This window comes from Kribbella sp. NPDC051620 (assembly GCF_044453825.1).
Classification (GTDB): Bacteria; Actinomycetota; Actinomycetes; order Propionibacteriales; family Kribbellaceae; genus Kribbella.
This window is the reverse complement of record NZ_JBITDB010000001.1, coordinates 170,069-226,335: the sequence shown is the minus strand read 5'-3', so window position 1 is coordinate 226,335 and position 56,267 is coordinate 170,069. Positions and strand designations below refer to the sequence as shown.

Genomic DNA, 56,267 nt, shown 5'->3' with positions numbered 1-56,267 from the left:
GCTTCCTGGTGGATGTACAGGCCGATGTTCTCGAACCATTCCAGGGATGCCTGCGCGGCACGCTGAGTCGACTCCACGACCGGCCGTCGCTCCTCCTCGTAGGCGGTCAACGCTGACTCGACGTCCGGATTCTCGTGCAGGCAGGCGGCGAGCGCGAGCGCGTCTTCCATCGCCAGCTTCGTCCCGGAGCCGATCGAGAAGTGTGCCGTGTGCGCCGCGTCACCGAGCAGTACGACGTTGGCGTCGTGCCAGCACTCGTTGCGCACGGTCGTGAAACTGAGCCACTTGGAGTTGTTGGCGAGAACCTCGTGGCCGTCCAGTTCCTCGGCGAAGATCTCCCGGATCCTGGCGATCGCGAACTCGTCCGATGTACCCGGCGGGAACTCGTCGCCCTCGGTCGCGTCGAAGCCGGCCCGTCGCCAGACGTCTTCGTGCATCTCCACGATGAACGTCGAACCGCTGTCGGAGTAGGGGTAGCCGTGGATCTGCATCGTTCCCCAGTCCGTCTGCTTGACGTAGAACTGGAAGGCCTCGAAGACCAGGTCCGTCCCCAGCCACATGTACTTGTTGCGCCGCTGGTCCAGCGAGGGCCGGAAGATGTCGGCGTACGACGAACGGACCTGCGAGTTGGCGCCGTCCGATGCGACCACCAGGTCATGGGTCAGTCGCAGGTCCTCGACGTTCGGGGCGAGGGTGGAGAAGTGGATCTCGACACCGAGTTCGAGGCATCGCGATTGCAGCAGCGAGAGGAGTTCCTTGCGGCTCATGGCCGCGAAGCCCTGACCGCCAACGGTGTACCGCTTCCCGTCGACATGGATGTCGATGTCGGTCCAGCGGGCGAACTGGGTGCTCATCGCGTCGGCGATCCGGGTGTCGGCGTTCTCGATCCCGCCGAGCGTCTCGTCGGAGAACACGACTCCGAACCCGAAGGTGTCGGTGGGTGCGTTGCGCTCCCACACCGTGATCTCGTGGCCGGGATCGAGCTGTTTCATCAAAGCGGCGAGATACAGTCCACCGGGACCTCCGCCGACGACAGCGATCTTCATTGTGCAGGTTCCTTTCAGCGGGCGGCCGGGGTACCGGCCTGGCCCGGCTCAGCGCTGGCCAACTGGCGCAGCCGGAAGTGCTCCACCTTGCCGCTGGGGTTGCGCGGAAGAGTGTCCACGAAACGCACGTCCCGCGGGTACTTGTAGGGGGCGATCTCCTGTTTGACGAAGTCCTGGATCGCCCGGCGTGTCGAGTCGTCCGCGGCGACACCCTCGCGCAGGACGACGAACGCGCAGACGACCGCGCCCCGGTTCTCGTCCGGCCGGCCGACGACGGCGCACTCCATCACGTCGGCGTGACGGACGACTGCCTCTTCAACTTCTGGGCCACCGATGTTGTATCCCGACGAGACGATCATGTTGTCGGTACGCGCCTGGTAGTGAAAGTACCCGTCGCTGTCGCGATAGAAGGTGTCCCCGGTGACGTTCCAGCCGTTGACGACGTAGTTCTCCTGCCGCTCGTCGTCGAGGTAGCGACAACCTGTCGGTCCGATCACCGCAAGCCGGCCGGGTTCGTTGTCGCCGAGCTCACGACCTTCGTCGTCAAGAATGGTGGCCCGGTATCCGGGAACGGGTCGCCCGGTCGCCCCAGGGCGAACTGCGTCCCCGCATGCTGAGATGAAGATGTGCAGCATCTCGGTGGAGCCGATGCCGTCGACGATCCGAAGGCCGGCCCGATCCCGCATCGCAATCCAGGTAGACAGTGGCAGATGCTCGCCTGCCGACACCGCCATCCGTACACCCGACAGGAGGTGCTCCAAGCCGTCCAACAGAATCGCGCGGTAGGCCGTCGGAGCGGTGCAGAGCACCGTCGCCTTGCGATCGTGCACCACCCCGGCAAGCTCACGCGGCGTCGCGGCCTCTGTCAGCAACGCCGCGGCGCCGACCCGGAACGGAAAGATCACCAGGGCGCCCAGCCCGAACGTGAACGCGAGTGGCGCCGTGCACGAAACCACGTCGTCCTGGCGCAACTGCATGATGTGACGGCCGAAGGTGTCCGAGATCGCCAGCACGTCGCGGTGATAGTGCATGGTCAGCTTCGGCACACCTGTCGTCCCCGAAGTCGGGCACAGCAGCGCGACGTCGTCTGCCGCGGTGTCCACATCGGTGAATTGTCCGGACTTCACCGACGCCAGCGTGATCAGGTCGCGAGGCCCGGCGCCGCCGTACTCGATCAGAGGCAGGCCGAAGGTCCCCGTCTCCTGGACGATACGCAGCTCTTCGGCGAATCTGTGGTCGACGAGTGCCACCGCCGGGCGGGTGCGTTCGATCAGGGGCAGCAGCTCGCGTGCCCGGAGAGCCGCCATCGTGGTCACGACCACACCGCCGGCCTTGAGAACCGCCAGCCAGCAGATCACTGTCCACGGATTGTTGGGTGAGCGAAGCAGTACCCGCTCACCGGGCACGATGCCGACGTCCTCGGTCAGTACCTGCGCGACCTGATTGGCCCGCAGCAACACCTCGCCGTAGGTCCACGTCTCACCGGCCGGCGTGAGCAACGCCTGCCGGTCCGCGCCGAACCGCTCGACAGTTTCGTTGATCAGTACGGTCGCGGCGTTGAGACGGTCGGGGTACTGCAGCTCGGGCAGCGTGAACTCCAGCGTCGGCCACAGACGTTCAGGAGGTAGGTGGTCGCGGGTAAAGGTGTCCTGATGCGCCGAAGGTGTGAACTCCATGACGGTTTCCTCTCAAAGATGCCCGCGCACGGCCCGCGGCGGAATCGGGGAAGGTGCGCGGATCAAGCCCTCTTGTGCGACGGTCGCGAGGTGCCGCCCGTCGCGGGTGAAGAAGCGGCCGAGTCCCAGGCCACGCCCTCCATGTGCTGTGACGGCCTCCTGCGCATAGAGCAGCCAGTCGTCCATCGACCCGGCGCGGTGAAACCACATGGCGTGGTCGAGGCTCGCGGTGGTCAGGCCAGGAAGGGCCCACGGAAGGTCGAGAACGCGAAGGATCGGTTCGAGGACCGTGTAGTCACACACGAAGGCGAGCGCTGCCTGGTCACGCATCGCAGGAGTCAGGCCGTCGACCGGCCGGAGTTCGTCGAACGGCCTGACCCACACCGCCTGCATCGGCGTCAGTTCGCCTTCCACCTCGAAATAGACCGGGCCGGGCACGTGCCGCATGTCGAAACCGCGGCCCTCGGACCAGTAGGACTTCGATGCCACGGTCATCGATCCGGCTTCGGGGGTTCCCGGCACCGTTGGTTCGAGGTACGCCGCACTGCTGGGAACCAGTTCCGGATCGGGGACACCCACCGGCAGCGGCGCGGCGAACTCTCGACCTGATTCACCGCTGTGGAAGGACGCGATCGCGACGAAGACGACCTTCCCGGACTGGTAGCCGCGGATCTGCCGGGTCGAATATCCGCGCCCGTCCCGAAGCACTTCGACCTCGTAGCGAACCTCTGCGTCGACGTCGACCGGCCGGAGGAAGTAGCTGTGCATCGAGTGCAACACGCGCTCGGTGTCGACGGAGCGTATTCCGGCGACGGTGGCCTGCGCGACCACGTCGCCGCCGTAGGCCTTCGGCCAGGGGCACTGCTGCGTTCTGGCAACGAAGGCCAGGTCGTGATGCAGCGGTTCGACCGGCTTCAGATCGAGTGCCGCCGTGATGATTTCGGACGTCGCGGTTGTCCGGGTGGACTGGTTCATGCGCGGAGGAACCCATCCAGATCGGCGTCGTCGACGTCGGGCAGGTTGACCACGAGGTTCTCGGGCGTACGCGTGGTCAGCCATACCAAGGGCTTGGTCGTCGACATGTTGCACTCGACGTGCGGCATGAACGGCGGGACGTACACCCAGTCCCCCGTTTCGAGATCGACGTACTCGCCGAACTCTTCGCCGTAGTAGATGCGGGCGCTGCCCTGCAGTACGTAGCCTCCGGTCTCGGCTTCGCCGTGATGATGCGACACGGACCGGTAGCCAGGCAGATTGGTGACCTTGCCGTACCACAACCGCTTCGCCGGCGTGTGCTGGATGCTGACACCCGAGATCCGCACCGCCCCACCCGAGTCGGCGGTCTGCACGTCCTCCAGGCCACCGCGCGTCACGACCGGTGCGATCAAGCCGTTGGGCAGCGCGTACGGCGACGCGTCGCCTTCCAGCTCGTACTGGTCGAAGTTGAGATCCATCAGCGCTCCTTCATCCGAACCGATATGTCGAATTTGTCACGCTCGTCATATATAGTCAATACCGTGACCAGGCGCCGACGGATGCCGGCCACCTGAACCGCCGATCGAAACAGGAGCAGCCATGGCCAACGCCGCCATCAACCCCGCGGCCCTTCCCAAGCCGCAGGGCTATTCACACGGAACCCTGTCCGGCAACACGCTCTATCTCGGCGGCCAGACCGCACTCGACAAGGACATGAAGATCGTTGCCGGCGGCATCGTCGAGCAGTTCCGCCAGGCGTTCCACAACGTCTTGACGACCCTCAGGGAGGTGGGCGGCGAGCCCGGCGACCTGGTCAGCGTCACCATCTATCTCACCGACCTCGAGGACTACCAGGCCCACGGCAAGGAGATCGGCATCGCCTGGCGCGAGATGGCCGGCCGCAGCTACCCGGCGATGGCAGGTATCGGCTGCACACGCCTTTGGCAGCCAGAGGCAATGATCGAGATCCTCGGCGTCGCAGTCATTCCGGCAGAACGTCTATTGCCGACCGGAGGACCCGTCAGCGACGGCGGCCAATAGCGAACCGCGACGAGCGCGTCTCACCGCAACGACCGGTAGCGCGCGCTCCTACGCGACAGCCCGACCCTTCGGCCCGATCACCTCCCGAGCGGGTCTTCCAACAGCTGCGCCCAGATCGACACGCGCAGAAACCGAGCGGTCGAGCTTGTTCCACGATACGGCATATACATTCCGTTTGTTAGAACAGTACGCCGACCATCGCTACCGCCGCAACGGTGGGACCTCGGTAGATGCGGTCCGAGCAGATGTCCCTGTGCTTTGGCCACCACCGTCGAGCACCCGGACCAAGCCCGCGTCGGCGCGAATCGAGTCATCTGGCGGGTCGAACGGCCGGAGGCCTTGGCGATCCGCGCCTTGATGCTCTGGTGACCGAAGACGCACGGGGAATGCTGGCTGCGGGAAGGACCGGCACGGTGCGCTACAGCCCCGACGGACGACGCCTCGGCGACGGGGTCACGGTGTCGTCTCCACCTTCCAGCCACCACCACGGATGCTGGTGTTCGGGGCGATCGACTTCGCCCGGGCGGCGGCCGAGATCGGATCCTTCCTTGGCTATCGGGTCACCGTCTGCGATGGCCGGTGTTCGCCACGACCGTGCGGTTTCCTCGCGCGGAGGAGGTCGTTGTCGACTGACCGCACCGATACCTCGCAGCGGAGATCGCAGGAAGTCGCATCGACGATCGCGCGGTGGCGCTCGTTCTGACCCATGACCCGAAGTTCGACGTGCCTGTCCTCGAGGTGGCACTGCGCGCGAGCCTCGCCTGTGTCGGTGCGATGGGCTCTCGTCGCACCCACGAGGACCGGCTCGCGCGGCTTCGCGACGCCGGAGTCAGCGAGGACAGCATGCGCTGCTGTCCTCGCCGATCGGGCTCAACCTGGGCGCCCGCACACCGGAGGAGACCGCGGTTTCGATCGTGGCCGAGATCATCGCCGCCGGCCAAGGTGGCGACGGACGGCGACTGGTCGACGCCGTAGGGCCAATTCATCGTCAGGTGAGCCCTGCTGCCTTCATCGACCTCAGGTGGGAGCTCGACGCCGAGGAAGGATCCTTCTCCCGATCAACACGACTTACAGGACCAGCCTCTGACTGAGGTCCCTAGCTCACGGACAGACCTGGATGAGCAGAGCAGCGGAGGAGGTGCAGCCCTACTCGTTGCCTCGCTCGCCTATGCCGCCACCGACATCAGCGGCCCACCGCCTCCGGCCAGAGTTCTGAGCCAACTCCAACAGCAGACTCATCGCGTCCTTGAGCATTGCTCCGAAGGCTGGGATCACATTTCTTCGAGCTGGCTCTTTCGCCGTTGATTGACGGCTTGCAGCGCCTCGCCCAGTGTCCAGATCGCTACTCCGATCAGTACCAGGTCTTTGAGCAGGAACTGGCCTGGCTGGGCGGACAGCACCGGAAAGAACCCGGACACGACCGACACCACGACGCCGGGTGAGGTGAACAGGAAGCTGAGCGTGCCGAGGAACAGCACCACGGCAATCCCACTGCCCACGGCGGAGAGCTCTGGCCATTTCGGCCGCAGCGCGATCAGGATTGCCGTGACGATCTCCAGCGTCCCAAGGCCACGCGCCACCGCAGTGACGCTCAAGAAGTCGTACAGCCAGCTCATCAGCGGACTGTTCTCGATCAGTATCTTGCTGTCCATCTTGATGAACTTCCCACCACCGAACAAAACCAGCACGATCACCAGCCCGTACCGGCAGATGTACCCACCCGCCTTCGTGAGCCGCTCGGCGACCGGCTCGGTCATGGTGGTCAAGGTGGTCAAGTTCGCTGGCATACGGTCGGTTCCCTCTCGCCCGGGGCTCGCCGCCTTTGTTGCGGCAAGCAAGTGATCGTTTGAACACGACCGACCCTAGGTGCGTGGTGCCCCAGAACCTTGCGCTCCGAGGTTCCTTAATGACTCCGTAAGCGCATCAGCGCTGATTAGCTTCAGTTGGCAGAAACGAAAGCCATAAGGCCTTCTCGACGCATGGTGTGCCACCCTGTGGAACACGAACGGCTCCCTGGGCGACCGATGCGTCAATGGTCCGGTGTCAGGATCTTGCCACGCCGAAATCGGACAGTGCAGGCCCTCGTCAAGCTGGCGAGCAGCCACCAGTCTGAGGCCGTCCCGTGTCGCCGGAAAATAATGCCGGCGCAAGTTAGGAGCATCATGAAGAAAGCTTTCGGCTGGCCGATCGCGATCGCAACGCTCACCCTGTCTGCACTCATTGCCAGTCCCATACAGGCTGTTGCGATGCAGGACTCTCCCGCAACCACTCAGGCCGCGACCGAGTCCGTCGCCGACAAGGCGCGCAGCCTGATCGGCCCCGAACTGCTCGCCGCGGCGGGCGCGGTCAACGAGCGGCTCGGCATCGAGGAGACGCCTACTACGCGTGCCATCCTCGCAGCGCTCGACCCGAGCGATTACGAGTGCTCGCCCAACACCCGGTTGACGGAGTGGGCGGAGGCGGCCATCGCCGATTGGACCCTGGAAGACAAGATCTTCGCACTCGTTGATGCCCTGCTCAACCTAGGCGGATACGCCTCAATGATCACCACGCCGGTCGACTCGCCGTACGGGCCGAGTGGCGAGTTCACCATCCCTCTCACACACACCTTCAAAGACCTCGGCCGGTTCTGGGACATTCCTTCGGCGAACATTGAGATGCGGCCACTGCACAGCTCCATTCTGGCCAACCGGGACGCGCTCTATCGGACCTTCCGTACCGTTTTCCAGCGCGACGAGTTCGCCTCGACCTACTTCGCGGACCTGTTCTCCAACTGGGCGTCGCAGCCGAAGTTCCGCAACCACCCGTTCCTCAGCCTGAACGCCTACGCCTTCAGTGGCAAGGGCGACCCGAACCCGGTACTGGCCGCACTGCCCGACCAGATCGTCATGGGCGACGGCATCCTGCAGGCCTACCAAGACCTCGGGCTTGGTGACGTAGCCCCGCAGGCCATCCTGGCCCACGAGTTCGGCCACCAGGTGCAATACGCGGACAACCTGTTCGACTCACCGCTGACGGGGCCGGAAGCGACCCGGCGTACAGAACTCATGGCCGACGCCTTTGGCTCGTACTACCTGGCGCACTCCCGAGGCGCGAGCATGCAGTGGAAGCGCGTGCAACTGTTCACCCAGGTGTTCTACGGAGTCGGCGACTGCCAGTTCACCGCCCTCGGCCACCACGGGACGCCGATCCAGCGGGCCCGCACTGCCTCCTGGGCGTACAGCGTCGTGACCGGAGCACCGAACCAGGGATACATCCTGCCGAGTCTGACCTTCGCCGCCCGGTTCGACGCGAAGCTGCCGGAACTAGTCGCGCCGGACGCCGGCTGACCGACCCGAGCTCACCCAGGCTTGTGGGTGGCCGTGGCGTCTCCGTTCGTTGTCGTCCGCAACCTGGAGATACGAGATGAAGGCCCGTGGTACCTCAGCCTGCGAGTCGCGTTCCCGCACACGCGCGACTCGCAGGCCCGGAAGGTCAGTCGCCGTCAGCGGACGGATGTCACGTCTCCGTGGATCCACACCTGGGAGCAACAGTTCGTTCGGCCGGATGTACTGGTCCTGCAACCATGCCCAGCGCCCGTTCATCAGAGCATTCTGCGCTCCTCCGGTGTGACCGAGCCCGGCTGCTGGTAGTACAGCGGCCGACCTGCCTGCCGAAGGGCATCCAGAACCGTCACGCCCGAGTGACGAGGCCCGGAGACCCGCGCATCCGTGCCGGAACCTACGCGGAGTGCTGGATACCGAGTCTCACCTGCGCCGACAGGTTGCCAGTTTTACCGACGACCGCGATGACCGCCCGCACTTGCGAGGACCCCATCCACCAACCGTGATCTCGCCCTGCCTCCGTTCGCCCTTTCACCTGCAGGCCAGCCGATGGAACCGCTCGGTCTCGCCGTTGACTGGAATCTCGATACAGGCCGCAGTGATCACCCCCTGGACGCATCGCGGCTATCAGGCGCACCCGTCGATCTCGCGCGGTGCTATTTCAGAAGGGCGGCGAGGCCGGTGGTGAAGCTTTCGGGGGTGACGTCGCCGAGGATGAGGCGTTGGAGAACGAAGCCGGGGACGAGACCGAACAGAACCTGTGCGATGTACTCCGGGTCGATATCCGGGTCGACTGTGCCGTCGGCCTGGGCGCGGCGGGTAACTGCTAGGAAGTGGCCGCGAAGTAGGCCGTATTTGTCTTGGGCGATGCTCAGGCTCGACTCGTTGTGCATCGCCTCGGCCCAGGCCTGCGGGGCGACACGGGTAATGTCGCCACCGGGTTGCTCCGCGATCCGGACGACGTGCTCGAGTGTAGCCCGTAGGGCGGCGAGTGGTGTGAGCGGCTGCTCGGTCGCGAGGATGCCCTCGAACGACTCCGCGATCGTGCTGAGCGCCTGGTCGGCTATTGCGGAGACGATCTCTTCCTTGCTCTTGAAGTAGCTGTAGACCGCGCCGGCGGACAGCCCCGATTCGCGGATCACATCGGCCATCGTCGTCTTGTGGAAGCCCCGCTCATTGACGCACCGTTGGGCTGCGGAGACGATCTGGTCACGGCGAGCGGTGCGGTGTTCGCGAGTTACCTTGGGCATGACTGGAACATAAACGACTGTCCGTTCTTAACAACCCAATTGGCCGGACGTGGCGCGGCTCCGACCGATCTGGTGTGGCGTCCACGAAGGCCTGCTTGCTCGCTTGGAGGAGGACGGCGCCCCGGTCAGCCGAAGCGTGGAGCGATTTGCTGGACGGCGACGAGGACGACTTGGCAGCCTCAGCCGCGTCAGCAGGAAGGCCTTGGGCGGCGTCGGCGAGGTTGTTGCTGTATGCCTTGTTGAGGGCGCTGCTACCCCCGGACGCGGCGAGCTGTCTCGGACGGGCTCTCACCGAAGCGGTCGCGGTACGCGATCGAGAAGCGACCGAGGTGCGCAAACCCACAACGATGGGCGACAGCAGCCACGGTGGGCATCGATCCGCCGGCATGCCCGCTGAGCAGGCTGTGCGCGTGGCACAGCCTGATCTCCCGAAGCACCTCCGTCGGAGTAGCTCCGAAATGCTCGGCGAACAGGTGCTGCAATTGGCGGACGCCGATCCCTACCGCCCGGGCGACATCGGTGACGGAGACCGGTTCCTCGTGGTGCGCCTCCAGCCATTGACGGGCTCGGTCGGCGTACGTCCACCCAACCCGCTCCTCCTCCGCCAGAAGATCGCCGGTCGCGGTGTGCGGCAGCGCGAGCAGAACGGCTGACAGCAGGGTGTCCTCCAGCGCCCTGGCGACCAGAACGCCCGGACGCTCACCGCCGCTCGCGCCGAGCGTCCGGCAGACCAACTGCCAGGCCGAGTCGAGCAGTTCGGCCGGTGCCGCGCCTGGTGATGCAGGCGGAGCAAGGAAGCGCAGCGGCCGGCTGAGCGTCCGGCCGGTCATCCCGATCAGATGCTGCTCTACGTGGGCCATGCTGGCCGAGATCACCAGCGCGCCGTCGGCCGGATCCGGATCCATCAGGGTGTGCCGCTCCTGGGACAGTACGAAGCCTGCGCGGCGGGTCTCCGCTCCGCGTAGGTCGTCCAGCGCCACGCCCATCGGTCCCAGCGGCACGGTGAGCGCGAATCGGTGAGCAGTCGGGAAGGCGTCCACCACAACCCGGGTGCCGTACCGGACGTACACCAGATCCAGGCCGCCGAGCCTCGCGGTGGTGACGAGCCCGTTGGCCTGTCCCACCCGGACCGCGACATCGTGAACAACGGTCAGCCGCTGCACGGCGTCGCGCAGGTCGTCGATCCGTCTGCTCTGCAACGGGTCGGCCGATCTCAGGGGCACGGTCGTCAGCTGCCGTTCCATCGGGTGACACCTCCTTGGCCGGCTCACACCGGCACACGGATGCCCTTCGACTCCAGCCTTGGCAGAACCTCCTGAGCGAAGTAGCCGAGCTCCGAGACGTAGTCCACGAACGACAGCGTCATCCCGCCGAAGCCCGCGCGGTGGAAGCGCTCGATCTGGTCCGCAACGTCGTCCGGTGTCCCGACCAGCGGGCAGCTGCCGTGCCCGGACGCAAACCGCGCGCGGAAGGTCTGGAGCATCTCCGGGGTGAAGGACTGCGCGTGCAAGCCCTGCAGTGCCATCAGGTTGTCCACGGCATCCCAGTCCGCGTTCTCGTCCGCGTAGTAACGCAGGAAGTCCTCAGCCTCGGCGCGACTCGGCCGGCACACGACGTGGCCGAGGGTGAACGCGCCCACGCTGCGCCGGTAGCGATCCCGCGCCTGTGCGGAAACCGTCCGGACGACCTCGGCGCCGTCGTCGGGGCCGCCCACGACGGTGAAGGCGAAGTCGGCGTTGCGAGCGGCGAAGTCCCGCCCCTGCTTGGAGGATCCGGCGTTCAGCACCGGCAGCGGGCCGTCGTACGGCTTCGGTATGCCCTCGACGTGGCGGAGCTGGAAGAACCGCCCGTCGTAGTCGAATCGTCCGGGCGTGGTCCAGATCCTGTGGATGACGTCCCACCACTCCTGGGCGAGGGTATACCGGTCGTCATGGTCGCTCGGCAGGTCGACGCCGAAGGCCTCGTACTCGGGCTTGTTCCAGCCGGCGACGATGTTCACCCCGGCACGGCCCTGCCCGATCTGATCCACGGTCGCCAGCTGCTTCGCCGCCACAACCGGGTGATTGAACGCCGTGTGGATCGTGGCGAACACCGCGATCCGGCGGGTGTGCGCGAGCAGACCGGCCGCCAGCGTGGTGGGGTCCAGGACGCCTTCGTGGAAGTTGGTCTCGCCGCCGTAACCGATCCACCGGGCGATCGGGAGCAAGAAGTCGATTCCGACGTCGTCAGCGAGCGTGGCGAGTCGTAGGTTGTCCTCCCAGCTGCCCGACCAGCGCTCGGGAATCTTCGTCACCGCGAGCCCTGACGAGCAGTTCGCCGAGAAGATGCCGAGCTTGAACGACTTGCCGTCCAGGATTGTCTTGGTCATCGGAGTGCCTCCAGTGGGGTCAGGCGGTGAGCGGGGCGGGAAGCATGGAGCCTCGGCTGAATACCAGGGCATGGCCGCCGGAGTCGCTGACGTCGACGACTTCACCAACGAGGATGACGTGGTCACCGCCGTCGTACTGGCGCCACGTGCGGCACTCCAGCCGGGCGATGCCTGCACGGATCAGCGGAGCCCCGCTGCGGCCGATCTCCCAGTCGAGGCCGCTGAACTTGTTGCCCCCTTTGCGGGCGAAACGGGCCACCAGCTCCGACTCGTGCGCGCCCAGGACGTGCACGGCGAAGGCCTCGCAGCGGAGCCACGTAGCGATGCTGGAGGACCGACGGTCGACGCACCACGAGACCAGGGCGGGCTCAAGAGAAACCGAGGTGAAGCTGTTGCTGACCAGACCTGTCGGGCGCCCGCGGTACTGGCCGGTGATCACCGTGACGCCAGTGGTCCACGCCGCCATGACCTGCCGGATATCCAGAGCGTCGCCGATCGCGGTAGCAGTGCTCATCGTTCACCTCCGAGAGTGCGAATGCCGTTCAGTATCGAGCGGCATGGCTCACGCCACTATCCGAACTGCGAGGAGTTCGATCCGCACAGCGCGGGTTCGTTATCTGGATATCCAGGTGGCCGTGCGGATAGCGAGCCGGCTGCCGCCGCTTCTACATTTGCGGGCAATGACCAGCACTGTGGACGTGATAGTGATCGGCAGCGGGATCAACGGACTCGTCGCCTCGGCCGAACTCGCCAAGGCGGGCTGCTCAGTCGCCTTGATCGAACGCAACGACCGGCTCGGTGGGTTCATTGCCACCGAAGAGCGGACCGTACCGGGCTATCTCCACGACACGTACTCCTCGTGGCACCCGTTGTTCCTGTCTGGACCGGCGTATGCAGCACTCGGCCCCGACCTGCACCGGCACGGGCTCGAGTACAGGAACACCGACGGCCTGGTCACCGCGAGTGTGGCCCAAGATGGCCGGGTCACCGTGGCACACCGCGATCCCGAAGCCACCGCCGCGGAGTTCGAACACCCGGCCGACCGGACGGCGTATCTGGCAGCCCTGCAACGGTTCCTCGCCAACGCGGAGCCGATCGGCGACCTGATCGGCAGCGAACTGCGATCGCTCGGCGTAGTCCGTAGGGCACTCCGGATGCTGCGCGCCAACGGGCGGTCGGGAACCGAGGCATGGCTCAGGGACGTGGGGACGAGCGGGCGCTCCTTCTGCCGCCGGACCTTCGAGGGTGGAGAGGTCGATCATCTCTGGTCACCCTGGCTCCTGCACGCAGGACTGTCGCCAGACCACGCGTCCGGAGGATTCATGCTGCCGATACTGGCGGCGACCTTGCACGGCTTCGGCGTACCGGTGGTTGCCGGCGGCAGCGGCCAGTTCATTACCGCGTTCGAGCGCCTCCTCGCCGAAGAGCGGGTATCTGTGCACACCGGCACCCGGGTCGAACACATCATCATCGATGGCGGCCGTGCTGTCGGAGTTGTCGCCAACGGCAAAGTGATTCGAGCTCGCAGAACGATCCTCGCCTCCGTTGCACCGCAGGCGTTGTACGGCGGCATGCTCCCTGCGAGCGTCGTATCGACGGCGCTGCGAAACACCGCGCGCAGCTACCGGCCGGGCCGAGCCGGGATGCAAATCCATGTCGCACTGTCCGCGCCGCTGACATGGACCGATCAACGACTCGCGCACGTGCCGCTGCTCCATATCTCGGACGGGTCCAGCACCACCGGCATCGCCTGCACCGAGGCAGAGGCAGGTCTGCTACCTCGGCAACCGACCGTCGTGGTCGGCCAGCAATCGCTCCTCGATCCGTCCAGAGTGCCCGCCGGAGCCGGCGCGCTATGGATCCAACTGCAAGAGGTTCCGTTCCGGCCGTTGGGTGATGCGGCCGGGCACCTCGAGGCCGACGGCGAGTGGAACACGGACCTGGCGCGCGCCTACTCGGCCCGAGTGCTCGACAGGATCGCGGCCCATGCACCCGATCTGCAGAGCAAGGTTGTCGCCGTGGATGTTGTAGCGCCAACCGATCTGGCGTCGTACAACCCGAACGCCATCGCCGGTGATCCCTACGGCGGCTCGGCGGAACTCGACCAGAACTTTCTCTGGCGACCGTTCCCTGCCGGCGCCTCGCACCGCACCGTCGTCCCAGGACTGTGGCACATCGGTGCGTCGACCCACCCGGGCCCTGGGCTCAGCGGTGGCTCCGGCCACCTCGTGGCCCAGACCCTACTCACCACTGCACGCCGACTTCGGAGGATGGCCTGAAGACAAGTTTCGGAACCGCCTCGGCGGACGCCTGAATTTTCTCAGGGTGCAGATAGTGGATCACCTGGGCGCAAACCGGATAGCTGCTCGACAACCACGCTTCTAGCGTCAGTGACAAGCCGTTTCGCGGGGCAGACGTCCAGAGGAGGTGAGTCCGATGCGCAGGTCCAGATCCGTCGCCAGCCGCTCAAGTCCAAGGCCCGCCGGCACACGAAGGTCTACGACCTTCGAACCCCCTCCGGACGCGTCCTGCCGTGGTGAAGGCGAGATTGCCATCAAGACGACCGTGAAGCTCAGGCTGCATATCCACCACGTTCTCACCGGCGGCTGGTGCGCCGACATCGACGACGACAGCGACCGTCAGCCCGACGACCCCTACTGGTGCACCGATGGCTGGCCCAGCCTGACTGACGCCGTCGCCGCCGGTTGCGCCCAACTGGCCGCTCTGTACAACTGCTTGGACTCCGGTCTCCATCTCCCCCGCGTCAGCGGCCGGTACGAGGATGTAGACCGGTTACCAAGTGCCGCCTAGCCGCGGGACTGGCCAGGCCTACGCGAACGACGGCTTCATCCCGGCTGGTTCCGACTACGGACCGACGCTGCGCAACGCGCGCGTCCGACGACGTGACCAGAGGCTGGATCGCCTCGATCGAGCCGCCGATCATCCAGGACCCTCACTGCACAGTTGTCTGGGACCTGACGGCGTACGACTTTGTCACCGGTGAGGCGCCGAATACCGTCCATCCCAGCCTCTGGCGGTGGCGCGGGGCTGGAACTCGTCCGTGAACACCTCGGTGACCGACCCGTGACCGCGGTCGTCCACACCCACTGTCATCTGGACCACTTCGGCGGAGTCAAGGGAGTCATCGACGAGGCCGACGTCCGGGGCGGGGCGGGTGCCGGTAGTCGCTCCATCCGGCTTCTACCAGCATGCGGTCAGCGAGAATGTTGCTGCCGGCGTCGCGATGGACGCCGAGCCGGCTTCATGTTCGGCGGCAGACTCCCCCGCAATACCTGTGGGCAGGTCATGGTCGGTATCTCGGCCGGGGTAGCGAACGGCCGCAGCACCTTGATCAAGCCTACCCACGAGGTCGCCGCGACCGGTGAGGAACTGGTCCTCGACGGTGTCCGGTTCGTCTTCCAGTTCGTCCCCGAGACCGAAGCGCCGACGGAGATGAACTTTCATCGCAACACCGCCCGCTACCAAAGCACCCGAGTAGCTACCATCACCACCGCGCTCAAGGCCGGCGCGGTATAGCGATCATCATCCGATCGCTGTACCGCAGGCAACCGGCCCCGCTCGGGCGAGCAGGCGGCGACTCCAGATCAACTGGCGTGTTCGCGGATGTAACGGATGAATCCGATCAGATCGGCAGGGACCAGGCGGCCGATTGTCGCGCTGGAGTACACACTGGTCAGCACGCGGCCTTGAGGACTCAAAACGAACCCGGTGGACTCCAAGAACAGCGGATCCTCGTGGAGGAATGCTCCGGTCCGGGCGGCGACCTCACGCGCGTCAGCGCCGTACCCGACCGGGAAGGGCAGTCTGTGCTTGTCTATCAGTGCTTTGGTGGTTTCCTCTCCGTCCACCGACAAGGCGATCACCTTGCCGCCCACCGCCTCGAGTTGCTCCACCGCACGGCCAAACGCGCTCAGCTGAGCGTTGCAGTACGGACACCATGACCCGCGGTAGATCAGGACGACGCCGTAGCTTCCGTGCAACGCATCAGGCAGTCTGAGCACCTCCGATCCGACGGGATTGATCGGCAACTCGGGAAACGGATCACCGGGCTTCAGCACAGGCACGAGTACTCCAAGATCTGGTCGGATGCGGACAACCCATCTATAGCCCGGATCTCGGTCAGTTCAACGTCGATAGGCAGCAACGAAGCAGATGTCGTCGCTCCGTAAGGGCGCGACTCAGACGCGGGACTCGATTGCCTGGAGCAACCGAAACTCAGGGCCCCGAACCGGCCGGCCGAACTCGCTGTCAGCGGCGGAGCGCGCGGTTGTTTCGCCCACAGGCGAAGGGGCGAACTCACTAGTGGTGGATGGGGCCGTCCGCGTCGATCAGGCGTCGTCCGTCTCCGCCTCGGTGCGCCGCGATGATTTCGGCGGCGATCGATACGGCCGTTTCTTCCGGTGTTCGGGCGCCGAGATCGAGCCCGATCGGTGAGGACAGGACAGCGAGTTCGTCGTCCGTCACTCCAGCTTCCCGCAGGCGCGCGAGCCGATCCTCGTGGGTGCGGCGTGAACCCATGGCTCCGACATAGCCGAGTTTGGCGCGCAGTGCGACCTCGAGCACCGGTACGTCGAACTTCGGATCGTGGGTCAGCACGACCACTGCTGTGCGTTCGTCGACCCGGCCGGCCGCGACCTCTGCCGCGAGGTATCTGTGCGGCCAGTCGACCACGACCTCGTCCGCCCGGGGGAATCGCGCGGAGGTGGCGAACACTGCCCGGGCGTCGCATACGGTGACTCGGTAACCCAGGAACGACGCAATGTCGGCGGCTGCCCGCGCGAAGTCGATCGCTCCGAACACCAGCATCCGGGGCGGCGGCCGGAAGGTGCTGACGAACACCACGATTCCATCGCCGAGACGCTGGCCGCCCGGGCCGTACCGCAGAGTGCTTGTCCGGCCGAGAGCCAGCATCCCGCGCGCGTCGTCGGTGACCACCTCGTCCAGGCTCGGATCGCCCAGACTGCCGCTCGCGCGCTCGTTCCAGACGACGCGGTGCCCCCCTACGCGCGCTGGGTCCGGGTGCTCGATGACACTAGCCAGAGCGACCGGCACATCTGCCCGGATCGCTGCTACCAGGTCGGCGAACTCGGGCAGGTCCGCCTGGGAGAGGCGCGACACAAACACGTCGATGATCCCGCCGCAGGTCAAGCCGATGGCGAACACGTTGTCGGCGGAGAATCCGTACCTCTGGAGAACGGGAATTCCGTCGTCGAGCGTCTGCCGGGCCAGGTCGTACACCGCGCCCTCCACGCATCCGCCGGATACGCTGCCCGAGGTCGTCCCGTCGGCCGCGACGACCATGGTCGCGCCCGGCGGGCGGGGAGCCGAGGCCGAGGTGGCGACGACCGTACCGACGCCGACGGCCTCACCGCGGCGCCAGCGGTCATAGAGGTCGTCGAGGACGTCTCGCATGGCTCATCCCCGCCCCTGGTAACCGCTGAGGTCCAGGCCGGCCATGCGGTTGCGGAGCGCGCCGAGGCCGCTGACCTCGGAAACGATCTCGTCGCCAGCCTGCAGGAAGACCTGCGGGTCGCGGGCGTTGCCGATCCCACTCGGAGTGCCGGTGAGGATGACGTCGCCGGCGCGCAGCGTCATCCCCCAGCTCAGCTCGGCGATGATGCGCTCGAAGCGGAATGCCACTTGTCGCGTCGAGGCGTCCTGAAGCACAGTTCCGTTGACCACACAGCGGACTGTGAGGTCATAGGGGTCATCGATCTCACCGACGGTCGTGATCCACGGGCCGAGCGGCATTGTGGCGTCGATGCTCTTGCCCTTCAGCCATTGGCCGCCATGCCTTCGCTGCAGATCACGTTGAGACACGTCGTTGGCGACGCAGAGCCCGAACACGTGCTCCCACGCACGTTCCTCCGGAATCGAGCGGCCGGTCTTTCCGATCACCAAGGCAACTTCGGCCTCATAGTCCCACTTGCTGGAGATCGCTGGGTCGTACGCGATGTCATCCGTCGGGCCGATGACGGTGCCGGGGCCTTTCGTGAAAAAGGTGGGGTGCTTCGGGCGTTCCGGCGGGTCCTGGCCTTCGCGCTTTCCCTTTGACTCTTCGAAGTGATCCCAGTAGTTCCATCCGGTGCACAGAATGTCCCGGTTGAATCTCTGCAACGGCGCGATCAGCCGAGCGGCGCTCCGTGGAAGGCGTTGCGCATGCACGAGATCGCGATGTATTGCGTCGATTCCGGCGGCCCCCCGGACGAGGTCGTCGAGCGTCGGCGACCTTGCCGGCAGGACCGCAAAGGTGTCGTCCTCCTCCACGGCAGCCAGACGTTCATGCCCGTCGACGACGACGGTCGCGAGCTTCATCCTGGCACCTCGCCGGGCAGCACGGCGATGGCGTTGATCTCGATCAGGTAGTCCTTGTTCACGAACTTGGACACCTCGACCATGGTCGAGGCCGGCGCGACGCCCTGGAAATACTGCCGGCGCACGGCGTGGATGGCGTCGAAGTCCTCCATGTTGCGGACGTACACGTCGACGCGGGCGATGTCGTCGAGCGCGCCGCCTGCCGCTTTGACGGCGGCTTCGAGGTTCTGGCACACCTGGTGCGTCTGCGCGGTGATGTCACCGACACCGGTGACACCGCCCGCGGAGTTGCGTGCGGTCATCCCGGAGATGAAGAGCAGCCGCCCTTCGGCGGGCGCGACGGTGGCCTGCGCGAAGTGCCCGTTGGGCTCCGCGAGGTCTGCTGACACGACTTCCTGTTTGGGCATCAGACATCCTTGGGTGCGGGGATCAACGGGCGTCTTCGGGATCGGAGTACCAGTCCGGCTCGGTCGGATAGTGCGGACCGTCATAGATCTCCAGCAGAACCGACTCCTCCTGCGCCACGGTCGGTCCGTGCGCGGAGCCCTTCGGATTCCAGTAGAAGGCGCCCGCGGTCAGGGTGATGTCGGTCGGCACGTAGGTGTAGCGACCGGAGACGCAGTACATGAACTGGTTCGAGGCATGGGTGTGCCGCGACGGGATGCCCGAGCCCTTCTCGAAGCGCACCAGCGCGATCGAGCCACCGGTCTCTTCGTCGCGCCACAGCAGCTTGTGGGACAGGCCGGCCAGGGTCTTGTCGACCCAGTCGAGATCGTTGGTCTGCAGCAGGATCTCCTGGTACCGGCCGAGCGTGGCACCGTCGGCACCGGGCACGTCGGCCACGCGAGCCCGCTCAGCCGCCTCTCCCGAGTAGGCGGCAGGTGCCGAGTAGTTGGTGGTCATCGGTTCTCTCCCAGGTACTTGAGCTCGATCAATCGGCAGCGGTAGCGCGTCTTCCCCGCGTTGACCAGGGACTGGACCTCACCGGGCTCGCGATACCGCACTGATCCGGCGACCTCGATATCGACCGGCCCCTCCGCTGTCAGCGAATCGATGCGGGTCTCGGCGCCGTCCAGCGTGATGACGACGTGCGGATTCCGCTGCCGGTGCCAACTGAGCGCCGACTCGGGGTCGAGCACGATCTCCCAGGCGCGGACGAGATCGGACTCGAACACGATGTGGTGGCCGACGGCACCAGTACTGGCCTCCGCACCGTCGGGGGTACGAATGACTTCCGGCGCCGGCGGCACGGGTTTCGGTACGAGCGCGGGTTCGACATCGCCGACAGCGTGCTCGCCGATGTCGCGCAACTCCACCAACCGATTGCGGTACGACGTGGTGCCGATGTTCGTGAGCATGTGCACCGGCGAGGTGGGCCGGAGGATGACGCCACCGACATGCTCCTGCAGGTACCGCGACGGCGCGCCGTTGAGCCAGTCCATCCGGCCCGGGGAGGCCTCGACGTTCACCACCAGGTACGGGTTGTGGTGCAGATGCCACGGTTGGGTCTCACCCGGGGCGAGCGTGACCTCCCAGATGCGCACCCGCTCGTTCTCCAGCAGTACCGTCTGACCGATCTCGCCCAGCACGACAGGCGTTCCGTCCGGGGCGAGCACTGTGGCTCCGGCAGTCATGTCGGAACTCCCTCACTGACCGGCTCCGGGTGGATGGTGCGTGCGTAGAGATCGGCAACCGGGTCCTTGCTCGCGTCGCTCGGGTCGAACGGTGCGATGGCCGCCACGTGCCCGTCCGGCCGGAGCAGCACCACGGCGTCGGCCGCGACGCCGATCCGGTTGGTGGCCCGCTCTCCCGGGTCAAACAGCGCACGGTCGCGCAGCCCGGAGTCCAGCGGAGCGTCCCAGCGGCTGACCACGAATCGTTGGAGGCCGGGCTCATCGTCCGCAGGAAGCTGAGGGTTGCGGCGCGCGTCGGTGAAGTACAGGGCCACGAACGAGTCAGCGCACAGGTCGTGCACGTGGACAGGGCCGCCGGCTGCACCGAACAGCTGCACGTCGGGCAGCCGCTCACCTGCACGTACGGCCGGTGGAACGTCGCCGGTGGCAATCATCGACCACTCGCCTGCGTCCTGGACGTCCAGCCGGACACCGAGCAGGGTCCGGGTGATTGCTACTCCCCACCCGCCGCCGGCCATGGCCGCGACTCCGTCGTTGCGGCGGTCCATGTAGGCCCGGGCGGCCTCCGCCATCTCACCGGAGCCGCGAATCGCGATGGGCGCCTGCTCGCGTTCGTAACCGTCGAGAAGAGATTCGTCCGCCCATCCCCGCAGCACCCAGGCAAGGCGCCATGGCAGGTTCGAGGCGTCGAGCACGCCGGTGTTGAGGCCGAGAGCCCACATCGGAGTGATGAGGTGAGCGGCATCGCCCATCAGGAAGACCCTGCCGTCGCGCCACTTCTCGGCGACGCGATGATGCACCTGATAGATGTTCGTACCGAGAACGCGCAGTCCGTCGACATCCCCGATGAACCGCTTCGCCTTCGCCACCAGCTCGGCCCGGTCAGGTTCGGGACGACCCGGCTCGAGCGGGTACAGGAATCGCCAGCAGTGCGGCTGGCGCACCAGGATCATCCACTCGTCCGGGTCGCCGAAATAGGCGAGGTACGGATAGTCGCGCGGGTTCTTCACATCCAGGTCGACCTCGAGATCGACCAGCATGGCCCGCTGATCGAGGGTCAGACCCTCGACGGCGATGCCGAGCTTCTCCCGGGTCTGCGAGCGGCCGCCGTCACAGGCCAGCAGGTAGCGCACGGGTACCCGCTGCTCGCCGTCCGGGGTCTCCAGAACGAGCTCCACGTGGTCGTCGTGCTGGACGAAGTCGACCATCCGGTGACGCATGTGCAGGACGCCGGGCGCGAGCTCCTCGAGTCTGGCGCGCAACACCGGTTCCAGGTGGTGCTGCGGAATGTTGATGACGAACGGATACCGCGTGTCGCCTGCCAGCGTCCCGGTGAGCACGCTCTGACGGGCGGTCCCGGTCGCCCGGTCCAGGTCACCGATCTCGTCGATGCGCAGCGAAGCCCGCAACACCGAGTCGGCGGCGTCGTAACGATGCAGGACCTCGACCGTGCGGGTGAGCACGGTGCCGGCCTTGGTGTCCATGGAGAGCGTCTCGTCCTCCTCGAACACAACCACCGGAATCCCGTGATGGACGAGGCCGAGTGCGGTGATCAGCCCGACAGGGCCGCCACCCAACACCGCGACCGGCAGGGTCTCGTGTCCGCTCATGCGGCCGCTCCCATCGTGAACGCCCTCTCCCGGGTCAGGATCGAGCCGGTCATCGTGGCTGCGTCGGACAGCAGGAACAACAGCGGTCCGACGACATCCTCCGAAACTCCGATGCCAGTGGTGGCCGCCCAGTGCCCCCGCTCGCTGTCGAACGCGTTCGCGGCGCGGAACTGCGGGGTGTCGATCACACCGGGGAAGATGGTGTTCACCCGGACCCCGTGCTCCGCGACCTCGGCGGCGAGTGACTTCGCGTACGGGATCAGCGCGCCCTTGCTCGCGGCGTACGCCGACGCCTGCGCGCGACCGGCCTGCGCGAGCCCGGAAGAGAACACGACGATGCTGCCGGACCGTCGGGCGATCATCGCCGGCAGTACCGCCTGGCTGCACCACACGACGCCGTCGAGGTTCACTGACAGGGTGCGACGCCAGGTGTCCGGATCCATGTCGACGACGTCGCAGCGTGGCTGGACGACCGCTCCGGCCACCAATCCGTCGATCTGGCCGTGCCGCTCGAGCACGTCGCTCACGGCGGCGTTGACAGCGTCCCGGTCGGCCACGTCCACCAGGTGCTGCTCGATCCGGGCCAGCCCTTCGAGCTCAGCGCTGTGAACGGCATCGAGAACCACTGCGGTGCCGCCGCTTTCGGCAAACGCACGGGCGGTGGCGGCACCGATCCCGTTGGCTCCGCCGGTCACGACGAGTACCTCGTCATGAGCGTCGTAGGTCGATCTCATAGTTGTGTCTCCTGTTGGTCGGTTCAGCGACGGTGGATGATCAGACGGTGGGCTGTGCTTCCCGGAGCGGCTCCCAAGCCGCGGCCAGTTCGATGTCGACGCCGAGGTCGCGCGCCACGGCGGTCAGCGCGGCGCGGACGGCCGGCTCGAGCCGGACCCCCTGGCCGCGGGCTTGTTCGTAGCGGATCGCCTCGAGCTCACCGGGCAGGTACACGCGCTCGGATCCGGGAGCGAGCGGGGATGCGGCGATCGCGTCGGCGAAGGCTCCCATCCGGTCGCCGAACTGGTCTCCAACCCCGAAAGCCGCCGGGGACAGGGCCAGGAAGAAGTGCGCGCAGTCATTCGGGACGGAGGTGTCGGCGTAGAGCCCGGAAACGCCTGCCCCGAACGCGCCGCCGGACAGTACGCCGGTCAGCACGTCGACAAGAACCGCGAGTCCGTACCCCTTCGGGCCGCCCGCGGGCAGCAGCATCCCGGCGATGGCGGCGGCCGGATCGGTGGTCGGTACCCCGTCGGCGTCCGTACCCCAGGTAACCGGGATGGTTCGGCTCTCCGCGGCCGCGATTCGGATCTTGCCCAAGGCGGCTTCGGACATCGCCATGTCGAGGACGATCGGTACCCGGCCGGGAACGGGCGCCGCGAGCGCGATCGGGTTGTTGCCGACCACTGGAGCCGCGCCCCCCGGCGCCGGCATCAGCGGCCGGGTGTTCGCGGCGGCGATGCCGATGTACCCCTGCTCCGCCGCGGCGAGGGCGAAGCGGAACGCCCCACCGAAGTGGAAAGCGTGCCGAACAGTGACGGCACCGATGCCGAACCGCTCGGCCTTGGCCACTGCGAGGCCCATCGCGTGATCGCCGGTGAGCTGGCCGAGCGCGTGCCGGCCGTCGAGAGTGGCGACCGCTCCCCAGTCCGCCACCACAGCGCCCATTTCCTCGGTACTGACGGAGCCGTCGCGGATCCGCGCGACGTACATCGGGACCAGCATCACGCCATGCGACGGGATTCCCCGGCAGTCGGCGTCCACCAGGGACTGTGCAACCGTCCGCGACGCACGCTCGGTCAGACCGGCGGCCGCGAAGATCCGGCCGATCGTCTCGGTCAGCACCTCGACCGGTACCGTCTCCTGTTCGGTCACAGCAACTCGCTCCTTGATCGGCCTGTCATGTGATTGGCCACGGTAGGAGCGAGCACCGATGCTCAGATAGCCGCTCAACGCGCCAACTGTCCAGGTGATGCATGACCCCGCAGCAGCGGATAACCGATCAGTACGAGAGCCAGCGCGACCAGGAAACCCAGTGAGGTGACCCCGGTTACTTGCAGCACTCCACCGCCGATCGCCGCGACGCTCACCGACGTGACGCCCGCCCAGTTCACGGCTTCCGTCTGGCCGGGATCGGCCGGACGGCGGCGACGCACGATGAAGAAGTCCGCGATGATGACGCCCGCGAGTGACGTCGTGGTCACGCCCAGCACGCCGAGATAGCCCCGGACCAGTCCAAGAATGTCTCCGGTCACCATCGCGAGACCGATCGCGTTGGCGGTCACCACCGCGGCGACCCGCCCGAGACGACGGCCGGCGAGCTCGCGGGCAAGGTCGGACAGGGCCAGCGATCCACTGTGTGTACTCAGCACCTGCGCCTTCGCCTGCGCCATGAACATCAGCGCGAACCCGAGAAGTCCTGACACCACGACGTAGAGAGCACCGGCGTTGTTGTTGACGATCCACGCAGCCTTGTCGCTGACCGCTGCGCCCTCCTGGGCGGCGCTCGCAGCGGGATGAACGGCCAGATAGGCGGCCATGAAGTGGACGCCGGAATGGACGATGATCGTGCCCAGAACCACCACGACCACATCGATGATGATCGCGCCCCCGACCGCCAGGATGCCCACATCCCTGCTGGAGCGCGCATACCGGGCATGATCCGCGGTGGTCAGCGCCAGCGCGCCGGCAGAGCCGGCGAGAAGCGAAAGTACCGCGCTGAACCGGTCTGCGGGCCCTCCGAACGCCGAGATCGACGGACCGGCGGACAACAGCGCGGCCAGCGCCATCCCGGACCGGCTCAGCGACCGCCAGGCCATCGCGCCGGTCGAGACGACGAACACGATGAGCAGCACGATCGCCGTCCTCTGCACGAGTTCCAGCCCGAGCACGGTCAGCAGCATCCAGGCGACAGTGAGCACACCGTAGATCGCGATCGCGTTGCCGATGCCGGGTTCCCAGCCGAGCAGGAACAGCGTCGCGTGGTACAGCAGGGCGTTCTCCAGCGCGAGGAAGCCAAGGGACGCAAAGGCCAGGATCAGCGAAGCGAGCGCGGATCCTCGCCCACCGAGTCCGTACAAGCGGGCGATTCCCCTGCTTGATGTCCCCGAGATGCGGGCCACGTGACCGACGAGGCATCCGAGAACTCCACCGAAGACTGCGACCAGGGCGCCCGCGAGGAGGCCGTACCCGACCCCCGCGATCAGCGTCACGATCCCACCGACAGCCAGCTGAATCAGCGTGGAGGCGAATCCAGCTGTGTTCGTCAGCAGCCTCCAGCCCGACCGCCGGTCAGACTCCGGGACCGTTGACCAGGTACCGCTCTCCGTCCGGGGACGGAGAGCGGTACTGCCCCGCCTCAGTGCTGAACCGCAGTGAGAGGAGGGGCGGCGGTGTCTTCGAGACCCCATCCCCCCATCAGGTAGTAATGGACGATGCGGATGGCTGCGATGCCGACGTGGTCATCGAACCCGTCCAGCGCGCCGTACATCGGCGCCAGGCGTTCACGCACGTACGGTTCCATCGCTTCGTAGACCCAGATCGGCACCCCATCCGCGAAGGCGTGTTGGGTCGCATCGGCGAGTGCGTCGATGTAGTCGGCTGCGCGGCACAGACCATCGGCGTCCATCACGGGACCGCGTCCGGGGACCACGATGGTGACATCGTCGGTGACTAGTTCGCGCCATACGCGGGTGGCGTGGCGGAAGTGGAAGTCGTTCAGCAGCCCATAGCGGGCGTCGGCCCGCGGGCCGACGATGAAAAGCACTCCGGTGCCGGCAATGGTGACGGCGAGGTTTCCGGTGCCCTGGCTGGGGCCAGGGTGCGCCAACTGGAGCCGCAGGCCGTCCACCTCCATCGTCTCACCCGTACCGAAGACACGGCGGTGGATCGGCGACTCGCTGCGACCGGCGAGCACAGCCGCGCAGAGATCGTGGGCCACCCCGGTAGCGTCTGGGGCCAACTGGGCCGAGCCGCCAACGTGATCGAGGTGGTCGATCGCATGGACGATGTGGCTGATCGGTTTGCCGGGGACGGTCGCTGCGATTGCCTCCCGAAGGGCGTCGGTGGCGGCGCCGCCGGCCAACGCGTTGATGACCACCACGGACTCGTCTGCCTCGGCGAACAGGCACCGATGATCGTCGGCCGCGAACGTCCACACGCCGTCGGCCAGTAGTTCGATCCTCTTGTTCACAGCGTCACCTCCGTCGCCGGTCCCAGCGTCGACTTGCTGTCGCCGTCGGCGTCCTCGAGGCCCCAGCCGCCGGTCACCTCGTGGGCCATGAACCGCATCAGATTCATGCCGATGTACTCACCGAACCGGAACAGCCGACCGAACTCGCCGGTCAGTCGCTCACGCGCGTACGCGTCCACGGACGCGTAGTGGTCGGGATCGACACCATCGGCCAAAGCCTGCCTGGCAACCTCACCCATCCGCTCGTAGAAGCTGAGATTCTCACCGAAGCCCTTTCGGTCCATCGGCCAGAAGTGCCCGGGCACGAACCTGTCCCAGTCCAACTCCTCCAGGCGGCGCATGCTGCCCAGGTAGCGGTTCAGATGCCAGTCGGGCGCGAACGTGTAGCTGACCCCCGGAATGACCGTGTCAACCATGAACAGCACCCCTGCTTCGGGGAACCAGGCCGCTGCGTTCCCACTGCCGTGGGTGGGGCCAGGATTGATCAACTCGAACTCGATCCCGTCCACCTTTACCCGGGCACGCTCACCTGACCACGTCGTGGTTGGCACCGTCTGCCCGTCGGAACCGCGTGCCTCGATCACCCGCGCGGTTTCCTCATGGGCGAGTACGGTGCTCGCCTCGGGAGCGAAGTCCGACGCGAAACCGGTGTGGTCGAGGTGATCGTGGGAATAGACCACGGTGTGGATCTCGCGGTCCGGCAGCACCCGTGTCAACGCGGTCCGGTACGACGCCGCTGCCGCCGGCGACCAAAAGGTGTCGAAAGCAACGATCCCCTCGTCGCCCTCGGCGAAGATCGTTCGGTAGATGCCGTCGGTGGCAGTCCACAGGCGATCCGAGAGCGGCTCGCAAGACACCGTGGTCGGGAACGCGTAACCGGGCAACGGATCATCGATGGAGAACACTCCGCGATGACAGTTCTCGGTGGTTATCATGCTCATGGCGCTGGTCCTGCCTCTCTGGTGGGTCGATTGGTACGAGCGACTACCGGTACTGCGAAGGGCGGTCGTCGCGCAGACCGAGCGCCAATTCGGCGTTGACTGTGGCGACCCGCTCGACAAAGGCCTCGCCGCGATGCGCCACCTGTCCGCGAGGATCGCCGGTGCCCATGGCGAACGGCCAATCGCTGCCCAGCACCAGCCGCCCCTCGCCGAACACGGTGATTGCCTGATCGACCAGGGACGGATCGTGAGCAAGGCAGTCCACGAACACCCGCCGCAAAGCCTTCAGCGGTGGCTCGGTGAGGGCATTGACTCCGGGCCTCCCCGTGTCCAGGCCGTGCTGCCACCTGCCGGCGACGCCGGCCACGCATCCACCGCAGTGAACGAGGAGCACTCGAAGGTCCGCGTGCCTGGCAAGCACGTCACCGAAAACCAACTGGGCGGTGGCGACCGCCGTCTCGACCGGATTGCCGAGCAGATTCTGCAAGTAGAACTGGTCGAGACGGTCGTCCGGCGAGGATCCTGGATGTAGTAGCAGCAGCCGCCGATCCGCGTCCAGCGCCGACCACAACGGGCCGAAGCACGGGTCTGCGAGTGAGGCAGACCGTCCTCCCGCAGGTCCGCACACCCCCGCAAACCGATGATCCGTACGAACGTTGTCGTACTCCTGGACAGCAAGTACGGGGTCCTCGAGGGGCAGGTAGGCCAGCGGCCGCAGCCGTGGGCGCCCTTCGGTGGCCCGCAACAGGCCATCGTTGAGCGCGCGGGCCCATCGTGCCGTGTCCGAGCGGTGCTGCTGGAAGAGGGGCGGAGGGACGGAAACGATGGCGATGTCCAACCCAGCCCGGTCGAGGTAGGCCTCGGCCTCCTCAGGCCGGTAGAGCGCGGGCGGTCCGAGCGGATTGCCGTCTGCTGTCAGACGCCCGTCGCCAGCTCGCCCGATGCCGGGCAGGTCGAGATCGGCCAGGTCGAAAGCGGGGGCCAGATGGACGTGCAGGTCGACGGCGGTCATGCCGCGACCGCCGCGGCGCCACGAAGCACCTCGTCGATGGCGACCCACACGAGGTCCCGAACCACTCGCTGCCCTGCGGACGCGCCCGGACCGCGGACAGCGACCTCTGCGGCCCAGGACACCGTGGTCGCAGCACCCTCCGCTGCGAACTCCATCCGCAGGCCTACGTCGACCAGGGTGGATCCGCGGCCGGCCTGCACGGTCAGCACGGCCTCCGATGCCTCCAAGCGCTCGACCTCGACAGTGAGCGCGAACGGCATCGGCACGAACAGGTCGCGCGGAGTGAACTGCGCCCGGACGTTGCCGGAGGCATCGATTCGTACGTCGGTGAAGCCGGGTACCCGCGAGAGCGCCCCGAAATCACGCTGCAGCGCCAGCAGAGCCGTCGGGGTAACCGTGGTACTGAAGCGTCCAGTCAGCTTCATCGAGTCACCTGCACCTTCTCGGAGTTCAGGCCGCGTAGGAGGTGGAGCACACGCTCCGGTGGATTGAACGAGTCGAGCACGGTCGCCTCGAGACCGACGGCGTCCTGGATCGCGGCGCTGACCGCGTGCAGCGGCCCACCACCGCCCTCCCCCATGCCCTTGGCCCCGATCGGCGTGAACGGTGACGGGCTGACCACGTTCCCGTAGCGAAAGCTCGGCAGGTCGTACGCCGTTGCCGCGTGGTAGTCGTAGAAGTTGCCCGTGGTCAGCTGCCCGTTCGAGTCGTAGGCGAAGTGCTCGAAGAGCGCCGCCGAGATCCCGTGCGCGGTAGCGCCGTGGACCTGCCCTTCGACCACCATCGGGTTGATCGGAACTCCGCAGTCGTCCACGATCGCGTAGCGCAGCAGTGAGGTCTGGCCGGTCTCCTCGTCGATCTCGACCACGCAGGCATGGATCTGAGTCGCGTAGGTGAGGGTGAGGTTGCCGTACTTGCGTTCCAGGTCGGGGAGGTCGAAGGGCGCGGAGTAGACGGACCGGCCGACCAGACCGACGTCCTCGGCGATCTCCCGGGGAAGCGTGGCCGGCGCGAAGTGAACGATGCCCGCGACCGCGGACAGTGGCAGCGACCGATCGCGGTCACCCGCGACGTGCGCGTGCCCGTCGGCGAGGACGATCTCGCCCGGCTGAGCGCCCAGGGTTGCGGCGGCAACCCGCTTGATCTCCTCCGACAGCTTGCGCGTCGCATTGACCATCGCGCCGATGCCGGTGACCGCGAACTGCGAAGCATAAGAACCGGATGTACCTGCCTGTGCGGACAGTGCCGAGTCGCTGCCGCGTTCGACGTGCACGTCGTCGTAGCTGACTCCGAGCAGGTCGGCGACGACTTGCGCAATCGTCGTCTCGTGCCCTTGGCCGAACGCGACCGCGCCGGTGGTGGCGTACACCGAACCATCAACGCCGATGCGGATCAGCGCAGCCTCGTTGTTACCGGCGAACGGGAGCTGGGGGTTGAGCAGACGAGCCTGCCCGAAGTTGTTCGTACCGGAGTCCAGCGTTGAACCGATGCCGATTCCGATCCGCTTGCCGGTCCCTGCGCACGCCCGCTGAAGTCTGCGCGCGTCGTCGTAGTCGATGAGGTCCAATGCCTTGCGCAACGAAGTCGGCAGATCACCGGAGTCGTAGACGCAGCCATTGACCGTTGTGAAGGGGTACTGGTCCGGCTGCACGTAGTTCTTCAACCGGAACTCGACGGGATCGAAGCCCAGCTTGTGGGCGGCGATGTCCATCATTCGCTCGACCAACCACAGATGCTGCATGCGCGAGTAGCCTCGGTTGGGGTGCGTCGGGCACTTGTTGGTGTAGACCGACCGGTAGTGAACCCGCAGATGTTTGAGCTGATAACAGGCATTGGCGACCTGGGTCCAGATCACCCCACCGAGCGGCTCGTAGCGGGTATAGGCGCCGACGTCGTCGAGTGCCTCGTAGGTCAGGCCGAGCACTGTGCCGTCGGCCTGGAGCGCCAGCCGGACGTTACGGAACCAGCGTTCGTTGCCGTGGCCGCCCGCCAGGTGATGCTCGCTGCGAGTCTCGGTCCAGCGCATCGGGCGACCCAGCTTGCGGGCGAGCAACGCTACCGCGGTCGCCGGGATATGGGTGTTGATCTTGACGCCGAAAGAGCCGCCGAAATCCTTACTCAGCACCCGAAGCCTGTTCGCCGGGTGACGCAGCGCGACAGCCAGGTTCAGGATGGCCAACTGCGGGGTGGCGAAGCCACCTGAGAACGTGTAGGTGTCCACTCCGGGGTCGTACTCGGCGGTGACGACCGTGCACTCGAGCGGTGTGGAGGAGAACCGGTGGAAGTGCAACTCGTCGACCTCGATGACGTGATCGGCGTGCTCCAGTGCGAAGTCGACGTCGCCCCAGTCGAAAAGCGAGTCGAACGCGACGTTGAGACCGATCGGCTCGTGAAGCAGAGGCGCCTCCGGCTCGACGGCCGCACGTGCGTCGAGCACATGAGGAAGCTCCTGGTAGTCGACGGTGACCGCGGCCGCTGCGTCACGTGCCGCTTCGCGACTCGACGCGGCAACAGCGACAACAGGTTCGCCCGTGAACCTTGCGATGCCACCGGTGGCCAGGCACCGGTCGACCTCGGCATCCGCGGGTGGTCCTTGGAGCTCCATGTAAGGGTCGGTGAGTTCGGCGACCTCGTCGGGGAGTAGACAACCGAGGTAGCCGGCAACTGCTTCGGCCGAGGACACGTCGATTCCCAGAATGCGTGCATGGGCGTAGGGAGACCGTACGAACGCCACGTAGGCAAGGTTGGCGACAGGGGTGTCGTCGCCGAACTCGCCCTGGGCCTTGAGCAGTCTGGTGTCTTCCTTGCGCGGCATGGCCTTGCCGGTGAAGTGGCGAGTGTCCGGCACTGTCGATCCGATTGTCATTCTGCGTCCACCTCTTCGTCCGTCCGGCCGTGTGGCGGGGGTACGTTCTGACCCGCCGCGGCGCGGACGGCCTTCACGATGTTGTGGTAGCCGGTGCAGCGGCAGATGTTGCCCTTCAGGGCGCGTCGCACCGACTGCTCCGTGATCTCCTCACCGGAGGACAAGAGATCCGTCGCGGTCATGAGCATCCCGGAGGTGCAGTAACCACACTGGAGCGCGTGGTGATCCGTGAAACATTGCTGTAGACGATTGAGCGTTCCGTCCGCTGCGGACAATCCCGCGGCGGTCTCTACCTCGTCACCGTGGACCTGAACGGCCAGCACCATGCACGACTTCACCAGGGAGCCGTTCCAGCGCACTGTGCACGCGCCGCAGTTGCCGGAGTCGCACCCGATCTTCGGGCCGCGCTTGTCGAGTGCGTCCCGCAACCAGTGCACCAGGAGGGTCCGGTCCTGCACGGCGCCGGTCTCGGTCTTGCCGTCCACGATCACGCAGATCGGACGGGCGGTGTCCTCGAACGTCATTGGGCATTCCTTTCCACGGCGGATCCGATCGCGCGGCGCAACTGGACTTCGGCCATCTCGCGGCGGTAGGTCGCGGAGCAATGCACGTCATCGGCGGTCTGGACGTCTTCCTCGCGCAGCGCGTCGGCCGCGCTGCTGAGATCCGGCGTCACTGGAGAGCCGACGAGACGTTGCTCCACGGCAGGCAGGCGCATCGGCGAGCCGTAGACAGCGCCGAGCACAGCGCGGGCGTGATCGACCACGCCATCGGTCACATCGAGGCGCACCACAGCTCGGGCGACCGCCCACGAGTCGGCGCCTACCTGCAGATGCTCATGGGCCACTACGGCCCCGGCCGGCAGCGGCGGAATCTCGATGGCGACCAGCAACTCGCCGCGCCGTACCGCCGTGGCGAGCGAGCCGACGAAGAACTCGTCCGCAGGCAGTACCCGCTCGCCGTCAGGACCCAGCACCCTGAATCGCGCGCCGAGCGCAACCAGGAGTGGAGGAAAATTGTTGGTCGGGTCGTTGAGGCAGCAGTTGCCGCCGATTGTTCCGCGGTTACGGACCTGCCGGTCGACCAGGCCGGCTGCCATCTCTGCGACCGCCGGGTGGGTTCCCCGTGCGTCCCGGGCAGCGGCGAGGGCGGCATAGGTTGTGGCGGCACCGATGACCAACGTGCCGGTCTCGGTGTGCCGGACGCCCCGAAGCGCGTCGATGCGATGAATGTCCACGACTGCGGCCGGCTGCGCGAGGTCGAGTTTCAGCATGTTGAGCAGCGTCTGACCGCCGGCGAGAACGACGCTGCCGTCAGTCTCCGACAGCATGGCGACGGCAGCACCGGCCGTGTGGGGACGGAGGTATCGCAGGGGTGGCAGAAGCATGACGACCTGACTCTCAGAACTCTGGGTGCGGTGCGGCCACGTGATACATGCCTGCGTGGAACACCAACGGTTCGCCGTCGGCGGTGTCGAAACGCTCGACCTCGCCGATACAGATGACGTGATCGCCGGCATCCACCCACCGCACGGTCCGGCATTCGAACCGGGCGAGGGCGCCGCCGATCAACGGTGCGCCGCCGAGGCCTTCGGTGGTCGGCACGCCGGCGAACTTGTCCGCTGCCGGCGTGGCGAACTGCTTCGAAAGGTCATGCTGTCCAGCAGCGAGTACGTTCACTGCGAAGTGCGTGGCTCTCTCCAGATCGGGCAGGCTCGGCGCTCGTTTCGCCGGACACCACGCCACCAGGGGCGGCTCCAGGGAGACCGAGGTGAACGAGTTCGCGGTGACCCCGATCCGGCGCCCGTCCGGGGTCTGCGCGGTGATCACAGTGACGCCGGTGGTGTACCGGCCCAGCGCGCTCCGCAGCTCGCGGGAACCGAAGTCGCGGGTCATGGCTGCTCCGTCAAGAGTTGTGGTCATGGTTCCTCCGAAGGTCGGATCAGGAGTTCGAACGCCGGTGCGCCACGGGGGACGACGAGTTCGCCTGGAGAGGTGCATCACTCCTGTGTTCGATTGATGCGGGACGCTACGGGCGACGTCCGCCTCCAGCTATCCGTTCGGCGAAGCGACTGTGCGGTTTGCGTCGGAGCAGTCCGGGGCCGCGCGTGACCATCCGCTGTCCGTACTGGGACGGCACAGCGAATGGACGGTAGTCCGCTATCTGGCTGTGTAGCCGCCGTCGACGAGCCAGCTGGCGCCGGTGACATAGGAGGCGTCGTCGGACACCAGGAACGCGATCACGGCCGCGATTTCCTCTGGCCGGCCGACTCGGCCGATCGGGGTGCCCTCGGTCCCCGCCGCGTCCCAGATCTGAGCCTCGTCCTGCGTCGACAAGTGCGGCAGGAAGTGGCGAACCTGCATGGTGCGGGTCGGTCCGGGACAGACGCTGTTCACCCGGATGCCATCGGCGGCGTATCGCGTGGCCAGTGAGGTGGCCAGCTGACGGGTGCCCGCCTTGGTGACGTTGTACGCGAAGCTGGACTGCCCGCCCATCTCCTGCCCGATGAAGGCGGCGATCGACGACAGGTTGACGATCGCGCCGCTGGCCTGTCGTTGCATCGCCGGGATCACGTGCTTGCAGGTGAGGAACTGGCCGCGGAGGTTCACCGCGACGAGCTTGTCCCACTCCTCGACGCTGGTCTCGGTGATGTCCTTGAAGAACAGCTGACCGACGTTGTTGACCAGGATGTCGATCCGCCCGAAGCGGTCGAGGGCGGCGCCGGCGAGAGCTTCGGCGGTGCTCTCGAGCGAGATGTCCCCCGGCACCGCGATGTGTCGGCTGCCCGGCAGTTGGGCGATGAGCTTGTCGAGGTACTCCGCGTGCAGGTCGTTGACGACGAGCTGCGCGCCTTCCTCCGCGAGCCGTAGCGCGGTGGCCAGGCCGATGCCGCTGCCTGCTCCCGTGATGATGGCAGTTCTGCCGTCGAGTTTCATGCGCTTCCCTTCAGGGGACTCGTGCCGGGGTGGTTGGCGGGACGGCCGAAGGCCTGACGCAGCTGTGCGCGGACGATGCGCGTCTTTCCCTGCCGGACGGGCTTGTCGGCCTCACCGAAGTGCTGCGCGATGACCCGCCTGCTGATCTCGTCCTGGTGAAAGGCCGGCGTCAGATCGGCAGGGTCGTTGAAGTTGTCGCAGAACCGGTTGGCCAGGATCTGCTGCGGCGAGGTGTCACCCACTGACCCGGTACTGCCGTACTGGGCCAGCAGCAAGCTCTGGCCGGGCTTGGTGAGCGGCCGGATGAGAGTGTTGTTGAACTCCTCGGTCCATCGGTTGCGTTCCCAGAAATCTTCGGCGGTGTCGCGCATCCATGCCGCGTCGAGTGCCCGGTCCTGGCGTTCGACAATGCTGGCGACAAGATTCCGCGCCATCTTGTTGCCGTTGTTCGCGCCCTGCCCACTGATCGGGTCGAGCGAATGCGCGGTGTCGCCGAGCGCCATGACGTGCCGGCCGGACGGCAGCGTTCCCACGACCTGGCGAACCTCCGGGGTGAACGAGCCGACCAGCCATGAGTTCGCATCGCAGGGCACGGCGTCGCGGACCCACTCGGCATCCCAGGGAGCGAAGCGGTTGATCACCGACTTGCCGCGCTCGAGTGCCTCGTCGGCCGAGCCCGACCCCTGGAAGACGTCCATCGGACCGCCAGGTCGTGCCTCGAACACCAGGCTCCACGACGGCGCTCCGTCCTTGGAGTACCACGGCACCCAGAACATCTCTCCGTACCGGGCGAAGAAGTTGAACTTCACTGGCGTCAGGTGCGGTGCGTACGGCATCTGCATCCCGACGCCCGTCACGTTGACCATCGTCAGGTTCCGCTGCGGGCGTACCCAGGTACTACGCCCTTGATCGCGCGGAAACAGCCGGTGAATCTCGCCTCGGCCGGCGGCCACCACCACGAGATCATTGTCCGCGGCGATCTCGTCCAACTGCCCGAGATCGACGTTGCCGATCTCGGTCTTGCCGCCTCGCTCGGCGAACGCGCGCATCCATGTTGCGCTCTGCAACCGCAGGTCGATGGCCATTGCGGGTCTCGACAGGCGCCCCAGCAGCGTCAGCAGCGCATTGTGTGGATTCTTCGCGGTGGAGAAGTGCAGGTGAATCCCATCGATGTGTGGGGCTTTGTCGCGCCAGTAGTCGAGCCCGAGATCACGCTCATAGGACAACGCGACGTCGAAGCGGGCGGCCGTGCCCGTCGGCCGGGCGCGCTCCAGGAAATCCTCGGGTGTCTTGTCGGAGAACAAGGTGACTTCGTAGCCTTGGCGTAGGAGATCGTGCGCGGCGAGCAGCCCTGCTTGCCCGGCTCCGACGATCGCGATGCGTCTCATTGCGAATCTCCTCACGAATGCGGTGGTCACCGGACCACCGCTGCTCGATTGAGTTGCCGACGGTAGAGCCGGGCTCCGCGCGCCAGGTATCCGTCTGGCGCGGCTGTTGTACGTTTCACGCAATCGCGCTGTTTCGGACGTCGTGCCCCGAGGCAGCAGTGGCCTATGGTCGAACCAACGGTTCCAATGACCTGCATCACACACGAGGTGACCATGTCCGAACATGGTGAAGATCAGCCGCCGGCCGCGGAAGCGCTTCCGCTGGCCCGGTATGAGCGCCTGGACACCCGGGACGTCGACGAGGCCCGCGAACTGGTGGCACGAGACTTCTGTGCGCACCAGTTGTTGCCCCTGACTCGCCACAGCTCTCTGCACACGCGATTCCACTCCGTGCGACTGGGTGGGCTCGGGTTGCACTATCTCGACTACGGTGCGGAGGTCCGCGTGGCCCCCGGTGAACTACGGGACTTCTTCCTCGTCCTGTTGCCGCTGGCCGGAGCCGCCGAGGTCACGTCCGGCAACGAGACGGTGCTCGTTCACCCATCGGCCGGTGCCATCCCGGCACCAGATCGGAAATTCGTCGTACGGTGGGGTGCGGGTAACAGGCAGTTGATCGTCCGGGCCGACCGCGGTGGGCTCGAGCGTCACCTGAGCAAGATGCTCGGCAAGCCGCTCACCGAACCGCTCATGTTCGACCTCGGCGTGGACATGACAGCGCAGACCATCCGCTCGTGGCGCAATGTCGTCGACCTGCTGTGCCGCGAGGTCGATGCCGAGACCGGGCCGTTGGAACAACCGCTCGCGATGCGGGAGCTGGAGCGTCTGGTGTTCAGCCGGCTGCTGCTGGCACAGCCCAGTAACTACAGCGCTGCCTTGCACCGCGAGCCGATGAGCGCCGCGCCCAAGATGATCAAGCGCGCGACGGAACTCATCGAAGCACACGCAGCCGAGCCACTGACCGTCGAAGACATCGCCGAGGCAGTCGGCGTCAGTGTCCGAGCTCTCCAGGAGGGGTTTCGCCGACACTTCGACACGACACCGATGAACCACCTGCGCGAGATCCGCCTTCGCCGCGTCCACACCGCGCTGAAACTGGCCGACCCGGCTCACACCACCGTCACCGACCTCGCTCTGCAGTGGGGCTTCCTTCATCTCGGCCGGTTCTCCGTGCAGTACCGCCAGCGCTTCGGCGAACTCCCCTCGGCCACCCTGCGTGGCTGAGACACGGTCGCGGTACTCGAAAGCCGTCGGACTTTCTTTGTCAGTACTGCGGCGTGACGCGTTCAAGGAGAGGATCAGATTCTCGGAGCCCGCTGTCCTTGACCTGGGTCCGCACGCTCCCCTCGACGATCTGGAAGCTGATCACTCGCACGACTGGGGTGTGTGCGCTCTACCGGGGCACCAGTCTCGCGGCCGAGAGGGCGTTCTTCGCCATCGGCTCGCTGCCGCCGCTGATCTTCGCGCTGGCCGGCAGCGTCGGCTTCGTCGCGAACCGGCACTTCGAGGTCGAGACGATCGAGGACATCAAGCTCCAGATCGCCGATATCACCGCTCGGGCGCTGACCGACGACTCGGTCAGGACCGTCATCGTGCCGACCCTGAACCAGGTGCTGAACGGCGGCCGGCCGGACGTGATCTCGGTCGGTTTCGTGCTGGCGCCGTGGTCCGGCAGCCGCGCGCTGAACGTCTTCGTCGACACCATCACGATCATGTACGGGATAGGCGGCCGGCGCGGCATCATCCGCACCCGGGCACTGTCCTTCAGCCTGTACTGCGGCGCGCGCTGGTGATCGGCGTGATCGACCTCCCGCTGGTCCTGGCCGGCCCTGACACGGTCGACGCACTGCTGCCGCACCGGGTCGACTTCCTGAATCAGCTCTACTGCCCCGTCGTCACCATCTTGTCGGCCGGCTTCCTGAACACCCTGTACCACCTGTCGGTGCCGGTCCGGACGATCGCGGTCGTGCTCTGGCTCTACATGTCGGTGATCGCAGTACTGGTCGGCGCGGCACTGAACGCCGTGGTCGATCGCCAGTGGCCGCACGAGGCGCGGGAACGGCTGCCATGAAGCCCGCTGTCGTAGGAGTCCTGCTCGCGGCCGGCGGCGGGAGGCGGATGGGGCGGCCGAAGGCGCTGGTGACGGACGCATCAGGCGTCGCCTGGGTCGTGCGGTCGGTCGACGTACTACGTAATGGTGGTTGCGCAGAGGTGGCGGTGGTCCTCGGGGCCGCCAGCGACGAGGCAGCTTTGCTGTTGGCGAATCACGACGTGACCATTGTGCCCTCGCCTGAGTGGTCGACAGGAATGGGGGCGTCGGTCCGCCGTGGCCTTACCTGGGCCCGATCGACCAGGGCCGAGGCCGCCCTCGTGCACCTGGTGGACCTGCCCGACGTGGGAGCGGACGTCGTACGGCGAGTGCTCGCAACTGGAATTGGCCCGGACGCGCTAGCTCGGGCCTCCTACGGTGCGCAGGCCGGGCATCCAGTACTGATCGGGCGGTCACATTTCGCCCCGGCGGTGGCCGCCGCCGTCGGCGACCGCGGCGCCGGTCCCTACCTGCGCCAGGCGGGCTGCCTTCTCGTCCCCTGCGATGATCTTGCTCATGGCAACGACCAGGACTATGCGACCGACCCCTGACGGTACGATGGCAGATCGTGCCCCGGGCCTGACCGCATCGTACGGACGAGGATCGAGTCCGGGTTCCGCAGCCAGAAGTCCAAGGCCTGCAGCAGCATCTGACCCCTGACCACCGCCAAGGCACCATCCGGGCGCTCTCCACCTCGGACTCCTGCAACTCGGTGCTGCAGGACGCGGTGGGGTTGCTGCTGTTGATCGAGGCGGCTGGCACGTCGTCTTGCCGCTCCCGACGGCATCCGTGGTCCCACCATCCTCCGACCCTAGAACCTCACCGAGAAATGGCAGCGACACGCCCAGGCCCACCGGTTGCGCCCAGCAGCCTAGTCAGACGACTTCATTGCGGTCGGAGTCACGATAGCTGTCCAGCGAATGCGAACGCTTCAGCAGCGACGACTGCATCAGCAGTATTCCGAATGGCTCGTCGCTCAGAACTCTCGGGACTTCACCGCTCTGACTGACCGATCGGACGATCCGCATCGGGTCGCCGGCACCAGCCTGACCCGCACGCTACCGAACGTCGACGCCTCCAGCTACGTCCTGGTGATGACCCACAACTTCCTGCGCGACGGCGAGTACCTGGCCGCGGCACTCGCCGCTCCAGCCAAGTACATCGCCGTACTCGGACCCCGTCCACACGCGACACGGCGACTGTGCCGTACAGAACCCCGACTCGCGAGGCTGGCGGCCCCGGCAGCGAGACCGATACTGCGCTTCGGGAGTACGACCAGATCTCCCGGTCACGGACAACGATCCTGCCGATTGCGGACACGCGCCGCCGAGCGGCGTTGGTAAGAGCTCTCTGTGTTGCCACCGGCCATGCAGATCCTCAGCGAGCGGTCGAGAAAGCGCGAGAACTCGTCCGGCCCCTCGAGAGGTCACCGAAGCCCACGGGGGTCACTCCCCGAGCCCGGAAGAAGCGCTCCGAACGCCAAATCCGCGACATAAGCGGGATCGGCCCAGGTCTCTCAACGCCCAGAGGCTACGACGCAAAGTCGGTGCAATCAGTCGTGTCGAGCTCATTCAAGAGCAACCGACGTCAGCACTGAGATAAAAGCGGTCGTCTACCGGAACCTCGGCCGACATCAGCGCGACGCCGTAGATTGCCTGTCCGGCTGAGTCATGTTGCGCGAGCCACCGGCTGTACTCGCCGAGCATGACGATCCTCCCGCTCCACTCGCTAATCAGCGACTGATCCACCGTGACTCTCTATACTTCAGAGGTGCAGAGCAGAACCATAGAGGTCCTCGTCGAGGCCATGAGAGCTGGCGGCGGACCTAGGTCTGAGACTTTCTTCATTGCTCAGGGTTTGGGTGCTGCATACAGCTCAGTAGGCAAGAACTACGGGATCCAGAAGCACGTCAACGCCGCTCTACTACAAGCCGAGCGGGAAGGGCGCCAGGATGAGGTCGTGTGCGCTGGACTCGCCGCGTACGGCCTGGACGAGCTAGCACCTAGAGGAAATGAGAATCGCGTGTCCCACCCGAACGGTCCGAAGCCCAGTTCGACTAGCCGTCTTTTCATCTCCCACGCATCGGCAGATGCAGATCTCGCCGACGCTCTGGCAGATCTTCTGCGCCTTGGCACTGACCTGCCCTCTGAGCGGATTCTCTGCACATCACTCGAAGGCATGACTATCCCAGCGGGCACAAAGGACTATCTCGAGTTCCTTCGCATCCAAATCTCGGACGCTGGTCTAGTTCTCCCCCTCTTCACACCCGCCTTCTTCGACAGCGAAGTCTGCCTGATCGAGGTTGGCGCGATGTGGGGACTGGGGCAGAGCGCTTTCCCGCTGATCGTTCCTCCTGTCGACTTCGCCCGAGTGGAGAAGTTGCTCGGCAAAGTCCAGGCAGCCAAGGTCGACCAAGAGAAGGGTCTGTCCGAACTCCACGATCGCATCGTGCAGGTTTTCGGCCTTACTGCCAAGACGCCCATGTGGAACAAGAAGCGCACACAGTTCGAGGCGAAGCTCCCAAACCTTCTCAAGAACCTTGCAGAGGGCACCCGCATTCCTGTGGCTGACCTCAAGGCGGCCAAAGTGCAAAGTGCCAGACACAAGGCCAAGGCACAAGCTCTCGAGAAGGAGGTCAGCGAACTCCGGGACCAACTCGCTGACATGACGGCCGCCAAGACCCAAGAACTGTTCAGGGCGGCAACCCGGCCGAGGGGCACAGAGATCGAGGAGTTCGAGGCCGCCGTTGAGGTAGCTCAGGACGCCCTCAAGGGATTCACAGGTGGCGTGACGGAGGCCATCTACGAGGAGCGGGGTCGGGGTGAACTGTTCCGCCCGGAACAATTCAGCACGCAGCAGGATGAAGCCGAAGCGGCCCTTCGTGACGATCTTCTCAAGTACGACGAGGACAACGGTGGCTACTACCTGAATACAGACGACCCCGAGATCGAGAAAGCTATCGACTCCGTAGGCGAGTTGTTCGATAGGCAGTGGAGCGACGAGGTCGAGTCGTGGTTCAGAACCACGTACGGGAAGCGCCTCTCGGTCAAGGTGCGCGCCACATGGGCAGCCCTGGATCTCCTTTGATCCGCCCGGTGGTCCAGGCTTCTCATCCGAGGCGTCACTCTTGTTGGGTGGACCTTAACCTCTGTGCCATCTGTTGGACGCGGCCGGCTGAACCTCGAGAGCGAGATGAGATCATTCATTCCGCTCACTTGGAACTGGGAGCCGCGCCAGCACTCTCTCTACAATCGTGGCCGGATCGTCGAGCCGTCCACCCTTTGACAGGGCCGCCGCGGCGGCAGGGAGCTGTGAAACCGGATCCGGCAGATTCAATTGTTTCGCGACGTGGCGGGCCCGAAGGCAGCCGGCCACAAGGTCGTCGAGATGCCGACCGCCCTCAAAGCCCAGGAGCGCAATGGCGGCTAGGACCCGTGTCGACAGGCCAGCCTGCTGGTAGGCCTTGGCTGCGCCGATCATCGCGGCATGCTGCCAGTCGCTCAACCTCTCGGGGCGGCGCTCCTTAATGTGAGCGTATAACTTCAAAAGGTCGTCGAAGGGGGCTGGTTGCCAAGCCCACCAGGAGGGCCTGGCCAGTACGAGAGCCCCCGCCTCGGGCAGCCAGCCGGTCTGGTCCCCGAGCGCGATAAGGTCTTCGATATGGAGTACGACATCGACTACGAGATCCGCGGCCAGATCTTGGTTTGTTGTCGCAGTGATGGCGAGGACCGAGTCATAGCTTTCGGGAGTCCTCGCGGACTGGAGACCTCGATCGCGCAACGCGTCAACCAGGGCCGGTGTTCCAAACGCCAGCACGCCGAAATGTCGCGCCAACCGTCGCAGGCCCAGGTCATCACTCCACAACGGCAACTGCTGGTCGTGAGCTAGCTGGATTGGAGCCAGCCAAGCGGAATGAGACGGTTCGTCGGCCAAACGTTCGAAAAGAGGCAGTTCCCGCACTGGCCTGATCGCCAGACCCTCCGCGAGTTGCTCAAGTCTTGTCGAACGTCGCATTTGTCGGATGAACTCATCGTCACCTAGTTCGCTGAACGTCATCGCATCGCGGTCATAGTCCCATGTCGTGCTCCCAGGGCTACCGGCCAGCCCTCGGATGTCGAAGACCGCACGATGGACGTCATACAGCGAAGGGGTCGGGTACTGCAGTGCACGAAAGTGACCGTCGAGGTGGGACAGAGAGCCGTCAGCGGTGAGAGTGAGCAGGGCGGCCGTTTCGATTACTACAACCCCATCGATCGCACCACGTGCGTTGGCGACTTCATCTTCATGTTCGGCGTCGTCTGCGGCCCCAGCCACGAGCGGTAGGAGTCGTTGGATCAAGAAGGTGGCGTAGCCACTCCTGCGCACCGACGTCAGGATTCCGACTGGTGCGCGTGACTCCTTCGCAGCCTCGACGAGGTTCAGCAGCGGCTCCGCGGTCGCAAGCGTTCGCGTTTGCTCGGTAATCTGTTCAATCAGATCCTCGGGCTCTCCGCGGAGCACTGTCACACCTGTGGCGCTGCCGAACTCCTCAACCAGGCCGTTGAGGGCAATGAAAGCTTGGCGGTGGAGATCTGCAGGGACTGAGCCCTGAGCGATTCGACGCCTCGCCTCAAGACTTGGATCCGTATCACCGTCCTTCGTTTCGCGGGCTATCGTGGTTGTGATTATCCGACTTAGAAGTGCAGTGGAGAGCGCTGGTTCGTTGAAACGACGCGCGAGCGTCAGTGCCTCGGAGGCAAGCGATTCGTCCCACCTCGCTACGCCGTTGACCTTCAGCCACAGAATCGCCTGATGATAGTCGCGAACACTCGGCCGATACTGTTGCCATATCTCCGAAGCCCTCATCAGTCTGCCGAGCTCGACGAGGCAGACAAGCAGGTTCCAGACTTCGGAGTCACGAGGCTGGGCCGAGAGAGTCAGCACCTTTGACAGGTGCTCTTCAGCCTCATCCCAATCGCCGCGATCCGAGGCCTGCTGAGCGAGGAAGGTCAGAAGCGACCTGCGCTGGTAGGAAAAGCCAGTCTGTGCGATTGCCGCACGGGCAGCTTCCTCGGCGTGATCATCACCGCCCTGGATCAGTATCTCCGCGCGTGCGACGACGAAGAACGAACTTCGGGTCGATTCGTACAGCGTGAGACACGCCTCGGCTGCCTCGACGAACCGTTCTGCCGCTACGAGTTGCCCGATCAGGTGTTCAGCTGCTCCCATGTCGGTCCTCGCAAGGCTTCGGAGCTGAGCGAGGGCTGCATCCGTGTTCACCTGTATGTCCGCCAACGCCTCGATCAGACGCATGTCACTGGCTTGAATGATCGAGCGCTCGACGAGAGGCCTGATCGCCTCCGTCATGTTCACACCGTGCGACGCGAGCGCTATCGATGCATGCAGAACCCCGACGTAGTCATCATCGTGCACGGCCCGTTCAAACTCCTGCTCTAGAAGGGCTCGTTCCTCTGTAGGGCCAAGGTCTAGTGCTCCGACCCGCAGCCTCGTCACATTGTCCTGAACCTTTTCACCGAGCTGGGATGACAAGCTTTCAACGAGATCGCGGCGGCCGGCGTAGCTCGCGGCGACGAGTGCGAACCGTCGGACCTCAGGATCTGCAGCCTCGTCGGCAGTCGCGCTTCCGATAGGGCTAGGAAGAGCGTGGGCAAGAACGTCATCGAATTGTCCGAGAAGGTAGTGGGCCATCAGGAGCTGAACAAGAGTCTCGAGCGTCGGCCCTGCCCACTCGCGTCGCTGCTGGTGGGCCCTGTTTAGCAGATCTATCGCTTCGAGGAGGTGATGATCGGGCAGTTGGCCCGCCTGCACACGCCTCAGTGTGATCTCCGCTACCCGGAGCATCGCGTCGCTGCTCTCGGGATCCGCCTCCAGAGCGAGCAATGCATGCCGACGAGCCACGTCCAGTTCGTTCGCACGCCGGGCCTGGTCGCTCAAGAATGCTTGAACAGCCACTGTCGTTCGCAGTTCCTCGGTATCGTCGAGAAGCGATGGGGGAACTGTGCGTGCGCCTGCATCACCGGCTGGATGGTTGAGAAGGGATCGGCCGATGGCAATCAGCAACGCGCCGGAGTCTGCCCGTTCAGCAGCAATGAGAAGTTCCTCAGACCGCACTGCGTCGTAGGGCATGACGTTCAATGCCGCAGCAGCCAGCAATGCTCCTGGGTCGGGAACGGCCTCCGATGCTCGTTCAAAGGCGTCGGCGCTTAGGTCGCAGTGGTCATGCTCTGCCGCGTAGCTTCCGAGTGCTTGCCACGACAGCGGAGTGTTTCGGCTCAGCCAACCAGGCCTGGTCAGGAGCAACGACTGCACGGTTGCGCGCGGATTTCCCCGTCCCTCGGCCAGGTGCACTGCCAAGACTCTTGCATCGATCAGGGCGTCGTCGGCGAGCTTTCGAAGTGCTGTTTTCGTCTGTGGGGGCAGTTGGGACATGGCAAGGTCGTAACGCTCGGCCGCACGCCGCTCGATACCGCTCGCGATGTGTGTCCACAGGTCATCCGCATCGGCGACGGTATTGGACTGTGGAACTTCGACCTTGAATCCTTTCCCGGTCGACTGAATCGTCTGTTCCGAGATGTGTTGCCAGTAAGCAACTCGCTGCTGGATGTCCACCAGGACAACGAGCACAGGCAAGGCGTGCTCGAGCCAGAGACGCGCCTTCTTCTTGGCGAATCGGAAGATCCAGCCGTCCTTCGTCGGTTCGCTGAAGTAGCTCGGCCCAGACTTGATCTGCAGTGCGAGCAGACGACCAGTCCCAGCCCCTCCTGGGGCCTTCTCCACATGCGCGTCGATGCCCTGATCACTAATCGGTTGGTCTCGGAAGAACCAGTCCATCTCAAGAGCCTGCTCTTCAACCGTGTTGACGCCTCGACGGTTCGTAAGCTCGGTCATCGCTACCCTCCCGCGTCCAAACGCTAGCCGCTGTGAACCTCGGCGAAGCCATCGGCTTACCGATGACTGACCTGCTTATCCATCATCGCGGAGTCCACCGACACTACGTGGTCACGGCGCATGGCGGCACCGCCAGGTCCAGAGCGTCTGGCAGTGTCTTATTCCTTCTCCGACACACAGCCGTGCTCTACGAGGCTCGCTAGTCGCTCAGACTCGTGCTCTGACGACATCTCGCCAAGCCTGTCGATCGCACCAGTGTCGTCTGCTTGACCCGCAGCGCGGTACCAGCGCTCTGCCTCGCGACGATCACCCCGCTGTCGGAGCAGGTCACCAAGGTTGACCATCGCGCTGACGTGACCGCGATTGGCTGCGGCCCGGAATGACCGCTCGGCCTCCGCCGTATGTCCTTGCTGGGCTTGCCATGCGCCGAGATTGTTCATCGCATCGTCGTCACCGCTAGCCGCGGCGGCGCGAAACAATCGTCCGGCTTCCTCGAGGTCACCTTGCGTGCTGACCAGGATTCCGAGGTTATTCATCGCTGGAGGGCAGTTGACGGCCACTGCTGCGCGTAACCACCTTTCGGCCTCTCGCTCCTGGCCGCGCTGCGCCTGGATGCGCCCGAGATTGTTCATCGCGTCGGGGAGGCCAAGTTCGGCGGCGGTGCGGTACCACCGCTCGGCCTCGGTTTTGCGCTGTTGTTCCAGCAATAGGCCGAGGTTGAACATCGCGTTGACCTCGCCTAAGGCACTCGCCGCACGAAACCAGAGTTCGGCCTCCGCTTCATCGCGTCGATCGGCCAGCAACGTGCCGAGATTGCTCATTGCCTGGGCATCGTTCAGCATGGCCGCGGCGCGAAACCAAGGCTCTGCCTCGACCGAGTTGTCGCGTTCGACCAGCAACTGGCCGAGGTCCGCGCGAGTGTCAGATGGGCAGGAGTACTCGCCCGGCAACCGCGACGACAGCGCCACGGTAACTTCAAACTGTTCCTCGCATGGAGCAGCCCAATGGACAATCAGGAACTCGGAAGCCAACCTGCGGGAACCGTCGTTCGTGCCATCACCGCCGAGCGCCGCACGCTTGACTGACTAGCTATCTCACCCAGGATGCCGGTACCAGCCCCTCGCCTTCACCGCGCCATCGTTGGATCACTGAATCCTGAAACCAGTCATCCTGAAGATCGGCGTGATCCAACACTATTATCTGGAATCCGCCGGATGCGTGAACGAATGTATTCAGCTCCGTGTAAATTCTTCGAATTCCATCACGATCGTCATCGGTGATATCAGGGCTATCAAACGAAACGTCTGGTGGAAAATAGACCTGCGATGGCTGATCAAGAACCAGGAAGCGGGGCACGGGACGCCGCTCCTCCAGAAAGTGCTCATGCAGCGCCAGCAGGGTTGCTATGTGATAGCCAACCCAGTTCTCACCGCTTCCGATCTGATTCAGCCGATACGAGCCACCAGCAGTGTCGACCACCACAGTCAGATTCCGGATGTCGAGGCGAGCAGGTGCCGGCGAGTGCTCCAACTTCAGGTCAGTTGCAAAATCTGTCATCGAGTGGGATATCCGAGACAGCGCGCTCGCCAGACGCTCCGCGGCCGCATCCGCATCCAGATCTGCCCGGAGCTCCTCGATCTCAGCTGCGAGCTCAGCGATTCGCTCGTCAAGGAATGCAGACTCCACCTCGCGATTAACGCTCTCCAGATACAGCGATATCCGGCCGCGAACCGCAGCTCTTTGCAATGACTGATCTCGGAGGGACGCGAAGAGTTCCTGCGTCGCCGTAGCTTGATCGATCGCCAACTGGTTCAGCCGAAGCCGATCGGCCAGCTCGGCCAGCCGAAGCTCGTTCTCCCCCAGGATGGCTTGAAGTCGAGGTAACTCGTCGCCAACGTCTTGAATCTCGCTCGCAACACGCTCTAGCGAACGCCGAATCTGATCCACATCCGTAACGGGGTCGGGCAGTATCGAGTCGCAGATCGGGCAGGTGTCGGCGGCCCCAACTTCGTTCCCGATCCGGAGCAATCCAAGTGAACTCAGCCGAGCGTGCTGCTCGCCGGCCTCACCGGCAAAGTCCGACTCATAACGCACAAGGCTGCGCAGTCGAGAGATCTCGCGCCGCAAGTGATCGTGCTCTGTACGAACCCCCTCCCGCTGTTCCAGCAGCTCGCCAAGTAGGCCATCACCGAGCACCGGCGCTACCCCCTCAGCCCCAACTCCCGTGCGAGAAGCACCGAACAGCGCCTCAACAAGCTCGGCCTGGGTCATGTCACCCGCGGGCTCCATAAGGCCGACCGCAGCCGCCTCCACAGCCAGCAGACGGGCACGGTCGTTCGGCTCGCTGATCGCTCGCTCGTCAGCTGCGCGCTTCTGCAGGGCCCGGAGCGACCGCTCCTTCGCTCGAAGCTGATCCTGCTTGAGAACGAAGAACGGGTCGACGACACCCAGGAAGAAGGGCAGCACGTCTCGAATCGACTGCGGAACCCATTCCTCATTCTGACCGTGAAACAATAGATCCGGGCTCGCGACTTCATCCTGCGCCTGCAAAACAAAGTACAGCGCATGCCGGACGGTCGCGGCGTAAGATCGCCGGCTCCCGCCGCCTACGTCTGTTAGATTATCGCCAATGCCGAGAATCAGCGAAAGGCGCTGAACCGCGCTGTCGACATCTGAATTGAGGGCCAACTCAGCCAACTCTGGAGCGCCTGCCGTCGAGCCACCGCGGAACGAAAGATGCATCTGCGTACTGACACTTCGCTTTTCCTGGGGAGCAGGACGTGCCACTAGCAAGACGCCATCAGATGTCTCTAACTCCAGAGCATAGAATGCGACAGTATCGCGGATCACTCCGGCCGGAACTGGGTAGTCGGCGCTCCCCAGGCAATACGAGACGATGTCGAGCACTGAGCTCTTACCCCTCGCAGACGCCCCTGTTATGACATTGAGCCGATCGAGCCTGAACGGTAGCGTATGACGCTCGCCCTGATAGTTGAATAAGTGGATCGCACGGATCTGAAACGTCACGGTCGAACTCCTAGGAGCGCGAGAACTGTAGCTGGGCTACCTGCCTGAGAAAACCACCGGCCGAGATACCTGGCTGCCCGCTGCGTTACGACCACCTCGGCCGAATCTCCACGCGCGGACTTATGAGGCCCATGACCGCCAAGCGTCAGCGTCGCGTCACTTAGGATGACGATGTCCGCTCTCAGGCCAAACAGCAGACCTTCGTTGACGAAGGGCACCAGCGACGCCATTCTCGGCGGCAACTCGGCTCGCAGCCGAGGGTTCCTAGAGATCCAACTGGTCACGTTGGTTGTGATGACGTTTGTCAACGCGTCGCGGGCTCGTGGGTACAGCGCGATGCCGGAAATTGGATAGGCGAGCACAAGCGGCATCGGCGCAGCAGACGCTTCGAGGTGACCTTCGACAGCGCGACGGAGCACAAGAGCAATGAAGGCGGGATTCAGCAATGCGGCAGTCTCGGATGAGGCGACCGCCATACTTTGGCGACTCAACTTGTCACCGGCTCAAGAAGGGACACCAGACGAGCCTCGAAGTCTGGATGCCAGCCAACTCGAATCACATCAGCTAACATATGCAGCGAGCCTCTGATGAGGAACCGCTCCGTACACATTGCCCGAACAGGCGGCGCGCTTGCCTCCTCGACCCAGGCATACACCTGCTTCGCGACCGCCACCTTCTGATCTTCGAGCGCGTCGTCCGAGAGTTCGTCGGCCAGTCGGTTGAAGACATATCGCCATTCCTCTATCAGTCGGCGTTCATACTCCTCTAGCTCACCTGGTATCAGGAGACCCTGGCGAACCCATCGGGACCGCTGCGTGAATGCTCGCAGGTAGTCACGGACAGCATCGCCTATTCGCACGGCCCCAATTCTGGTCAGTCTCAATTGCTCGACGAAGATCCTCTCGGCGAATGCATTGACGTCTGGCACTCCCGAAGTCTCGATATCTGCCGCGATTGGTAAATTGTCCGGCAAAAAACGCTCACGTAGATCGCTCACATACCCATCGAGTTCTTCCCCCGAGATATAGGGGCTCCGGCGTCCGGCGAGAGCACGCAGACACTGCTGGAACCACCATCCCTCCAGCATCTCGACAAATGCATCGAGGTGCACACGTCGCACGCACATCGAACAAATTCGACGTATCTTGTCGAGCACTTCCTCGACTCTGTCCGCCGTGCCCAGAATGATCACACGTTCCAGCAAGGCTCCTTGCTCACTCTCAGTGAGCGCATTCCACGCCTGAATCGCCTTCTGTAACTCTTTGTTGGTTGAGGTTGCAGCTGTCTTGCGGAGCATCGCCAACGCCCCGCTGATGTCGCGATTCTCGGGACCGAGCCGACTGGCGGCCGAATCGCCAGAAACAGTCGCCGTCGTCATGAGATATAGCCATGTCGTTGAGATCTCGAGCGAGCCGTCGGACAGCCCGACGCACCAGATCCGCAGAGTCTTCCATAGATCCACACTGGCATCGCTCAACGAGGTTCCGTCGGCTCGATGCTTTAGTTGCAGTCGCTCCGAGTTGGCGTCGGATACGTACTCGACATCGTCGGCGGCCTCAACTCCGATCTGCCAGTCGAGACCGTGTGGCAGCGCATCGAGGGCGCGATTTAATGCGACCCTGAACTGGTACGCAAAGCCGAGGGCTGAGGCCCCCGCCTCAAATTTCCCCTTGTCCCCGACTGCCATCCCCACAGCTCCTTACACAATCAGAGGCCTGACCAGTGCCGGATGCACAGAGTAGCCGACACGGTCGAAATGGGCGATACTTCGACTGCTGACGGAGCGTGCGACGCGGCTGCCTGTTGCGACCGTGCACAGGCCTCCTGGGAACGCGAATTCTGGACACGAAGTACTAATCGCCGGCGTCTGCGGCTCCGTTACACGGTCCCGCCGGACCAGCCGGGCTCGACTGCCATCCGGCGCAGGCGCCAGCTCGTTGTAACGCTTCGTGATCGATCGCGATAAGGGGGTAGGGAGCCAGGCCGCTGCACTCGGGTCGTGCCATGTTGGCAACTGTGCCGAAGCGATCTGATGCCCTACTCGGGCTAGACGATTGGGGTGGCTATCGGACCACCCACTGGTTGCGGACTTCGACAGCGCCGCGAATCATCCGCTGACGCCACAGGAGGTGGCTCAGCAGAGTAATACGAAGGTGCACCGGGTGTGCGGATCCGGCCACCGCTGGCCCGCCAGTCCGGACAACCGGGTCAGTATGGGCTCGGGGTGCCCGGACTGCGGTGGTACCCCGTGAACGACGGGAACCGATTTTCGATGCACTGCTCCGACAAGGCCTTGCTCGATCAGTGGGACTCCGAGAGCAAGGATCTGACTCCGGACGATTTCTCGGTCGGCTCGAGCAAGCGGGTCTTGTGGAGATGTGTTGAGGCCGAGGACCACCGTTGGCCGGCGAGCATCGACAAACGGGTCGCCGGCAGCAACTGCCCATTCTGTTCGGGCAAGCGGGTCTCGTCCACCAACTGCCTGTCCGTCCATCGGCCGGACATCGCTGCCCCATTAACGACAACCACCCTCCTTGGCCAGCCCCAGTCAGCCGACGCACTGGCGGTTGGGTTCGCCGTGGACCGGGCTGTCCAAGCTGCCGTCTCGCACACAGCTCCGTACAAGAACTCCGGCAGAAGGCAGAACTAGCGACGGTCTTGCCGATCGATGACGAGAGGCGAACAGCCCGGGATGCCGCAGGCCGGATTGCCAACGTTGACATGGTCGCCGAGGACGCTCGCACAGGGCTGCGCCTGATCCTTGAGTTTGATGGGGTCTTTGGCACAGAACGGCGACGAGCGTTGCTCGAGACACCGCGAAGGCTGACCGGATCCGACAGGCCGGGTGGACCGTTGTTCGCATCAGGGAAGCCGAACTCGAACGTCTCGACCCGACATTCGACCTCGTAGTCGATCCGCTGCTCGCTCCCGAAGAGGTCGCAATACGAGTCCTCCAGCACCTCGTGGTCTTGGGTGTCCTCGAACCTTCAGCGGCTGACGCGTACAAGAACGATGAGCTGCCACGTGCCAGTGCGACAGCTGACGCGTGGATCTGAGCGAAACTCGGCGAGACCGCGCTACCCCGATGGGTACGCAGATATCGTGGGCGGCGCCGGTGGTAAGTCGGAGAGCCTTCGACTGACCCACACTTCCGGACCGTCCCGTGCCTTTGGATGGCGACGTAGGCCTGCGGATCCGACTCCCCACCGACTCAGCCGAATTAGTCGCCGACATTCCGCAGCATCGCTCAGGACCTCAACGCGAACGCATCGCTGACCTGGAGTTCGCCGACACCAGTGCGCCGCTGCAAAACACCGACACTGTCGCTTGCCTGGACGATGACCTCGAAGTGATGCTGAGCAGTGAAAGTGACGAGGTTAGGCACCGGCTGAGCAGCGTCGTACCCAGGGAACTTGCTGACGCGATCGATGATGCACGAGCTTTCGAGGTCAGGCTCGAAGGCGCGAGCCGCAGGGAAACCGAGGTCACCGCGGACAACCTCCTCAACCGGGCGCACAATCTCCGGCGGGGATCCCGACTGCAAGCCTGCCTCTTCACGGGCTTGAGTCTCCTCCGGTCTGACGAGGTATCGTGCATTCCCTCACAGGGGGTGACTTTTGGCTGCTGAGGAACCTGCGGTTGAGCGCGGGCAGCTGCATGTGCTTGTCCGATTTGCGTTGTCACAGCTTCTCGGTCGCAACGAGCACCACCGCTTCGAGCACCTGTGCACTGCATTGGCCAGGCAACGAATCACCCCGAACATCGTGGCAGGCACAGGACCGGTTTCCTCGGGAGGGGACCAAGGACGGGACTTCGAGACCTTCATCGGGTACATGCCGGGACGCGGTCGCGATCTCGCGTCTCGTCTGGGGATCGACGGCAGCGACACCATCGTCTTCTGCTGTACTCTCGGCCGCACGGATCTGGCAGGAAAGATCAGACGGGACATCGCCCGAGCGGTTTCCATCGGATCCACCGTCGACGCAGTCGTCTACTTCGCCGAGCAGGACATTCCCACTGCAACTCGGCATCAGCTCATCCAGGAAGCCAACGACGCGCACCATGTTCGGCTGGAGATCCTGGACGGCCAGACATTGACCGGCCTGCTCTGTGACCGGGACACCTTCTGGATCGCAGTGGAGTTCCTCGACATCCCTGCGTACCTTGCACCGCCGAATGCGGGCCCCGAGTGGTACGAGGACAGTCACGCGAGATGGCTTTCCCGTACGACTCAAGCCGCGACCGCAGGCGATCTGATGGAACTGACAGGCTGCCTGCGCTTCGCTACGTTCACCGCGAACGTTCGCGGTGATGTTCCGACATGGTTGGCTCGGCTGACCCCGCTGCTGGACAGCCAGGATCAGATCATTCGCCGGCGTGCTCGGTACGAAATCGCCGTAGCGACGTATCGCGGACTAGGCGACATGCGACCTGCAGACGAGCTGGTACGGCTCACGTTGGCCGATGCACTGGGCTCCGAGTCGGCCGAAGAGCTGGATTCGGCGGAGCTCCTCGCAACCTACGCCCGAGGTGCGTGGATGTACGCGGCGACTGGCCTGACTACTGGTGAGCTGGAGGAGTTCGGCGACGGCTTGGAGGGACAGATCGCCGCATTGGCACTGGCAGCTTCAGATCCCAACCATGCCTGCCAGCTGTATGCGCTTCTCGGCCGAGTGCGCCTCCGCATCGACCTACGTGAACTTGTGCGTACTGAGTTCCGCCGCGGCCAATTCCTCCCGCCACCTCCGATGTCTTCGGACGAGTGGGACGAGTTACTGGCAAGCCGGATCGCAGAGCGGCAGTTCGTCCCACCTGTCCGCGACGCCCGCAGCGCAATGGATGCCTGGTCGGAGGCGGTGCGACTCGCGGATCACGCACCGCGGTTTCCTGTCGAGTCTTTCGCGATGACTGTGGCGCTTCACGCCGCGAGCGTCGAGGACGATCCGCGTTGGCCTACGTTGCGGACTCAACTGGATTCAATGGTTGCCTCAGCGGCCGGAAATCTCGCGGTCGCAGAACTCGCGCGGACACGTTCATCGAGTCTTCTGGCGACAGGTAGGCCGTTCGCTGCACTCGCGGAGCTGCACGCGGCACGATCGGCGATGCTCTCGGGGCGCGACCAGCGGGCGGGCGCGCAGGCCATGCTGGACGCCGCTGCGGTCTATCGACAGCTCGGCCTGCTCTACGCAGCCAAGTACTACGCACTCGCGGCGGGCGCGATTGCCGCGATGGAGCGAGACGAGCCGGAGACACTCGTCGTGGACAGCCTGTTGCTCGCCGCCCAGTGCGATTTCCTTGCCGGCAATTGGTTCTCGTTCATCGCGATCCTTCCGTTGGCGGCCCAGGCGCACACTGACCTTCGAGTCGGTGCCGACGAGCCCCTTCTATGGGACGACACGATCGAGGTCGCTCGGTCTCTGGGCATGGTCGCCGCGGTCATCGAGGAGGCTGGGGCCATCGAGCTAGCGCAGTGGCTCCACGAGCGGTTACCAGACGACCAAGCTAATGAAACACGGCCGGCTTTCGGCCAGCTGACAAGGACAGCGCCTCGTGGTGGATTGACTGAACAGATCGTGTCGGAGCTAGGTCAACCGCCGTTCGCCGATGGCGGCCGTCATCGGCTGATCACGTTCACCACCCGCGAGGTTCGGTGGCGCATACGCAGCAAAAATACGTATGACGACGTGAGAGCAGCCGAGCGGCTCGCAGCCGTGATCCAGATCATCGCCGCCGTACTCGGCGAGGAAGACCTCGTACTCGCAGCGGTGACGTTGGACATTGACGTCCGAACCAGGCGTCCTGTGCCTGTGCCTCCACAAGGACTTAGTCGGCACCTCAAGGACCTTGGGCGCGCCGACGATGGTGCTGTCCTATGGAAGGCGACGCTGACTCGCGACCTGGGACCACATTCTGTCGAATTCGAGGCAGCATTTGCCGAGGTAACAAGTGTTGCTAGTGCTCTCTATCTATCTGCGTCGCTCCTACCCCATGACTCGATCGGAGATGTCCTGTCGCGCATCGGAGCCGGTGGTGCTCTAGCGCGGGCTGTGATGCCTCACATCAGGTACGACAGGGCCTACGCGGTCCTACCAAGCGAGAGCTTTGCCCAGGCTAAACGGCAGTCGACCACGCCTTTCGCACCCGCCGGATTCGGTGAGGTGCTCACATCGAAGTACCTGTCGCCGCGGATTACACGCGGGCCGGTACTCACAGGCGAGTCGCCAGAAGAGCGAACTGCCGGCAGGTATCCGTTGTTGATGCGCAGTCTGGAAGTCACGCTGCCGAGGTTGCTTGAACAGGGCCAGATGCGCGAAATAGCCGCAGAGCTACGGGCCGAAGGCTGGAAAGACTGGCACATCCTGATGGCTCTCTTCAACCAGATCTTCAACCATCGTCTGACAGAACGCGGACAAGACGGCCGCGATCCCGCCCTGAGGGAACGGATTGCCCGCTGGGAACCCGAGGATCCCGCCGACCTGCAGATCGATGTTTCAGCCGTCACCGCACAGTCTCTACGCCACCACCTGGCGGCGTCATACTTCGCGACAGCGAACGGCTACGGGCTGGCTCCAGGCGCCCTTCGCGCCTCGGAGGTTCTCGGCGTGCTTGAGACCCGCTATGGCTACTGGACGCTTGATGCCGATCACCAGGATCCGTTCCCGCCCGCGTAGTTGGTGGGAACCTCCCGGATCGTGCTCAAGCACCGTCCGGCTGAAAAGCGCCGGGACGCAGGGCTCTCGACGACGATCTACAGGCCCTATCTGCGGACCCCACGACGCACCTCTTTACGCACCTCAATCAGCACGAGAGGATGAGGATCGATGAGAACAGATGCGAACCAGATCAGCCACGAATCCCTTACCAATAAGCGCTTTCGCGCACCGTCGACAAACGGTGAACAGCCTCGGCTGCGAATCAGCGGGTTCGGGGTTCGAGTCCCTGGCGGCGCACCAACACCAAGGCCCGAGCAGACATCGCAATCTGTTCTCGGGCCTTTGTGTTTCCAGCGCACCCTTTACGCATCCCTTTGGCGCCCAGCCCGTTCAGGCTCTCCAGCCGCGCCCAGCTCAACTGCGGCCGCCACGGTCGCGACGACGAGTGCCGTCGGCAACCACACCATGGTTGCCAGAGCCAGCCCCAGCCAGTCCCCCAGGTCCTGTGGCGCACCACGGCTGGTGACCGCGACCGCGAACCCGGGCACGAGCAGAAGCAGCGCGACGAGCATGAAAGTCCAGCGTGATCGCCGGATGATCACCGACACGGAGGCGCGGACCTTCCGCCCGATCGACCAGGCGGGTTCGAGCCAGCCGGTCACGATCGAATGCGCGGGTCGCATCGCGTCCTCAGGCTGGAAGAGGTCCGCCAGTCCGGTCCCGAGGCTCTCCGGAATCTTGTCCAGCTTGGCGAAACCGTCAGCACCTCCGTACTGCGCCGCTGCCGCGAACGCCGCGGCAATGGCACCGGCCGAAGCTCCACCGATGCGCCGCAACCGGTAGGTCTTGGCCAGTTCGCTCACGGCCCGCGGATAGACGATTCCGCTGCTGATGCCACCCTTCATGATCAGGTCGCAGTCACGCAACGACGATCCCTCGGCATCAGCAGTACCGCCGGACGGCGATGGTTCTGTCATTCGTGCCCCCTCAAGCGGGCCCGCGTCATGCGGGCAGCCCGTGGTCGTCGGTGGTGAGGACCTGCGGCTTGAACTTGGTGAGGAATGCCGTCAGCTCGCCGCCGGCGAGCTGGACGATCGTGCCTCCGTCCTGCCAGATCCCATCGAGGTGCTGGAACGGTCCAGGCGGGTCGCCTTGGTTGCAGTGGATGTCGTGTACCCCGAGCCCTCGGGAGTAAGGGGCACCGAACACGTAGACCCGTTCGCTCCCGGTCAGGCGTCGTTCCAGCAGGTCCAGAGCATTGTCGGCGGTGCTGTCCACCCAACCAGAGCTGGAAGATCGCAGGATCGCGTTGACCAGGGCGGTCAGCGGGTCGGCGGCCGCTGCCACACATCCGCGTCGTTCTCGCAGCAGCGGTGACCGGACATAGTCGAGAGCACCTGAGTCGGCTGAACTGGCCAACTGATGCCATCCGTCACTCAGAGCGGCGGTCGAGGCGAAGAGCCGCAGGTCCAGGTTCGACATCTCCTGGTACTGGACCGGTACTCCGTTCGGCGTCGACACGTCAACAGCGCATTCGTACTCACCGGCCGGCGTCGCGATGTACATCTTGCCGTGGTACCAGGACCCGAAATCGTTCGGATCCTCGCGGGCGAATCGGATCAGCCTGCCGGCCAGAACTCCGTAACTTGCCAATGGCATAGGTTTTCTTCCCCCCGATAGCACTCGCTGCGTTGTCAGTCGATCTGGTCCGCCTGGCTGCCGAGCTCGATCGAGACAACGCGCGGGTCCTGGTCGAGTTCGGCAAACTCGGAGGGGCGGACTCCGCCGGTGAGCAGCGTCTCTGTGATGAACCCCCGGACGTCTACACCAGGCGGCCGGTAACCCGGTTCGGTCACCTCGATGACGGCGGTCAGCAGAGTGTCCGCCGCCAGGTCCGGGCCGAGTGGCGAGCTCGCCCTTGCACGCACCTTCGGGTAGCGGCCGGGACCGCTGGGCTGCTCGATCTCCAAAGGCCCCGGCGCATCCCGCTCCAGCTGCTCTGGCGCGTCTCGGTCCGGCGGGTCGCTGTCCTGTGCGTCGCGATCCGTCATGTCGGGGTCCGGTCCCTCGGAACTCAACTACGGCCTCCCCAATTTCTCGACCGCCCGCAATGCTTCGGCGACGTCGACCCGGCCGTGACCGTACCGATCATCCCAGCCCCCAGCGGGCGGCGGGTCAGTACGGGCGCTGTCGATCACGATGCTTCGGAGGGTTGCAGCGTCGAGCGCGAGACCGCGCGCATGGGCCTCCGCCAGGATCAGCGCGACGACACCGGTCACCGCCGGCGCGGCCATGCTGGTGCCTGATTTGCGGGTCACGCCCGTCACCGTCCGCGAATGCGCTGCGAAGACCTCGTGCCCCGGCGCGCTGATCTCCGGCTTCTCCCGACCGTCGCGGGTTGGTCCTGCGCCGGAGAAGAACGACAAAGGCTTGGCCGGCTTGTGCGCGTCGTACGAGCCGACCGTCAGAGTGAGGCGGCCACAGGACAGGGAACCCAACGTTCGACTGCCGTCAGCGTCGACGAAGGGCGCCTGGGACTGGTCGTTCCGCTCGATCCACGCATGGAAGCCGCCGTCGGCGACCTGCTCGCCGTGCAACCTGAGCTGCCAGACGCCTCTCGGCACCCTCTCCTCCAAGAAGAGACCCACCACGTTGTCGCCGTTGTTGGGGTCGGCGGCGCGGTGGCTTACGAACAGCAGCGTCGTGCCGTCGTCGGCCTTGACTCGGGCGTTGGCCCCGAGCGGCACCGTTCCCAGGCTGACCCCGCCGGGGGTGATCAATTCAGCGCTGAACCTGTCGCTGCCGCCGTACCAGAGCTCCATTTCGCACTGCGCGACGAGACCATCCGGGATCGACAAGCCCACGTCGGCACTGCCTCCGGCAGGGACCGTGCCCGAGATGTGAACGCCGTCGTCGAATGCGTTTCCCGCCGCGATCACCACTGCGCGGTTGGGCTGTTGCCCTACCAGCGCGTCCAGGCCCTTCTCCACCAGGCTGGAGCCGTCGTGTGGCCCGCCGTTGGTAC

At 65.1% G+C, this 56,267-nt stretch carries 54 protein-coding genes and 2 pseudogenes (2 of these 56 running past the window's edge); 17 read left to right on the top strand and 39 right to left on the bottom strand.

What is annotated here, in order from left to right; translation table 11 throughout:
* The 4 genes in view from ACIA12_RS01040 to ACIA12_RS01025 are tightly spaced (at most 14 nt apart) and all read right to left on the bottom strand, a layout consistent with a single transcriptional unit that may run on beyond the window.
* Positions 1-1,046 carry the beginning of a bifunctional salicylyl-CoA 5-hydroxylase/oxidoreductase gene (locus tag ACIA12_RS01040; RefSeq protein WP_396364726.1) on the bottom strand. 1,336 nt of this gene lie to the left of the window's left edge, so only the first 1,046 of its 2,382 coding nucleotides appear in the window; its start codon is at positions 1,044-1,046; the stop codon falls past the left edge of the window.
* A 14-nt stretch (positions 1,047-1,060) separates the two neighbouring features.
* The gene (locus ACIA12_RS01035; RefSeq protein ID WP_396364724.1) at positions 1,061-2,722 is read right to left on the bottom strand and encodes an AMP-binding protein; all 1,662 of its coding nucleotides are present in this window, start codon (positions 2,720-2,722) and stop codon (positions 1,061-1,063) included.
* Positions 2,723-2,734: 12 nt separating this feature from the next.
* Positions 2,735-3,697, bottom strand: a complete 963-nt coding sequence (locus ACIA12_RS01030; RefSeq protein WP_396364723.1) for an acyl-CoA thioesterase — start codon at positions 3,695-3,697, stop codon at positions 2,735-2,737.
* Complete coding sequence (locus ACIA12_RS01025; protein ID WP_396364722.1) at positions 3,694-4,176, bottom strand: cupin domain-containing protein; 483 nt, start codon at positions 4,174-4,176, stop codon at positions 3,694-3,696. Before ACIA12_RS01025 ends, ACIA12_RS01030 begins: the two co-directional genes overlap by 4 nt.
* 121 nt (positions 4,177-4,297) lie before the next feature.
* Between ACIA12_RS01025 and ACIA12_RS01020 the strand changes: the two genes are divergently transcribed.
* The 3 genes and pseudogenes from ACIA12_RS01020 to ACIA12_RS01010 all read left to right on the top strand — a co-directional run bounded on the left by ACIA12_RS01020 (position 4,298) and on the right by ACIA12_RS01010 (position 5,829).
* Positions 4,298-4,738, top strand: a complete 441-nt coding sequence (locus tag ACIA12_RS01020) for a RidA family protein (RefSeq protein ID WP_396364720.1) — start codon at positions 4,298-4,300, stop codon at positions 4,736-4,738.
* A gap of 230 nt (positions 4,739-4,968) precedes the next feature.
* Positions 4,969-5,448 carry an XdhC family protein gene (locus ACIA12_RS01015; RefSeq protein WP_396364718.1) on the top strand — a complete coding sequence of 160 codons (480 nt, stop codon included), beginning with the start codon at positions 4,969-4,971 and terminating at the stop codon, positions 5,446-5,448.
* Positions 5,426-5,829 (top strand): annotated as a pseudogene (locus tag ACIA12_RS01010) (XdhC family protein). The gene ACIA12_RS01015 and the pseudogene ACIA12_RS01010 overlap by 23 nt, the downstream one beginning before the upstream one ends.
* A 180-nt stretch (positions 5,830-6,009) precedes the next feature.
* Here ACIA12_RS01010 and ACIA12_RS01005 read toward each other — a convergent pair.
* Positions 6,010-6,495: a DUF417 family protein gene (locus tag ACIA12_RS01005; RefSeq protein ID WP_396364717.1), complete on the bottom strand. Its 486-nt coding sequence runs from the start codon at positions 6,493-6,495 to the stop codon at positions 6,010-6,012.
* 405 nt (positions 6,496-6,900) lie between these two features.
* Between ACIA12_RS01005 and ACIA12_RS01000 the strand changes: the two genes are divergently transcribed.
* Positions 6,901-8,067 carry a hypothetical protein gene (locus tag ACIA12_RS01000; protein ID WP_396364716.1) on the top strand — a complete coding sequence of 389 codons (1,167 nt, stop codon included), beginning with the start codon at positions 6,901-6,903 and terminating at the stop codon, positions 8,065-8,067.
* A gap of 650 nt (positions 8,068-8,717) precedes the next feature.
* Here ACIA12_RS01000 and ACIA12_RS00995 read toward each other — a convergent pair.
* From ACIA12_RS00995 to ACIA12_RS00980, 4 genes are all read right to left on the bottom strand, one after another.
* Positions 8,718-9,311, bottom strand: a complete 594-nt coding sequence (locus ACIA12_RS00995; protein WP_396364715.1) for a TetR/AcrR family transcriptional regulator — start codon at positions 9,309-9,311, stop codon at positions 8,718-8,720.
* 251 nt (positions 9,312-9,562) lie between these two features.
* A complete protein-coding gene (locus ACIA12_RS00990; protein ID WP_396364714.1) occupies positions 9,563-10,555 on the bottom strand; it encodes a helix-turn-helix transcriptional regulator in 993 nt (330 codons plus the stop codon).
* Between the two features lie 23 nt (positions 10,556-10,578).
* On the bottom strand, positions 10,579-11,679 hold the full coding sequence (locus tag ACIA12_RS00985) for an LLM class flavin-dependent oxidoreductase (protein WP_396364713.1): 1,101 nt from the start codon (positions 11,677-11,679) through the stop codon (positions 10,579-10,581).
* Between the two features lie 19 nt (positions 11,680-11,698).
* Entirely contained in the window at positions 11,699-12,193 is a 495-nt protein-coding gene (locus ACIA12_RS00980) for a flavin reductase family protein (protein WP_396364712.1), read from the bottom strand.
* A 166-nt stretch (positions 12,194-12,359) separates the two neighbouring features.
* On the opposite strand from ACIA12_RS00980, the gene ACIA12_RS00975 reads away from it, so the two are divergent.
* The 4 genes and pseudogenes from ACIA12_RS00975 (at position 12,360) to ACIA12_RS00960 (ending at position 15,216) form a co-directional block, all read left to right on the top strand.
* Entirely contained in the window at positions 12,360-13,958 is a 1,599-nt protein-coding gene (locus ACIA12_RS00975) for a phytoene desaturase family protein (protein WP_396364711.1), read from the top strand.
* Between the two features lie 286 nt (positions 13,959-14,244).
* Positions 14,245-14,490: a hypothetical protein gene (locus ACIA12_RS00970; RefSeq protein ID WP_396364710.1), complete on the top strand. Its 246-nt coding sequence runs from the start codon at positions 14,245-14,247 to the stop codon at positions 14,488-14,490.
* Between the two features lie 189 nt (positions 14,491-14,679).
* Positions 14,680-14,838, top strand: a pseudogene (locus ACIA12_RS00965) (MBL fold metallo-hydrolase); the annotation flags it as partial.
* 105 nt (positions 14,839-14,943) lie between these two features.
* On the top strand, positions 14,944-15,216 hold the full coding sequence (locus tag ACIA12_RS00960; RefSeq protein WP_396366036.1) for a hypothetical protein: 273 nt from the start codon (positions 14,944-14,946) through the stop codon (positions 15,214-15,216).
* 68 nt (positions 15,217-15,284) lie between these two features.
* On the opposite strand, the gene ACIA12_RS00955 is transcribed toward ACIA12_RS00960, so the two are convergent.
* The 20 genes from ACIA12_RS00955 to ACIA12_RS00860 form a co-directional block, all read right to left on the bottom strand.
* On the bottom strand, positions 15,285-15,764 hold the full coding sequence (locus ACIA12_RS00955; protein WP_396364709.1) for a peroxiredoxin family protein: 480 nt from the start codon (positions 15,762-15,764) through the stop codon (positions 15,285-15,287).
* Positions 15,765-15,999: 235 nt separating this feature from the next.
* Positions 16,000-17,112: an XdhC family protein gene (locus tag ACIA12_RS00950; RefSeq protein WP_396364708.1), complete on the bottom strand. Its 1,113-nt coding sequence runs from the start codon at positions 17,110-17,112 to the stop codon at positions 16,000-16,002.
* Between the two features lie 3 nt (positions 17,113-17,115).
* The gene (locus ACIA12_RS00945) at positions 17,116-18,015 is read right to left on the bottom strand and encodes a fumarylacetoacetate hydrolase family protein (RefSeq protein ID WP_396364706.1); all 900 of its coding nucleotides are present in this window, start codon (positions 18,013-18,015) and stop codon (positions 17,116-17,118) included.
* The gene (locus ACIA12_RS00940; protein ID WP_396364705.1) at positions 18,012-18,422 is read right to left on the bottom strand and encodes a RidA family protein; all 411 of its coding nucleotides are present in this window, start codon (positions 18,420-18,422) and stop codon (positions 18,012-18,014) included. The genes ACIA12_RS00945 and ACIA12_RS00940 overlap by 4 nt, the downstream gene beginning before the upstream one ends.
* Positions 18,423-18,444: 22 nt before the next feature.
* The gene (locus tag ACIA12_RS00935; protein WP_396364704.1) at positions 18,445-18,918 is read right to left on the bottom strand and encodes a cupin domain-containing protein; all 474 of its coding nucleotides are present in this window, start codon (positions 18,916-18,918) and stop codon (positions 18,445-18,447) included.
* A complete protein-coding gene (locus tag ACIA12_RS00930) occupies positions 18,915-19,649 on the bottom strand; it encodes a hypothetical protein (RefSeq protein WP_396364703.1) in 735 nt (244 codons plus the stop codon). The genes ACIA12_RS00935 and ACIA12_RS00930 overlap by 4 nt, the downstream gene beginning before the upstream one ends.
* Positions 19,646-21,259 (bottom strand): FAD-dependent monooxygenase, encoded by a 1,614-nt coding sequence (locus ACIA12_RS00925; RefSeq protein WP_396364702.1) that lies wholly within the window; start codon positions 21,257-21,259, stop codon positions 19,646-19,648. Before ACIA12_RS00925 ends, ACIA12_RS00930 begins: the two co-directional genes overlap by 4 nt.
* Complete coding sequence (locus tag ACIA12_RS00920) at positions 21,256-21,993, bottom strand: SDR family NAD(P)-dependent oxidoreductase (protein WP_396364701.1); 738 nt, start codon at positions 21,991-21,993, stop codon at positions 21,256-21,258. Before ACIA12_RS00920 ends, ACIA12_RS00925 begins: the two co-directional genes overlap by 4 nt.
* 40 nt (positions 21,994-22,033) lie before the next feature.
* A complete protein-coding gene (locus ACIA12_RS00915) occupies positions 22,034-23,128 on the bottom strand; it encodes an Ldh family oxidoreductase (RefSeq protein WP_396364700.1) in 1,095 nt (364 codons plus the stop codon).
* Between the two features lie 74 nt (positions 23,129-23,202).
* Complete coding sequence (locus tag ACIA12_RS00910; protein WP_396364698.1) at positions 23,203-24,465, bottom strand: hypothetical protein; 1,263 nt, start codon at positions 24,463-24,465, stop codon at positions 23,203-23,205.
* A gap of 146 nt (positions 24,466-24,611) precedes the next feature.
* Positions 24,612-25,445: a hypothetical protein gene (locus ACIA12_RS00905; RefSeq protein WP_396364697.1), complete on the bottom strand. Its 834-nt coding sequence runs from the start codon at positions 25,443-25,445 to the stop codon at positions 24,612-24,614.
* Positions 25,442-26,386 carry an MBL fold metallo-hydrolase gene (locus ACIA12_RS00900; protein ID WP_396364696.1) on the bottom strand — a complete coding sequence of 315 codons (945 nt, stop codon included), beginning with the start codon at positions 26,384-26,386 and terminating at the stop codon, positions 25,442-25,444. Before ACIA12_RS00900 ends, ACIA12_RS00905 begins: the two co-directional genes overlap by 4 nt.
* 43 nt (positions 26,387-26,429) lie before the next feature.
* Positions 26,430-27,398 carry an amidohydrolase family protein gene (locus tag ACIA12_RS00895; RefSeq protein WP_396364695.1) on the bottom strand — a complete coding sequence of 323 codons (969 nt, stop codon included), beginning with the start codon at positions 27,396-27,398 and terminating at the stop codon, positions 26,430-26,432.
* The gene (locus tag ACIA12_RS00890) at positions 27,395-27,823 is read right to left on the bottom strand and encodes an SRPBCC domain-containing protein (RefSeq protein WP_396364694.1); all 429 of its coding nucleotides are present in this window, start codon (positions 27,821-27,823) and stop codon (positions 27,395-27,397) included. Before ACIA12_RS00890 ends, ACIA12_RS00895 begins: the two co-directional genes overlap by 4 nt.
* Positions 27,820-30,264, bottom strand: a complete 2,445-nt coding sequence (locus ACIA12_RS00885) for a xanthine dehydrogenase family protein molybdopterin-binding subunit (protein ID WP_396364693.1) — start codon at positions 30,262-30,264, stop codon at positions 27,820-27,822. Before ACIA12_RS00885 ends, ACIA12_RS00890 begins: the two co-directional genes overlap by 4 nt.
* A complete protein-coding gene (locus ACIA12_RS00880) occupies positions 30,261-30,788 on the bottom strand; it encodes a (2Fe-2S)-binding protein (RefSeq protein ID WP_396364692.1) in 528 nt (175 codons plus the stop codon). Before ACIA12_RS00880 ends, ACIA12_RS00885 begins: the two co-directional genes overlap by 4 nt.
* A complete protein-coding gene (locus tag ACIA12_RS00875; RefSeq protein ID WP_396364691.1) occupies positions 30,785-31,651 on the bottom strand; it encodes an FAD binding domain-containing protein in 867 nt (288 codons plus the stop codon). Before ACIA12_RS00875 ends, ACIA12_RS00880 begins: the two co-directional genes overlap by 4 nt.
* Before the next feature lie 13 nt (positions 31,652-31,664).
* Positions 31,665-32,186 carry a flavin reductase family protein gene (locus tag ACIA12_RS00870; RefSeq protein ID WP_396364690.1) on the bottom strand — a complete coding sequence of 174 codons (522 nt, stop codon included), beginning with the start codon at positions 32,184-32,186 and terminating at the stop codon, positions 31,665-31,667.
* Positions 32,187-32,423: 237 nt separating this feature from the next.
* Complete coding sequence (locus ACIA12_RS00865) at positions 32,424-33,200, bottom strand: SDR family NAD(P)-dependent oxidoreductase (RefSeq protein WP_396364689.1); 777 nt, start codon at positions 33,198-33,200, stop codon at positions 32,424-32,426.
* Positions 33,197-34,588, bottom strand: coding sequence for a styrene monooxygenase/indole monooxygenase family protein (locus ACIA12_RS00860; protein WP_396364688.1), 1,392 nt, complete (start codon positions 34,586-34,588; stop codon positions 33,197-33,199). Before ACIA12_RS00860 ends, ACIA12_RS00865 begins: the two co-directional genes overlap by 4 nt.
* Positions 34,589-34,801: 213 nt before the next feature.
* Between ACIA12_RS00860 and ACIA12_RS00855 the strand changes: the two genes are divergently transcribed.
* The 5 genes from ACIA12_RS00855 to ACIA12_RS00835 all read left to right on the top strand — a co-directional run bounded on the left by ACIA12_RS00855 (position 34,802) and on the right by ACIA12_RS00835 (position 38,017).
* Positions 34,802-35,809: an AraC family transcriptional regulator gene (locus tag ACIA12_RS00855; protein WP_396364687.1), complete on the top strand. Its 1,008-nt coding sequence runs from the start codon at positions 34,802-34,804 to the stop codon at positions 35,807-35,809.
* 98 nt (positions 35,810-35,907) lie between these two features.
* Entirely contained in the window at positions 35,908-36,378 is a 471-nt protein-coding gene (locus ACIA12_RS00850) for a YhjD/YihY/BrkB family envelope integrity protein (protein WP_396364686.1), read from the top strand.
* A gap of 5 nt (positions 36,379-36,383) precedes the next feature.
* A complete protein-coding gene (locus ACIA12_RS00845) occupies positions 36,384-36,656 on the top strand; it encodes a hypothetical protein (protein ID WP_396364685.1) in 273 nt (90 codons plus the stop codon).
* Positions 36,653-37,225, top strand: a complete 573-nt coding sequence (locus ACIA12_RS00840) for an NTP transferase domain-containing protein (protein ID WP_396364684.1) — start codon at positions 36,653-36,655, stop codon at positions 37,223-37,225. The genes ACIA12_RS00845 and ACIA12_RS00840 overlap by 4 nt, the downstream gene beginning before the upstream one ends.
* Before the next feature lie 369 nt (positions 37,226-37,594).
* On the top strand, positions 37,595-38,017 hold the full coding sequence (locus tag ACIA12_RS00835) for an XdhC family protein (RefSeq protein WP_396364683.1): 423 nt from the start codon (positions 37,595-37,597) through the stop codon (positions 38,015-38,017).
* Between the two features lie 228 nt (positions 38,018-38,245).
* Here the strand turns inward: ACIA12_RS00835 and ACIA12_RS00830 are convergent, their stop codons facing one another.
* Complete coding sequence (locus tag ACIA12_RS00830; protein WP_396364682.1) at positions 38,246-38,422, bottom strand: hypothetical protein; 177 nt, start codon at positions 38,420-38,422, stop codon at positions 38,246-38,248.
* A gap of 22 nt (positions 38,423-38,444) precedes the next feature.
* Here ACIA12_RS00830 and ACIA12_RS00825 point away from each other — a divergent pair, with 22 nt between their 5' ends.
* Positions 38,445-39,761, top strand: coding sequence for a hypothetical protein (locus ACIA12_RS00825; protein ID WP_396364681.1), 1,317 nt, complete (start codon positions 38,445-38,447; stop codon positions 39,759-39,761).
* A 111-nt stretch (positions 39,762-39,872) separates the two neighbouring features.
* Here ACIA12_RS00825 and ACIA12_RS00820 read toward each other — a convergent pair whose 3' ends face one another.
* The 5 genes from ACIA12_RS00820 to ACIA12_RS00800 all read right to left on the bottom strand — a co-directional run bounded on the left by ACIA12_RS00820 (position 39,873) and on the right by ACIA12_RS00800 (position 48,276).
* Positions 39,873-43,562 (bottom strand): DUF4365 domain-containing protein, encoded by a 3,690-nt coding sequence (locus tag ACIA12_RS00820; RefSeq protein WP_396364680.1) that lies wholly within the window; start codon positions 43,560-43,562, stop codon positions 39,873-39,875.
* Positions 43,563-43,720: 158 nt separating this feature from the next.
* Complete coding sequence (locus ACIA12_RS00815; protein ID WP_396364679.1) at positions 43,721-44,593, bottom strand: tetratricopeptide repeat protein; 873 nt, start codon at positions 44,591-44,593, stop codon at positions 43,721-43,723.
* Between the two features lie 58 nt (positions 44,594-44,651).
* The gene (locus tag ACIA12_RS00810) at positions 44,652-46,589 is read right to left on the bottom strand and encodes a DUF3732 domain-containing protein (RefSeq protein ID WP_396364678.1); all 1,938 of its coding nucleotides are present in this window, start codon (positions 46,587-46,589) and stop codon (positions 44,652-44,654) included.
* Positions 46,586-47,065, bottom strand: a complete 480-nt coding sequence (locus ACIA12_RS00805; protein WP_396364677.1) for a three component ABC system middle component — start codon at positions 47,063-47,065, stop codon at positions 46,586-46,588. Before ACIA12_RS00805 ends, ACIA12_RS00810 begins: the two co-directional genes overlap by 4 nt.
* Positions 47,066-47,076: 11 nt before the next feature.
* A complete protein-coding gene (locus ACIA12_RS00800) occupies positions 47,077-48,276 on the bottom strand; it encodes an ABC-three component system protein (RefSeq protein WP_396364676.1) in 1,200 nt (399 codons plus the stop codon).
* A 367-nt stretch (positions 48,277-48,643) separates the two neighbouring features.
* On the opposite strand from ACIA12_RS00800, the gene ACIA12_RS00795 reads away from it, so the two are divergent.
* From ACIA12_RS00795 to ACIA12_RS00785, 3 genes are all read left to right on the top strand, one after another.
* Positions 48,644-48,841: a zinc-ribbon domain-containing protein gene (locus ACIA12_RS00795; protein ID WP_396364675.1), complete on the top strand. Its 198-nt coding sequence runs from the start codon at positions 48,644-48,646 to the stop codon at positions 48,839-48,841.
* A 20-nt stretch (positions 48,842-48,861) separates the two neighbouring features.
* A complete protein-coding gene (locus ACIA12_RS00790; protein ID WP_396366010.1) occupies positions 48,862-49,239 on the top strand; it encodes a zinc-ribbon domain-containing protein in 378 nt (125 codons plus the stop codon).
* A 967-nt stretch (positions 49,240-50,206) separates the two neighbouring features.
* Positions 50,207-53,260 carry a hypothetical protein gene (locus ACIA12_RS00785; protein ID WP_396364674.1) on the top strand — a complete coding sequence of 1,018 codons (3,054 nt, stop codon included), beginning with the start codon at positions 50,207-50,209 and terminating at the stop codon, positions 53,258-53,260.
* 344 nt (positions 53,261-53,604) lie between these two features.
* Here ACIA12_RS00785 and ACIA12_RS00780 read toward each other — a convergent pair whose 3' ends face one another.
* The 4 genes in view from ACIA12_RS00780 to ACIA12_RS00765 are tightly spaced (at most 35 nt apart) and all read right to left on the bottom strand, a layout consistent with a single transcriptional unit that may run on beyond the window.
* Positions 53,605-54,219 carry a patatin-like phospholipase family protein gene (locus ACIA12_RS00780; RefSeq protein WP_396364673.1) on the bottom strand — a complete coding sequence of 205 codons (615 nt, stop codon included), beginning with the start codon at positions 54,217-54,219 and terminating at the stop codon, positions 53,605-53,607.
* 25 nt (positions 54,220-54,244) lie between these two features.
* Positions 54,245-54,901, bottom strand: a complete 657-nt coding sequence (locus ACIA12_RS00775; RefSeq protein WP_396364672.1) for a DUF2278 family protein — start codon at positions 54,899-54,901, stop codon at positions 54,245-54,247.
* A 35-nt stretch (positions 54,902-54,936) separates the two neighbouring features.
* Positions 54,937-55,320, bottom strand: a complete 384-nt coding sequence (locus ACIA12_RS00770) for a hypothetical protein (protein ID WP_396364671.1) — start codon at positions 55,318-55,320, stop codon at positions 54,937-54,939.
* Positions 55,321-56,267 carry the 3' portion of a S8 family peptidase gene (locus ACIA12_RS00765; RefSeq protein ID WP_396364670.1) on the bottom strand. 862 nt of this gene lie beyond the right edge of the window, so the window shows 947 of its 1,809 coding nt (coding positions 863-1,809); its start codon lies beyond the right edge, outside the window; its stop codon occupies positions 55,321-55,323.

Excerpts from the sequence above, each read along its gene's own strand:
- ACIA12_RS01035 (WP_396364724.1), bottom strand. The coding sequence starts at position 2,722 with ATGGAGTTCACACCTTCGGCGCATCAGGACACCTTTACCCGCGACCAC.
- ACIA12_RS01030 (WP_396364723.1), bottom strand. The coding sequence starts at position 3,697 with ATGAACCAGTCCACCCGGACAACCGCGACGTCCGAAATCATCACGGCG.
- ACIA12_RS01025 (WP_396364722.1), bottom strand. The coding sequence starts at position 4,176 with ATGGATCTCAACTTCGACCAGTACGAGCTGGAAGGCGACGCGTCGCCG.
- ACIA12_RS01020 (WP_396364720.1), top strand. The coding sequence starts at position 4,298 with ATGGCCAACGCCGCCATCAACCCCGCGGCCCTTCCCAAGCCGCAGGGC.
- ACIA12_RS01015 (WP_396364718.1), top strand. The coding sequence starts at position 4,969 with ATGCGGTCCGAGCAGATGTCCCTGTGCTTTGGCCACCACCGTCGAGCA.
- ACIA12_RS01005 (WP_396364717.1), bottom strand. The coding sequence starts at position 6,495 with ATGACCGAGCCGGTCGCCGAGCGGCTCACGAAGGCGGGTGGGTACATC.
- ACIA12_RS01000 (WP_396364716.1), top strand. The coding sequence starts at position 6,901 with ATGAAGAAAGCTTTCGGCTGGCCGATCGCGATCGCAACGCTCACCCTG.
- ACIA12_RS00995 (WP_396364715.1), bottom strand. The coding sequence starts at position 9,311 with ATGCCCAAGGTAACTCGCGAACACCGCACCGCTCGCCGTGACCAGATC.
- ACIA12_RS00990 (WP_396364714.1), bottom strand. The coding sequence starts at position 10,555 with ATGGAACGGCAGCTGACGACCGTGCCCCTGAGATCGGCCGACCCGTTG.
- ACIA12_RS00985 (WP_396364713.1), bottom strand. The coding sequence starts at position 11,679 with ATGACCAAGACAATCCTGGACGGCAAGTCGTTCAAGCTCGGCATCTTC.
- ACIA12_RS00980 (WP_396364712.1), bottom strand. The coding sequence starts at position 12,193 with ATGAGCACTGCTACCGCGATCGGCGACGCTCTGGATATCCGGCAGGTC.
- ACIA12_RS00975 (WP_396364711.1), top strand. The coding sequence starts at position 12,360 with ATGACCAGCACTGTGGACGTGATAGTGATCGGCAGCGGGATCAACGGA.
- ACIA12_RS00960 (WP_396366036.1), top strand. The coding sequence starts at position 14,944 with ATGTTCGGCGGCAGACTCCCCCGCAATACCTGTGGGCAGGTCATGGTC.
- ACIA12_RS00950 (WP_396364708.1), bottom strand. The coding sequence starts at position 17,112 with ATGCGAGACGTCCTCGACGACCTCTATGACCGCTGGCGCCGCGGTGAG.
- ACIA12_RS00945 (WP_396364706.1), bottom strand. The coding sequence starts at position 18,015 with ATGAAGCTCGCGACCGTCGTCGTCGACGGGCATGAACGTCTGGCTGCC.
- ACIA12_RS00940 (WP_396364705.1), bottom strand. The coding sequence starts at position 18,422 with ATGCCCAAACAGGAAGTCGTGTCAGCAGACCTCGCGGAGCCCAACGGG.
- ACIA12_RS00935 (WP_396364704.1), bottom strand. The coding sequence starts at position 18,918 with ATGACCACCAACTACTCGGCACCTGCCGCCTACTCGGGAGAGGCGGCT.
- ACIA12_RS00930 (WP_396364703.1), bottom strand. The coding sequence starts at position 19,649 with ATGACTGCCGGAGCCACAGTGCTCGCCCCGGACGGAACGCCTGTCGTG.
- ACIA12_RS00925 (WP_396364702.1), bottom strand. The coding sequence starts at position 21,259 with ATGAGCGGACACGAGACCCTGCCGGTCGCGGTGTTGGGTGGCGGCCCT.
- ACIA12_RS00920 (WP_396364701.1), bottom strand. The coding sequence starts at position 21,993 with ATGAGATCGACCTACGACGCTCATGACGAGGTACTCGTCGTGACCGGC.
- ACIA12_RS00900 (WP_396364696.1), bottom strand. The coding sequence starts at position 26,386 with ATGAGCATGATAACCACCGAGAACTGTCATCGCGGAGTGTTCTCCATC.
- ACIA12_RS00895 (WP_396364695.1), bottom strand. The coding sequence starts at position 27,398 with ATGACCGCCGTCGACCTGCACGTCCATCTGGCCCCCGCTTTCGACCTG.
- ACIA12_RS00890 (WP_396364694.1), bottom strand. The coding sequence starts at position 27,823 with ATGAAGCTGACTGGACGCTTCAGTACCACGGTTACCCCGACGGCTCTG.
- ACIA12_RS00885 (WP_396364693.1), bottom strand. The coding sequence starts at position 30,264 with ATGACAATCGGATCGACAGTGCCGGACACTCGCCACTTCACCGGCAAG.
- ACIA12_RS00880 (WP_396364692.1), bottom strand. The coding sequence starts at position 30,788 with ATGACGTTCGAGGACACCGCCCGTCCGATCTGCGTGATCGTGGACGGC.
- ACIA12_RS00875 (WP_396364691.1), bottom strand. The coding sequence starts at position 31,651 with ATGCTTCTGCCACCCCTGCGATACCTCCGTCCCCACACGGCCGGTGCT.
- ACIA12_RS00870 (WP_396364690.1), bottom strand. The coding sequence starts at position 32,186 with ATGACCACAACTCTTGACGGAGCAGCCATGACCCGCGACTTCGGTTCC.
- ACIA12_RS00865 (WP_396364689.1), bottom strand. The coding sequence starts at position 33,200 with ATGAAACTCGACGGCAGAACTGCCATCATCACGGGAGCAGGCAGCGGC.
- ACIA12_RS00860 (WP_396364688.1), bottom strand. The coding sequence starts at position 34,588 with ATGAGACGCATCGCGATCGTCGGAGCCGGGCAAGCAGGGCTGCTCGCC.
- ACIA12_RS00855 (WP_396364687.1), top strand. The coding sequence starts at position 34,802 with ATGTCCGAACATGGTGAAGATCAGCCGCCGGCCGCGGAAGCGCTTCCG.
- ACIA12_RS00840 (WP_396364684.1), top strand. The coding sequence starts at position 36,653 with ATGAAGCCCGCTGTCGTAGGAGTCCTGCTCGCGGCCGGCGGCGGGAGG.
- ACIA12_RS00835 (WP_396364683.1), top strand. The coding sequence starts at position 37,595 with ATGCGAACGCTTCAGCAGCGACGACTGCATCAGCAGTATTCCGAATGG.
- ACIA12_RS00820 (WP_396364680.1), bottom strand. The coding sequence starts at position 43,562 with ATGACCGAGCTTACGAACCGTCGAGGCGTCAACACGGTTGAAGAGCAG.
- ACIA12_RS00805 (WP_396364677.1), bottom strand. The coding sequence starts at position 47,065 with ATGGCGGTCGCCTCATCCGAGACTGCCGCATTGCTGAATCCCGCCTTC.
- ACIA12_RS00800 (WP_396364676.1), bottom strand. The coding sequence starts at position 48,276 with ATGGCAGTCGGGGACAAGGGGAAATTTGAGGCGGGGGCCTCAGCCCTC.
- ACIA12_RS00790 (WP_396366010.1), top strand. The coding sequence starts at position 48,862 with ATGCACTGCTCCGACAAGGCCTTGCTCGATCAGTGGGACTCCGAGAGC.
- ACIA12_RS00780 (WP_396364673.1), bottom strand. The coding sequence starts at position 54,219 with ATGACAGAACCATCGCCGTCCGGCGGTACTGCTGATGCCGAGGGATCG.
- ACIA12_RS00775 (WP_396364672.1), bottom strand. The coding sequence starts at position 54,901 with ATGCCATTGGCAAGTTACGGAGTTCTGGCCGGCAGGCTGATCCGATTC.